Source organism: Sporosarcina sp. JAI121 (assembly GCF_013408665.1).
GTDB lineage: Bacteria > Bacillota > Bacilli > Bacillales_A > Planococcaceae > Sporosarcina.
Map to the genome: position 1 here is coordinate 115,343 of NZ_JACCCL010000002.1, position 57,671 is coordinate 173,013.

The 57,671-nt window shown below is 41.8% G+C and carries 57 protein-coding genes (2 of these 57 running past the window's edge); 38 read left to right on the top strand and 19 right to left on the bottom strand.

Translation table 11 applies throughout. The features are described 5' to 3' along the window. The 3 genes from HDC33_RS12080 to HDC33_RS12090 all read left to right on the top strand — a co-directional run. Nucleotides 1-824 carry the 3' portion of an ABC transporter ATP-binding protein gene (locus HDC33_RS12080; protein ID WP_179393139.1) on the top strand. It extends 94 nt beyond the left edge of the window, so only the last 824 of its 918 coding nucleotides appear in the window; its start codon lies off the left edge, out of view; it ends in the stop codon at nt 822-824. After that, nucleotides 793-1,743, top strand: a complete 951-nt coding sequence (locus tag HDC33_RS12085) for an ABC transporter permease (protein ID WP_370457471.1) — start codon at nt 793-795, stop codon at nt 1,741-1,743. The genes HDC33_RS12080 and HDC33_RS12085 overlap by 32 nt, the downstream gene beginning before the upstream one ends. 379 nt (nt 1,744-2,122) lie before the next feature. Then, on the top strand, nt 2,123-4,048 hold the full coding sequence (locus HDC33_RS12090) for a DUF2207 domain-containing protein (protein ID WP_179392838.1): 1,926 nt from the start codon (nt 2,123-2,125) through the stop codon (nt 4,046-4,048). 227 nt (nt 4,049-4,275) lie between these two features. Here HDC33_RS12090 and mscL read toward each other — a convergent pair whose 3' ends face one another. From mscL to HDC33_RS12105, 3 genes are all read right to left on the bottom strand, one after another. Further along, on the bottom strand, nt 4,276-4,662 hold the full coding sequence (gene mscL / locus HDC33_RS12095) for a large conductance mechanosensitive channel protein MscL (protein ID WP_179392839.1): 387 nt from the start codon (nt 4,660-4,662) through the stop codon (nt 4,276-4,278). Nucleotides 4,663-4,928: 266 nt separating this feature from the next. Further along, complete coding sequence (locus HDC33_RS12100) at nt 4,929-5,774, bottom strand: acetamidase/formamidase family protein (RefSeq protein WP_179392840.1); 846 nt, start codon at nt 5,772-5,774, stop codon at nt 4,929-4,931. A gap of 165 nt (nt 5,775-5,939) precedes the next feature. Further along, complete coding sequence (locus HDC33_RS12105; protein WP_179392841.1) at nt 5,940-6,269, bottom strand: MGMT family protein; 330 nt, start codon at nt 6,267-6,269, stop codon at nt 5,940-5,942. 114 nt (nt 6,270-6,383) lie between these two features. On the opposite strand from HDC33_RS12105, the gene HDC33_RS12110 reads away from it, so the two are divergent. Further along, the gene (locus HDC33_RS12110) at nt 6,384-6,881 is read left to right on the top strand and encodes a hypothetical protein (RefSeq protein ID WP_179392842.1); all 498 of its coding nucleotides are present in this window, start codon (nt 6,384-6,386) and stop codon (nt 6,879-6,881) included. 55 nt (nt 6,882-6,936) lie between these two features. On the opposite strand, the gene HDC33_RS12115 is transcribed toward HDC33_RS12110, so the two are convergent. Continuing rightward, complete coding sequence (locus HDC33_RS12115; RefSeq protein WP_179392843.1) at nt 6,937-7,608, bottom strand: phosphatase PAP2 family protein; 672 nt, start codon at nt 7,606-7,608, stop codon at nt 6,937-6,939. Between the two features lie 142 nt (nt 7,609-7,750). On the opposite strand from HDC33_RS12115, the gene HDC33_RS12120 reads away from it, so the two are divergent. From HDC33_RS12120 to fabG, 4 genes are all read left to right on the top strand, one after another. Further along, nucleotides 7,751-8,323: a glycerol-3-phosphate acyltransferase gene (locus tag HDC33_RS12120; RefSeq protein WP_179392844.1), complete on the top strand. Its 573-nt coding sequence runs from the start codon at nt 7,751-7,753 to the stop codon at nt 8,321-8,323. Between the two features lie 4 nt (nt 8,324-8,327). After that, nucleotides 8,328-9,986: an aminotransferase class V-fold PLP-dependent enzyme gene (locus HDC33_RS12125; protein ID WP_179392845.1), complete on the top strand. Its 1,659-nt coding sequence runs from the start codon at nt 8,328-8,330 to the stop codon at nt 9,984-9,986. Beyond that, the gene (gene ytxJ / locus HDC33_RS12130; RefSeq protein WP_179392846.1) at nt 9,961-10,293 is read left to right on the top strand and encodes a bacillithiol system redox-active protein YtxJ; all 333 of its coding nucleotides are present in this window, start codon (nt 9,961-9,963) and stop codon (nt 10,291-10,293) included. The genes HDC33_RS12125 and ytxJ overlap by 26 nt, the downstream gene beginning before the upstream one ends. A gap of 135 nt (nt 10,294-10,428) precedes the next feature. Beyond that, complete coding sequence (fabG, locus tag HDC33_RS12135) at nt 10,429-11,169, top strand: 3-oxoacyl-ACP reductase FabG (protein ID WP_179392847.1); 741 nt, start codon at nt 10,429-10,431, stop codon at nt 11,167-11,169. A gap of 65 nt (nt 11,170-11,234) precedes the next feature. Here the strand turns inward: fabG and rpoN are convergent, their stop codons facing one another. Then, nucleotides 11,235-12,548: an RNA polymerase factor sigma-54 gene (gene rpoN / locus HDC33_RS12140; protein WP_179392848.1), complete on the bottom strand. Its 1,314-nt coding sequence runs from the start codon at nt 12,546-12,548 to the stop codon at nt 11,235-11,237. Nucleotides 12,549-12,757: 209 nt separating this feature from the next. Further along, complete coding sequence (locus tag HDC33_RS12145; RefSeq protein ID WP_179392849.1) at nt 12,758-13,861, bottom strand: M24 family metallopeptidase; 1,104 nt, start codon at nt 13,859-13,861, stop codon at nt 12,758-12,760. 313 nt (nt 13,862-14,174) lie between these two features. On the opposite strand from HDC33_RS12145, the gene desA reads away from it, so the two are divergent. The 3 genes from desA (at nt 14,175) to HDC33_RS12160 (ending at nt 17,065) form a co-directional block, all read left to right on the top strand. Beyond that, nucleotides 14,175-15,227, top strand: coding sequence for a Delta(5) desaturase DesA (desA, locus tag HDC33_RS12150; protein WP_179392850.1), 1,053 nt, complete (start codon nt 14,175-14,177; stop codon nt 15,225-15,227). A 94-nt stretch (nt 15,228-15,321) separates the two neighbouring features. After that, nucleotides 15,322-16,452 (top strand): sensor histidine kinase, encoded by a 1,131-nt coding sequence (locus tag HDC33_RS12155; RefSeq protein ID WP_179392851.1) that lies wholly within the window; start codon nt 15,322-15,324, stop codon nt 16,450-16,452. A 1-nt stretch (nt 16,453) separates the two neighbouring features. After that, nucleotides 16,454-17,065, top strand: a complete 612-nt coding sequence (locus tag HDC33_RS12160) for a response regulator (protein WP_179392852.1) — start codon at nt 16,454-16,456, stop codon at nt 17,063-17,065. Nucleotides 17,066-17,135: 70 nt separating this feature from the next. Here the strand turns inward: HDC33_RS12160 and HDC33_RS12165 are convergent, their stop codons facing one another. Continuing rightward, nucleotides 17,136-17,282 (bottom strand): hypothetical protein, encoded by a 147-nt coding sequence (locus HDC33_RS12165; RefSeq protein WP_179392853.1) that lies wholly within the window; start codon nt 17,280-17,282, stop codon nt 17,136-17,138. 81 nt (nt 17,283-17,363) lie between these two features. Between HDC33_RS12165 and kynU the strand changes: the two genes are divergently transcribed. The 3 genes from kynU to kynA are packed head-to-tail and all read left to right on the top strand — an operon-like array spanning nt 17,364 to nt 20,088. Beyond that, nucleotides 17,364-18,629: a kynureninase gene (kynU, locus tag HDC33_RS12170; RefSeq protein ID WP_179392854.1), complete on the top strand. Its 1,266-nt coding sequence runs from the start codon at nt 17,364-17,366 to the stop codon at nt 18,627-18,629. Then, nucleotides 18,626-19,273 (top strand): arylformamidase, encoded by a 648-nt coding sequence (kynB, locus tag HDC33_RS12175; protein WP_179392855.1) that lies wholly within the window; start codon nt 18,626-18,628, stop codon nt 19,271-19,273. The genes kynU and kynB overlap by 4 nt, the downstream gene beginning before the upstream one ends. Further along, the gene (gene kynA, locus HDC33_RS12180; protein WP_179392856.1) at nt 19,270-20,088 is read left to right on the top strand and encodes a tryptophan 2,3-dioxygenase; all 819 of its coding nucleotides are present in this window, start codon (nt 19,270-19,272) and stop codon (nt 20,086-20,088) included. The genes kynB and kynA overlap by 4 nt, the downstream gene beginning before the upstream one ends. 445 nt (nt 20,089-20,533) lie before the next feature. Here the strand turns inward: kynA and HDC33_RS12185 are convergent, their stop codons facing one another. Continuing rightward, entirely contained in the window at nt 20,534-21,892 is a 1,359-nt protein-coding gene (locus HDC33_RS12185; RefSeq protein WP_179392857.1) for a sigma-54 interaction domain-containing protein, read from the bottom strand. A gap of 243 nt (nt 21,893-22,135) precedes the next feature. On the opposite strand from HDC33_RS12185, the gene HDC33_RS12190 reads away from it, so the two are divergent. From HDC33_RS12190 to HDC33_RS12230, 9 genes are all read left to right on the top strand, one after another. Next, on the top strand, nt 22,136-23,170 hold the full coding sequence (locus HDC33_RS12190) for an NAD(P)/FAD-dependent oxidoreductase (protein ID WP_179392858.1): 1,035 nt from the start codon (nt 22,136-22,138) through the stop codon (nt 23,168-23,170). 21 nt (nt 23,171-23,191) lie between these two features. Continuing rightward, a complete protein-coding gene (locus tag HDC33_RS12195) occupies nt 23,192-23,440 on the top strand; it encodes a ferredoxin (RefSeq protein WP_179392859.1) in 249 nt (82 codons plus the stop codon). A 71-nt stretch (nt 23,441-23,511) separates the two neighbouring features. Beyond that, nucleotides 23,512-24,603: an aromatic ring-hydroxylating oxygenase subunit alpha gene (locus HDC33_RS12200; RefSeq protein WP_179392860.1), complete on the top strand. Its 1,092-nt coding sequence runs from the start codon at nt 23,512-23,514 to the stop codon at nt 24,601-24,603. Beyond that, nucleotides 24,596-26,047 (top strand): aldehyde dehydrogenase family protein, encoded by a 1,452-nt coding sequence (locus tag HDC33_RS12205; RefSeq protein WP_255457404.1) that lies wholly within the window; start codon nt 24,596-24,598, stop codon nt 26,045-26,047. The genes HDC33_RS12200 and HDC33_RS12205 overlap by 8 nt, the downstream gene beginning before the upstream one ends. 11 nt (nt 26,048-26,058) lie before the next feature. Next, nucleotides 26,059-27,141: a tartrate dehydrogenase gene (locus HDC33_RS12210; RefSeq protein WP_218843266.1), complete on the top strand. Its 1,083-nt coding sequence runs from the start codon at nt 26,059-26,061 to the stop codon at nt 27,139-27,141. Nucleotides 27,142-27,270: 129 nt separating this feature from the next. Beyond that, a complete protein-coding gene (locus tag HDC33_RS12215; protein ID WP_179392863.1) occupies nt 27,271-28,899 on the top strand; it encodes a BCCT family transporter in 1,629 nt (542 codons plus the stop codon). A gap of 323 nt (nt 28,900-29,222) precedes the next feature. Further along, a complete protein-coding gene (locus HDC33_RS12220; protein ID WP_179392864.1) occupies nt 29,223-29,390 on the top strand; it encodes a hypothetical protein in 168 nt (55 codons plus the stop codon). A 120-nt stretch (nt 29,391-29,510) separates the two neighbouring features. Next, nucleotides 29,511-30,398: a D-alanyl-D-alanine carboxypeptidase family protein gene (locus HDC33_RS12225; RefSeq protein ID WP_179392865.1), complete on the top strand. Its 888-nt coding sequence runs from the start codon at nt 29,511-29,513 to the stop codon at nt 30,396-30,398. Nucleotides 30,399-30,462: 64 nt separating this feature from the next. Further along, a complete protein-coding gene (locus HDC33_RS12230) occupies nt 30,463-31,776 on the top strand; it encodes a D-serine ammonia-lyase (RefSeq protein ID WP_179392866.1) in 1,314 nt (437 codons plus the stop codon). A 115-nt stretch (nt 31,777-31,891) separates the two neighbouring features. On the opposite strand, the gene HDC33_RS12235 is transcribed toward HDC33_RS12230, so the two are convergent. Continuing rightward, nucleotides 31,892-32,626, bottom strand: a complete 735-nt coding sequence (locus HDC33_RS12235) for a YqcI/YcgG family protein (RefSeq protein ID WP_179392867.1) — start codon at nt 32,624-32,626, stop codon at nt 31,892-31,894. A 134-nt stretch (nt 32,627-32,760) separates the two neighbouring features. Here HDC33_RS12235 and HDC33_RS12240 point away from each other — a divergent pair, with 134 nt between their 5' ends. The 3 genes from HDC33_RS12240 to HDC33_RS12250 all read left to right on the top strand — a co-directional run bounded on the left by HDC33_RS12240 (nt 32,761) and on the right by HDC33_RS12250 (nt 34,591). Continuing rightward, nucleotides 32,761-33,612, top strand: coding sequence for a dimethylarginine dimethylaminohydrolase family protein (locus tag HDC33_RS12240; RefSeq protein WP_179392868.1), 852 nt, complete (start codon nt 32,761-32,763; stop codon nt 33,610-33,612). A gap of 156 nt (nt 33,613-33,768) precedes the next feature. Then, entirely contained in the window at nt 33,769-34,185 is a 417-nt protein-coding gene (locus tag HDC33_RS12245; RefSeq protein WP_179392869.1) for a DUF4183 domain-containing protein, read from the top strand. Nucleotides 34,186-34,270: 85 nt separating this feature from the next. Continuing rightward, nucleotides 34,271-34,591 (top strand): DUF4183 domain-containing protein, encoded by a 321-nt coding sequence (locus HDC33_RS12250; protein ID WP_255457405.1) that lies wholly within the window; start codon nt 34,271-34,273, stop codon nt 34,589-34,591. Nucleotides 34,592-35,124: 533 nt separating this feature from the next. Here HDC33_RS12250 and HDC33_RS12255 read toward each other — a convergent pair. After that, nucleotides 35,125-35,751: a flavodoxin family protein gene (locus HDC33_RS12255; protein ID WP_304625754.1), complete on the bottom strand. Its 627-nt coding sequence runs from the start codon at nt 35,749-35,751 to the stop codon at nt 35,125-35,127. Between the two features lie 196 nt (nt 35,752-35,947). Next, complete coding sequence (locus HDC33_RS12260; protein WP_179392871.1) at nt 35,948-37,249, bottom strand: GTPase; 1,302 nt, start codon at nt 37,247-37,249, stop codon at nt 35,948-35,950. A gap of 155 nt (nt 37,250-37,404) precedes the next feature. Between HDC33_RS12260 and HDC33_RS12265 the strand changes: the two genes are divergently transcribed. The 4 genes from HDC33_RS12265 to HDC33_RS12280 all read left to right on the top strand — a co-directional run bounded on the left by HDC33_RS12265 (nt 37,405) and on the right by HDC33_RS12280 (nt 38,803). Then, entirely contained in the window at nt 37,405-37,623 is a 219-nt protein-coding gene (locus HDC33_RS12265) for a hypothetical protein (protein ID WP_179392872.1), read from the top strand. A 62-nt stretch (nt 37,624-37,685) separates the two neighbouring features. Further along, nucleotides 37,686-37,880: a hypothetical protein gene (locus HDC33_RS12270; protein ID WP_179392873.1), complete on the top strand. Its 195-nt coding sequence runs from the start codon at nt 37,686-37,688 to the stop codon at nt 37,878-37,880. After that, nucleotides 37,877-38,257, top strand: coding sequence for a hypothetical protein (locus tag HDC33_RS12275; protein ID WP_179392874.1), 381 nt, complete (start codon nt 37,877-37,879; stop codon nt 38,255-38,257). The genes HDC33_RS12270 and HDC33_RS12275 overlap by 4 nt, the downstream gene beginning before the upstream one ends. Nucleotides 38,258-38,410: 153 nt before the next feature. Beyond that, nucleotides 38,411-38,803, top strand: a complete 393-nt coding sequence (locus tag HDC33_RS12280) for a (deoxy)nucleoside triphosphate pyrophosphohydrolase (RefSeq protein ID WP_179393141.1) — start codon at nt 38,411-38,413, stop codon at nt 38,801-38,803. On the opposite strand, the gene HDC33_RS12285 is transcribed toward HDC33_RS12280, so the two are convergent. Further along, a complete protein-coding gene (locus tag HDC33_RS12285) occupies nt 38,792-41,944 on the bottom strand; it encodes a DUF3427 domain-containing protein (protein WP_179392875.1) in 3,153 nt (1,050 codons plus the stop codon). The two genes, HDC33_RS12280 and HDC33_RS12285, sit on opposite strands and share 12 nt — an antisense overlap. A 295-nt stretch (nt 41,945-42,239) precedes the next feature. Between HDC33_RS12285 and HDC33_RS12290 the strand changes: the two genes are divergently transcribed. Then, nucleotides 42,240-43,040 carry a DNA replication protein DnaD gene (locus tag HDC33_RS12290; protein WP_179392876.1) on the top strand — a complete coding sequence of 267 codons (801 nt, stop codon included), beginning with the start codon at nt 42,240-42,242 and terminating at the stop codon, nt 43,038-43,040. A 188-nt stretch (nt 43,041-43,228) separates the two neighbouring features. Here the strand turns inward: HDC33_RS12290 and HDC33_RS12295 are convergent, their stop codons facing one another. After that, a complete protein-coding gene (locus HDC33_RS12295) occupies nt 43,229-44,476 on the bottom strand; it encodes a DUF4153 domain-containing protein (protein ID WP_179392877.1) in 1,248 nt (415 codons plus the stop codon). A 335-nt stretch (nt 44,477-44,811) separates the two neighbouring features. Next, nucleotides 44,812-45,708: an EamA family transporter gene (locus HDC33_RS12300; protein ID WP_179392878.1), complete on the bottom strand. Its 897-nt coding sequence runs from the start codon at nt 45,706-45,708 to the stop codon at nt 44,812-44,814. Nucleotides 45,709-46,120: 412 nt separating this feature from the next. Between HDC33_RS12300 and HDC33_RS12305 the strand changes: the two genes are divergently transcribed. The 4 genes from HDC33_RS12305 (at nt 46,121) to HDC33_RS12320 (ending at nt 50,283) form a co-directional block, all read left to right on the top strand. After that, complete coding sequence (locus tag HDC33_RS12305; protein ID WP_179392879.1) at nt 46,121-46,567, top strand: ATP-binding protein; 447 nt, start codon at nt 46,121-46,123, stop codon at nt 46,565-46,567. Between the two features lie 367 nt (nt 46,568-46,934). Continuing rightward, on the top strand, nt 46,935-47,387 hold the full coding sequence (locus HDC33_RS12310) for a helix-turn-helix domain-containing protein (RefSeq protein WP_179392880.1): 453 nt from the start codon (nt 46,935-46,937) through the stop codon (nt 47,385-47,387). Between the two features lie 353 nt (nt 47,388-47,740). After that, nucleotides 47,741-49,453: an alpha-keto acid decarboxylase family protein gene (locus HDC33_RS12315; RefSeq protein ID WP_179393142.1), complete on the top strand. Its 1,713-nt coding sequence runs from the start codon at nt 47,741-47,743 to the stop codon at nt 49,451-49,453. Between the two features lie 212 nt (nt 49,454-49,665). After that, complete coding sequence (locus HDC33_RS12320; protein WP_179392881.1) at nt 49,666-50,283, top strand: NUDIX hydrolase; 618 nt, start codon at nt 49,666-49,668, stop codon at nt 50,281-50,283. Nucleotides 50,284-50,354: 71 nt separating this feature from the next. On the opposite strand, the gene HDC33_RS12325 is transcribed toward HDC33_RS12320, so the two are convergent. The 4 genes from HDC33_RS12325 to HDC33_RS12340 form a co-directional block, all read right to left on the bottom strand. Then, entirely contained in the window at nt 50,355-51,080 is a 726-nt protein-coding gene (locus tag HDC33_RS12325; RefSeq protein WP_179392882.1) for an amino acid ABC transporter permease, read from the bottom strand. 26 nt (nt 51,081-51,106) lie between these two features. Beyond that, nucleotides 51,107-51,805 carry an amino acid ABC transporter permease gene (locus tag HDC33_RS12330; protein ID WP_179392883.1) on the bottom strand — a complete coding sequence of 233 codons (699 nt, stop codon included), beginning with the start codon at nt 51,803-51,805 and terminating at the stop codon, nt 51,107-51,109. 254 nt (nt 51,806-52,059) lie between these two features. Next, a complete protein-coding gene (locus HDC33_RS12335) occupies nt 52,060-52,905 on the bottom strand; it encodes a transporter substrate-binding domain-containing protein (RefSeq protein WP_179392884.1) in 846 nt (281 codons plus the stop codon). A 19-nt stretch (nt 52,906-52,924) separates the two neighbouring features. After that, the gene (locus HDC33_RS12340; RefSeq protein WP_179392885.1) at nt 52,925-53,677 is read right to left on the bottom strand and encodes an amino acid ABC transporter ATP-binding protein; all 753 of its coding nucleotides are present in this window, start codon (nt 53,675-53,677) and stop codon (nt 52,925-52,927) included. 150 nt (nt 53,678-53,827) lie between these two features. Here HDC33_RS12340 and HDC33_RS12345 point away from each other — a divergent pair, with 150 nt between their 5' ends. Continuing rightward, nucleotides 53,828-54,991: an acyl-CoA dehydrogenase family protein gene (locus tag HDC33_RS12345; protein WP_179392886.1), complete on the top strand. Its 1,164-nt coding sequence runs from the start codon at nt 53,828-53,830 to the stop codon at nt 54,989-54,991. Nucleotides 54,992-55,232: 241 nt separating this feature from the next. Here the strand turns inward: HDC33_RS12345 and HDC33_RS12350 are convergent, their stop codons facing one another. Further along, nucleotides 55,233-55,763: a thioredoxin domain-containing protein gene (locus tag HDC33_RS12350; protein ID WP_179392887.1), complete on the bottom strand. Its 531-nt coding sequence runs from the start codon at nt 55,761-55,763 to the stop codon at nt 55,233-55,235. A 245-nt stretch (nt 55,764-56,008) separates the two neighbouring features. Between HDC33_RS12350 and HDC33_RS12355 the strand changes: the two genes are divergently transcribed. After that, complete coding sequence (locus tag HDC33_RS12355; protein WP_179392888.1) at nt 56,009-56,287, top strand: hypothetical protein; 279 nt, start codon at nt 56,009-56,011, stop codon at nt 56,285-56,287. A gap of 904 nt (nt 56,288-57,191) precedes the next feature. Further along, nucleotides 57,192-57,671, top strand: the 5' portion of a protein-coding gene (locus HDC33_RS12360; RefSeq protein ID WP_179392889.1) for a DUF4317 domain-containing protein. It continues 708 nt past the right edge of the window; the window shows 480 of its 1,188 coding nt (coding positions 1-480); its start codon is at nt 57,192-57,194; its stop codon lies beyond the right edge, outside the window.

The window sequence follows — 57,671 nt, forward strand, 5'->3', positions numbered from 1 at the left end:
TTACAGGTTTCCTAGGTCCGAACGGGGCGGGGAAAACGACGACAATCCGTATGATGGTTGGGCTGATGGAGCCTTCGGGCGGAGATATCGTCATTGACGGGAAATTATTGGCCGATGATTTTGAAGAAGGGCTTTCCAAAGTTGGCGTTATTGTTGAAAACCCGGAAATGTATAAGTTCATGTCAGGTTATAAAAACTTATTGCATTTTGCGCGTATGCACGAAGGCGTAACTAAAGCACGGATTGAAGAAATCATCAACCAGGTCGGCATGCAAAATCGGATTCACGAAAAAGTATCGACGTATTCGCTTGGAATGCGGCAACGGCTAGGCCTTGCGCAGGCACTTTTACACCGTCCGAAGTTTTTAATCCTTGATGAGCCGACAAACGGACTCGATCCCGCGGGAATTCGTGAATTCCGGACGTATCTTAAGTTGATTGCAGAAAAAGAAGGCGTCTCTGTTTTCGTTTCGAGCCATATGCTGTCAGAAATTGAGCTAATGTGTGATCGGATTGCGGTCATTCAGAATGGCAAGCTGGTTGATATTCGGGATATGTCTGGTGAACAAGAATCCCATTATTATATCGAAGCATTCCCGGCAGAGGCGGCGGAAAGCATGCTGAAGGGTGAAGGATTCACTGTGGAAGCGCACGAAGCAGGGTTTATCATAAATGCAGAGAAGACGCAGATTCCGGGACTTGTCCAGCAGATGATGGCGAAGGAAATGCAGTTATTTGCAGTCCAACCGCACCGTAAAACGCTCGAAGATCAATTCCTGGAAATGACTGGAGGTGGCCAGATTGCTGAAGCTCATACAAAATGAATGGATGAAACTATGGAGTAAAAAAGCGACTTGGATAATGACCGGCCTACTCGTCTTCGCGATTTTAGGGATGTTCGGTTTGACGAAATGGATTGATACAGTAAATAATTACGAGAAACAAGATTGGAAAACAAGCGTACAAGGCGAACTGACCTATGTAAAAGAAGACTTGAGCAATTCTGGTCTCGACGCTGATCAGCGTGAACGCATGGAAGGCCAGGAAAAGGTTCTAGAGTACCGTCTTGCGAATTCAATCGAACCGCTTGACAGCAACAGCCGGGAAAGTATGATCATGAATTCAGGCGCTATCGGTTCCATTGCAGTTTTACTGACAGTCATTGTTGCTGCGGGGATTGTCGCCTCCGAATTTACGCAAGGAACGATTAAGATGTTGTTATCCCGCCCTGTGAAAAGGTGGAAGATTTTAACGTCGAAATATGTGACGGTCATTTCATTCGGCATATTCCTTATGCTCATCGGTTTCGTTGTATCAATGCTTGGTGCGTATCTTTTCTTCCAATCTGGCAATGGGCAAGAACTTGTCTGGAATGGGAAAGAAGTTGTAGAAGTATCTGCTTGGGGGAAAGGGCTTTATATGCTACTGCTGTCATTCGCAAATGTTTTTGTGACAGCGACGTTTGCATTCATGATCGGTAGCGTTTTCCGTTCCAGCTCGCTCGCAATCGGACTGTCGTTGTTCATCTATTTCATGGGCTCGACGTTAGTTATGATTTTGGCAAAATATGAAGTTGTGAAATACATCGTCTTTACGCATATGGATTTGACGATTTATGAAACGGACTTTCGGATTGTGGAAGGTATTACGATGTCGTTCTCCCTTGCAATCCTTGCAGTTTATATCGTAATCTTCCTGTTTATTAGCTATATGACGTTCATTAAGCGTGACATCACAGCTTAATAATAAAAAGCCCTCCAGAAATGGAGGGCTTTTGAATAGTATCATTTATGGTTGCTGAATGTACGGGCAAGACCTGCGAGATTACCTACGATTACAAATGCGAACAGTGCGAACATGATGTATATGAACCACATTGACTATCACTCCTTTTATGCAATAAATCCTGACTCCATTATACCACCATCGACATTGCCAGGCAATGTTATCTGAAACGTAGCGCTGCTGACTGTGACGGAATGATTGATTGGGAAAGGATGAAAGGTCTCGTTCTTCCATAAAATAACCTTCGCTATGTGTCTTTTCTCCCGTTCTTCCAGTAAAATGAAACCGCTTAGGTTCAGGCATCGTATACATATGAAGAGAAACGGGGGTGTCTTTCATGAAAAAAATTATCGCAATCTTTATCACCATCATTGTCCTCATGTTGCCTAGCATAGTAGTACATGCAAAATCGTATTCAATCGACGAAGTCCAAATCAAGGGATGGTTGCAACCGAGTGGCGATATGATTGTGAATGAACTATTCACCTACACATTTGACGGTGACTTTACTAAGGTGACCCGTTCATTCCCGGACAGGCATAACAGGCAAATAGACGACTTTGAAGCGCATATTATTAGTAGCAAGCGTCCAGTCGTCGGTGAAATAACCGGAAATATGTTGAATACGGTGAAAGTCACCACAAAAGGAACGACTCGGACAGCGGAGATAGATGCGAAAAACAAAACAATTTCTGTCCTTTATGTGTACACAATGCGAGGTGCGGTGAAATCATACGAGACCTACAGTGATCTCGATCTCACTTTTTTTGAAAAAGGTGTGAATCATGACGCAGATTATAAAAATGTCACTATATCATACGTGTTGCCGGGAGACGTTGGTGATAGTAATGTTCATGGATTCATGTACGACCAGAATGGTAAAACGAAAAAAGTTTATCGGAACGGGATCGTTTTTGGGACGCCGAACTCCCAAGCGCATTCTGTGACGGCAACACGTGTCTTTTTTCCTTCGTTCATCATGACGGAGCAGCAAAAAGAAGCTGCTGAAATTTCGTTCGAAGAAGCTGTTGAACAGGAGCAGAATCGGCTTGAGGCATTTCAATCCAAGGTATCATTGACTCCGAAAATCACTACTATTGTTTGGGGCGGATCTATATTATTTCTAATCGGGGCGGTTTTTCAGTTCTTTGTACGACAAAGGTGGTTCGCGCCGTTCGGTAATACAGCGCACGTACTTCAGACAGACACGGTGTATTTGTCTTTTGTCGAACATAATGGTGACTACCATCCAAAAAGCTTCCTTGCGGGGATATTTTCACTGGCGGAGAAAGGGCATGTCGACGTCGAGCTGGCACCTTCTGCAGAACGATTTAAAAGACAGCCCGATGCACCGGAGAAGACATTAGCCTTCCAATTCAAAAAAATGGCACAGCCGTTGCTACCGTATGAAAAAACGCTGGTCACCTGGCTATTTAAAGTTGGTTTGAAGACCGGAAAATTCCATTTGCACGATATCGCGGGAATGGCTGATGACGAAAAAGACCGTAAAAAATCCTATCTGAAAACGCAATATGCATTTGAGAAGAAACATTATGAATGGCATAGCGACGTGAAATCATTGATGGTGGAAGCGGGAACGATTTCAAATAAGCTATCCAATGTGCTGAAACAGAGCGTTTTTGTTGTCATCGCATTGCTCGTGGCCCCCGCTGTGTATGTAACCGGGGGCGGTGGATGGGGGATTGCATTCCCGTTCATTATTGTAGTTTTGATGATTGGGGTTTTTACATACAACCCATGGAATAAATGGCTGCCGGCTGTGTTTTTCATTATCCTATTTTTTGTGATGCAACAGATGATTATTGGAGATTTATTCATAGCAGTGGCATTACTTCTGGCAACGGGTGCATTGTTGTATTTCGTGATCCCATCAACATTACTCACCTCCTTGAATGCGCTCTATACAAAAATGAGCATCATCAAGTTCCGAAAACAAATGCGGAAAGGGTTTCCGCCGGATTTGACGGACGAACAACAGGAGCGTTGGTTAACGCGTGCTTATCTGTTGAATCCATCCAATAAAAAGCTTCCGAAGATAAATAGTAGGCTAACGCAAGCATTGCCGCTGACTGCGTTATTCGCTCTGGAGGCCGATCCGCTCGACTTCGTGCAATCGACTTGGGGTCCTACTCGAATCGTCAAGGCAAGTTCTGGTGATGGCGGTTATGGGCAAACGTATGATTCAGGGGGTGGAGGAGGAGGATCTGGCGACGGGGGTGGCGGCGGTGCGGGAGCGGATTGACTTCGATTGATGCCCGTATTGGCGACCGACCATATCCGCCAGCGGACCGACCGTATAAGTGTGCGAACCGACCGTATCCACCTGCAGACCGACTATATAAGTGTTGTGACCGACTGTATCGGGCAACGGACCGACTATAAAAGTGTAAAGACCGACCATATCCGCCGCACTACTTCAAAAAAAGAGGGCAAACCCACATCTGGGTTTGTCCTCTTTTCAAGTAAATCTTAAAGTGTTTTTCCTTCTTTCAGCAAGTCGCGGATTTCAGCTAGTAGAGCTTCTTTAGGGTCCACTTCAGGTGCTGCTTCTTCAACTACAGGCTCTTTTTTACGTTTGAATTTCGCCAGCAAACGGATTGCCATAAAAATCACAAACGCGACAATGAGGAAATCGATAACGGATTGGATGAACATTCCATACATGATTTCAACCTTTAGGAAAGTGAAACTTTCTTTGGAAATATCGATTCCACCTGAAATAAGTCCAATTAGCGGTGTAATAATATGTTCAACAAGTGAGGATACTATTTTTCCAAACGCAGCACCAATTACAACTGCAATGGCGAGGTCAAATACATTTCCTTTGAATGCAAATTCTTTAAAGTCATTCCACATTTACTTCATTCCCTATCTATTAATCTTTTCATGAGCAGCCTGCATATCGACAAAACTGCCCATTAAAAGATTATAAGCCGACAGTATCCAAATTTGATAGGGCAAAAGTACATGTTTTCGAAATGTGTTCCCTAAAAAACATACTAGATAAGTTGAAATATAGAACTCCATTGAATCCGCTTCGGCTACCCCTTATAAGGCGCCTTCGCCAAGTTTATATAGATATTCATTTGTTCAACATATATAGCAATTGCAAAAGAAAAGAATTACGCAAATGGTTTCACGTCATATGCATCCAGAATATACTGCGGCACGAGAAAACGTGCAGTCATAAGTGGATCGACGACTTGGCTTATTTGTGCATCACCTGCAGCACTCATGAGCATCGTAAGTTCTGCAATTGTCATGTCCGTATGCGGAAGCAGGAAATCAATAGCCTCTTCAACCGCCGTTTTCACCGCTACGTCCAGGGTTTCCGCTGATACGATGAATACGATTCCTTCTTCATTAACGAGTACGGGGTGCCGAAGTGGTGTGGATTTCACAACATCGAGCGTCACAGTCGCTTTTCCGGGAACTTCAATGCCGGACACGCCAATTTCGCCGTCGCCCATCGCCGCGTGGAAATCACCGAGAGCAAATAGCGCGCCTTCTGTAAATATAGGGAAATAAAGCGTCGCCCCTTCGGTGATCAACTTCGTATCCATATTGCCGCCGTGTGCACCTGGCGTTCCGCACGAAATAGGCTCACCTTCAGGAGCCACACCGATTACTCCGATCATCGGATTGAGCGGCACTTTTACACGATCGTTAAATAACGCATAGCCATCTTCAATCGGAATAATCTTAGACTCAAGTTCCTTTAAGCGATGTCCCATGACACCCAAGTCCGGTCCTGTCGCCATGACGCCTTGCGAACCAATCTCCAGTTTGTCGATCGTCACCTTTAGCACATCACCGGGTTCCGCGCCGTTCACATAGATGGGGCCAGTCGCAGGATTGATTTTATCCCAATCGATGCCCGCAATTTTTGTCTCCGCGGATTGCACTTGATTTTCAAAGCAGTCATACGTCTCAATTTCAATCGATGTCCCCGAATCCACATGCTTCATAGGTGCATTGTCTTTGCTGAATGCATAAATGACGTCAGTTCATGCCAATGTTTGTGTCATAATCAATTCCCCTTTACTCGTATTTTAATTGTCTACTAATTAGTAGACGGAAAGCCCATTCCCTCAAGCCATCTTCTAATAAACATCCCAAAATAGATTATTTTTTTAACTCTCCACAGTATCAATTGGAAACCAACGATACTCAGTCAAATCAATCTTTCCATCAACGCTAAACGTAATTCCTTCCATCTCAAGCAATTCTCGTTGGCGGAGGCCCTTACTTTCAATATCAGATGGAGCCGAAATTCCGCCCTGTGCATTGATGATCCGGTGCCAAGGCAAGTTGTATTTTGCGCTCATCGAATGCAGTACACGCACGACTTGCCTTGCACCGCGCGGACTTCCGGCAGCCGCAGCAACTTGCCCGTAAGTCATGACTCGTCCAGCAGGTATGCCCTGAATTATTTCGATGACCCGTTCTGTGAATACATTCATAAACGACAACCTCCTTGCGTTATCCCTATTATACCAAATATGTCTATGAAACTATTTCCATCTCACTTCGTATAGTTACTTGATGAGTTTAAAAATGGGGAGGATTTGAATCGGATGCAAGAATTGTTTATAAAGCGCACGCTTATCGGATTCGTATTGAAAGTCGTTGGGCTGGTTGTGATTAGTTGGGGGATTATTCAAGGTTTCGTTCTCATGATTCAACTTTATGATCCATATGCTAATGGAATGGGGCTTATCGGTTTTATAGGCATCGTTGCAACTCCGGGCATTTACGGAATCCTGCTAATCGGATTTGGCGAAGTGATTGATTTATTGCAAAAGATTCATGACCAGAACGATTCGAAAGCACAAGTATTACAAGCTGTGGAAAACAATTCGAGTGCTTCGGCTAATGTGTCCATTCCCTTATTTGCCGAACAGGAAATAAAAGAATTCTATTCGAATCAAAACATCTGGATTGATTCGATCTTACCCACGAAGGACCGTGCTATTTTCATCGTAAAAAGAAATGGCCGTACAGATTACATTGCGCTTGGTGAATCTACTCCCAAAATTCTAACTGAAGAAGAGATTGTTAATATATTTAATTAGTTTTTTGATTAAGCGCGGCAGGAATGGAGTAATTACATAAAAAAACCGCTTCCCGTCATTCATCGACGCGAAGCGGTCTCTCCTTTTTCTCACGTTTATTCTTGAAATACGCATATATTGAGATCGCAAACGTTAACCAAAGCGCACTCGCTACAAAACCTCCGATAACATCACTCGGATAATGGACGCCGAGGTAAATACGGCTCGTGCCAATCATGATAATCATGAAAGCGGTCAACAGTATTAGAAGAACACGGCTCATTGTTGTTTTCACATTACGCCAGGCGATATACGCAATGATTGCATAAAGAGCGAACGCCATCATCGAATGACCACTTGGGAAACTGAAGCCGTTTACATCCAATATACGATGGATGTCCGGCCGTTCCCGTTTGAAATAGTTTTTAAGTATGCTGTTCAGCAGAATGGATCCGGCGACCACCGCAATCAACAGGAAGGCCTGCTGACGGTAGCGCAAAGCAAAATATAACCCGATAAATCCAATCATAGCAATCGATGCAACGACATAACCGGAGCCGATCCACGTGAACGTTTTCATAATGGATGTCAGCCATGGTACTTCCAATCCTTGAACAAATCCGATGACCGTAGTGTCGAAGCCTGCTATGGTGTCGTTACCGATAGCAGTTGCAATATATCCGAATGCCGCCCCAAAGCCGATACAAAGGGCAAACACTATCAAAAGCCGCGGTGAGTGTTCGCGCATGACACGCACCCCTTTCGTTTTAATCGTAATTGTATACTATTTTTAAAGGAAAGCTACAAAAAATCGCACTAGTCAAATTGAACAATCTTCTGAAAAGATGCTACACTAGATGTAAATTATTATTTACCATAAAGGACCGATTATGACACTAATTATTTTAATAGTATGCTCATACATATTGGGCAATGTGCTGACTGGCTCGATTATCGGTAGTTTCTATTATAAGAAAGAAATACGGATTGAAGGAAGCGGGAATCCTGGCGCGCGTAATGCCGGGCGCGTGTTCGGGAAAAAAGCATTCGTTGCGACATTCATCGGAGATGCGATGAAAGGAGCGCTTGTTGTTTTGGGCGCCAAGTGGCTAGGGTTCGGGGCGACCATCGAACTGTTTGCGCTCTTCGCTGTAATGTTAGGTCATGTGTTTCCGTTGCTTCTGAAGTTTCGCGGAGGGATGGGTGTATCCACTTTCATTGGCGGTATGCTCCTATTTGATCCTATGCTGTTTACTTTTTTCGCGGGACTGTTCCTCATTTTTTATACAGTATTGAAAAGTTTCACACTTGCTGGGCTTAGTGCTGTCGTCATGATTCCGATTTTAGTACTCCTATTTTCATACGGAATTCCTGTTTTCATTGCAGCCAGTTTGTTGTCTGTCCTGCTTTTATTTACGCATCGGGATGATTTAAAACAGAAACTTATGCCGGAAAAGAGTTGAGAAAATGAGTTTGATCTATAAAATTGCGGAAACGCCTTTGGAATTCGAACAGATTCATGAATTGAATTACCGGACGTTTGTCGAAGAAATTCCGCAACATGGACGCAATGAATCGCATAAACTTGTTGATAAATTCCATGATGAAAATACATATATCATTTGCAAAAAAGCGGAACGGGTCGTTGGGATGGCCGCTGTTCGAAGCGAACGGCCATTTTCACTTGATAATAAGATTGGTCCAGTAGAACAACAACTTCCTTTTGAGGCGGAAAACCCAGTGGAAGTGAGACTTTTATCAATTGAACAGGATTACCGGAACGGCCGTGCCTTTCTTGGACTAATGCAGGCACTTGTCCAATACTGCTTAAAAGCGGGTTATGACACGGCGCTAATTTCGGGGACGGTTCGGGAGCAGAAGTTATATGGACAGCTGGGATTCACGCCATTTGCCCAATTGACGGGAACGGAAGAAGCCGCGTTCCAGCCGATGTATTTGACGAAGGAAACGTTCGATGCGGGTATTGCGGGAAGAATTTCAAAACCGCTTGTTAATTTTCTTCCGGGTCCTGCAACAATTGCTGAAGATGTGAGGAAAGCTATGATGGCAGAACCGATCTCCCATCGTTCGTTCGAGTTCGAAAGTGTTTTAAACCGCGTGAAAACCAAGCTTATTTCATTAACTGGCGCAAAATATGTCCAGCTCCTTCAAGGGACTGGCACGCTTGCGAACGATGTCGTGGCGGCACAATTAAGTATGCACAGCGGCAGAGGCCTTATACTCGTGAACGGTGAATTTGGTTCGCGACTTACAGATCACGCCAAACGCTTCGGTATGGAGTTCGATACTTTGGAAAGCGAATGGTGTCAACCGCTTAAAGAAAAAGATATCACTGTCTCCCTGAGTTCAGGCCGCTACAGCTGGTTATGGCTTGCGCATTGCGAAACATCCACGGGAATAATGAACGACTTGAGTTCATGCCAAAAGCTGTGTTCACAATATGGCGTTACACTTGCAGTTGACTGTGTGAGTGCAATCGGAACGACAGCGGTCGATTTAACAGGTGTTGCGTTCGCTTCAGGAGTCAGTGGTAAAGGGCTGTTAAGTTATACAGGTCTGTCTTTTGTCTTTCATAATGAAGTAATCGCCAAAAACGAGAAATTGCCGCGTTACCTGGATCTCGGTACCTACGCGGAAGCACAAGGAATTCCGTATTCTCAATCGTCCAACCTGGTCACTGCCCTCGACGTAGCACTTCGGAAGTTTGAGCATCCGGAAGCTGTATTTGCGGCAATTTCAAATCGTGCACAAAAAGTGAGGAAAGTTCTTGAAGATGCAGGATTTACAATCTTGGCACCAGAGGAATCCGCTGCCGATGCAATTGTGACGCTTGTTTTGCCGGAAGGTTTCTCCGCTATCGAGCTCGGTGATAACTTATTTCTGAATGGTTTCAATGTACATTACGAGAGCAATTATTTACGCGAGCGAAATTGGCTCCAGATTTCGTGCATGAATGAAGTGGCCGAAAAGGAACTGGATAGGCTGCTTCAACTGCTTCCTTTGTTGACGTCTATGCATGAGCAAGTGTTTACCACCGCCTCCAAAGGGAAAACAGATTATAAAGAAGGAGTGGTAGGTCATGAAAGAATTAAAAACAGCCGATGAGTGGAATGACGTATTGGAACAGTCGAAAAAGGAGCCACTGCTCGTTTTGAAACATAGTACGACTTGTCCAATAAGTGCTGCAGCCTTTAAAGAGTTTGATTCTCTTACAACGGATGTGCCGAAACATTATTTGAAAGTACGGGAAAGTCGATCCGTTTCCAATGAAATCGAAAGCGACTTGCAGATAGCGCACGAGTCACCGCAACTATTTTTATTGAAAGACGGAAAAGCGGTCTGGCAGGCGACGCATTATTCGATTAGCCAATCACAAATTGAAAAAGCAGTGGAAGAACACGGAAACAAATAAAGTGAAACAGGTACTCCATTTCGGGGTGCCTTTTTTAAATTCGGAAAAATGTTCTATGATAGTCCGTTAAATATGCTAAAATAAGGATAATTCTAATAAGTCTAGTAAACTATGAATGGAAGTAGGTGCTCTGACATGCGTTTAAAAGAAAAAACAGTAGTCATAACAGGCGGTGCAAAAGGGATTGGGGCAGTTGCTGCTTCACTTTTCGGCAAAAATGGGGCGCAGATTGCCATCGTTGATTTTGATAAAAAAGCGGGAGAGGAAAAAGCGCAGCAACTGCATGAGAAAGGAATTGAAGCCGCTTTCTTTCAAGCAGACGTTTCTAATAGTGAAAATGTAAGAGAAATGGCAGTAAAAGTGATTGAGCAATTCGGGAAAGTCGATATCCTCATTAATAATGCTGGTATAACACGAGATGCCATGCTGCTGAAACTTGATGTGGATGATTTTAAGAGGGTGATTGACGTGAATTTAACGGGTGTCTTCAATTGCACACAAGCTTTCCTGCCTGCGATGCTCGCTCAAGGAAAAGGGAAAATCATAAACACATCTTCAATTGCGGGAACAGGCGGAAACATTGGCCAGACGAATTATTCCGCAGCAAAAGCGGGCATTATCGGTATGACAAGGACGTGGGCGAAAGAGTTCGGTCGAAAAGGCATAAATGTAAATGCTGTTGCACCAGGATTCATTGAAACGGATATGATTGAAACGATTCCAGAGAAAATCCTGGAGCAGATTAAAACGATGACGCCTTATAACCGACTAGGCACACCAGAAGACGTAGCAAATGCCTATCTGTTTTTGGCATCTGATGAATCAGATTTTGTTAATGGGACTGTTTTGGAAGTGGATGGCGGTATGTTGAAGTGAAATTTTCAAGGAGGAATGGAGATGACCGCATCTCTCTATTCCTCCTATTTTTGTACGCTATATTTCTATACTTGAATATCCTTGCGTTTGCTTGATGGGGGTATTCGCAGTTCTTCTCTGTATTTGCTGATTGTCCGTCTTGAGATTGTAATTCCTTTTTCGGTATTAAAGTATTCCGCTATCTTTTGATCTGAATATGGTTTGAATTTGTTTTCTTGTGCTATGAAATTTTCCAGAAGTTTTTTCACCTTCGTTTGGGAAATGCTATTTCCATCTGACGTGTCCAGCTTGGAAGTGAATAACAACCGCAGGTCAAAGGTACCGAATGGCGTCTGGATCACTTTGTTCGTAGTTGCCCGGCTGACAGTCGATTCATGCATGTCAATTTCATCGGCAACCTCTTTGAGTGTAAGAGGTTTTAATGAACGAAATCCATTTTTAAAAAAGTCCGCCTGTTTTTCCAAAAGGACATGCACAATTTTAATGATAGTATTTCGACGCTGTTCAATACTGCTGAGAAGCCATTGATAATTTTTATATTGTGTATTGATGTATTTTGAGGCATCATTTTTTGCATTTAGATACTGTGAATAGTCTTTGTTCATCTGAATAGCCGGTAAATAACCGTCATTCAAATGGAACGTGAATTCATCATCCTTCCACTCAACGATGATATCGGGTGTCAAATATTCCGTTGAACAATCAGAAATGAGAGAGCATGGTCTTGGATTAAGCGTTTGGATGAAATCGAAAAGGTCTTTCACTTCGTTCATATTGATGTTCATTTTCGAGGCGATTTCCTTCCATTTACGGTCGGCAATCAGGTTCAAATGATGTTCCACCAAACAGGCAGCCAATTTTTTTTCTGGATAGTTATACGTAATTTGTAGGAGCAGACATTCTTTTAAATCCCTGGCACCTATCCCAATGGGACCAAGCTGTTGAAGGAGGTGGATTCCTTTTTCGATATCATCATCTGCAAACGCCAAATAACCATTCGAATGGTTATCACTGATTTGTAAATAGCCATTATCGTCGAGATTGTAGAGGAGATACTTTATCAGTTTTTGCGTATGGTCATCCGGGTACATGAATTTTGCCTGTTCGAGTAATTCATCCCTCATATTTATATCATTGCTTCGGACCACGTCCATGGGCATCTCGGAACTTCCAAAAGAGGAGGATTGCCGATGTAAACGTTCTTCATGGACCGGCTTCTCCTCTTTTTCCTTCAGTTTGATAAGCGGATTTTCCAGCTCTTGGTCCCTGATATATTGTTCGAGTTCATAAGTGGAATATTGTAGTAGTTCAATAGCTTGCCTTAATTCAAAAGTCATTAATAGATTCAGTTCCTGCCGCTGCTGGAGTCCCAGCTCCATAATAATACCTCCTTTAAAAGTTGGTAAAGAATGAATGCGCTTTCATAATCGTGGTCTTTATTATAGCATATGATTGTCTAAAATTCGACACGAAATATGAATCTTCAGACTAGATAAATAGAGGATAAAAAACCTTGTACATGTTTAGTAGCGACTTTTAGTGAAAGTCGCCCTGCGACACATACAAGGACATGTTTGAAAGGGTTCACTTATAGAACTTGGAGCTGTTTGGGGAACGAAGATAATACTTCAGCATTCCCGTCTTCATTGATATAGACAATGTCTTCGATACGGACACCGCCGACATTAGGGATATAAATGCCAGGCTCGATTGTAAAGACAAGGCCCGCCTCTGCAATCTGTTCATTGTTTTCATGAATGGAAGGTTCTTCGTGCACTTCGATCCCTAAGCCGTGCCCGACACGATTATTGAAATACTCGCCGTAGCCGCTATTTTTGATGACATTTCTTGCTTCGATATCAAATGTCTTCACTGGTACCCCCGCTTGGACGGCATTGATGCCAGCTTCATTGGACCGCAGAACGATGTCGTAAATTTCTTTTTGTTTGTCTGATGCCTCTCCGATAATAAAGGTTCTTGTAATATCAGAACAATAGCCGTCTTTGATGACGCCGAAATCAATCAGCAGATAATCGCCTTTTTGGATTTTACGTTCACCGGGCGAGCCATGCGGCAACGCTGCTTTTTCACCGGTTAGCACGATAGTCGAGAATGAAGGACCATCTGCGCCGAATTTCCTCATTAGAAACTCCAATTCCGCTGTGAATTCTGATTCGGACATCCCAATCTTCACTTTCTTAATGCCTTCCTCCAAAACCTTTTCAATGATTTCGATGGCAATCCTTAATTTTGTAATTTCTTCTTTAGATTTCTTCATTCTTTGTTTGTTAATGAATGGCTGTACATCGACGACTTGTACACTCGGGAAAAACTCCACCAAGCTGGTATAACGATAATAACTCAGCGCTTTAGCCTCGATCCCAACTGTGGCCGAAAGCCCAGCAACCGAATCACGGACAACCTCGAAAGGTACTTGCTCGTCTGAAATCGGAATGATTGTCGTAACATCTGAGTCCTGCATAGCGGCATCCTTGTCCAAAGCCGGCACGAACAAATAGGTTTCATCAGCTTGCGTGTCAATAAACAAGGACATGAATCTTTCATGGGGATCTGAGTTGAACCCGGTATAATAATAAACATTTGCCGGCGCAGTAATCATAGCTGCACCGATATTGTTCGAAGTGAGATGTTCTTTCAATAACGATCGTCTTGCTTCATATATAGTAGCCAAAATGGAACCCTCCTAAGGTGGTATTACTACTAATTATGCAAGAAAGGTGCCATGTTAGCAAGAAGGGAGGAAGCGGCGATTTTCAAAATTGGAACTACGGATAACATTAGCTTTGCCACATCAGAACGAACTATCTCAAACATTGAAGGTGACAAGGAAATCGAATCATTGTGAATGAATTCACAATAAGTGACACTTGTCATATCGAAAATCATGACACCTATGTCTTCTGTGAAGTCCGAAAGTTCTTTATCATTAGGGTCAAGATAGTGAATCAGAAAAAGAACATCAGATTGAAGGAGGATAACACAGCATGTCTAAAGAAAAAACTAAGCAGTTGCATAAAGATGTTGCCCCTTTTGCCAAGTCAGATAAAAAGAAAAGTATCATACAACTTGTCAATACAGTTCCGCCATTTTTAATCCTATGGTTCTTGGCGTATCAAAGTTTGTCGGTATCCATTTGGTTAACGCTTGGAATTTGTGTTATAGCAGCAGGTTTCGTCATCCGGACGTTCATCATCTTCCATGATTGTACGCATGGTTCGTTCTTCAAAGACAAAAAAACGAATGATATTGTCGGTACCATTACCGGCGTCCTTACACTGTTTGCATATGAAAAATGGAAACGTGAACACTCGATTCACCACGCAACAAGCTCGAATCTCGACAAGCGCGGCACAGGTGACATTTGGGTCATGACGGTCGAAGAGTACGTGGAAGCATCGAAATGGCAGCGTTTCGCTTACCGGTTATACCGTAATCCAATCGTTATGTTCGGTTTCGGACCGCTTTTCCTTGTGCTTATCTCAAGCCGTTTCAACCGCAAAGATGCACGGAAGAAAGAGCGTAACAATACGTATTTGACGAACGCAATACTTGTTGTCCTTTACACAGGCATGATCATGCTTATCGGCTGGCAGGCATTCCTTCTCATACAAGGAACAATCATGTTCGTTGCGGGAGCACTAGGTATTTGGTTGTTCTATATCCAGCATACATTTGAAGACTCGTATTTCGAAGAAGAGTCTGAGTGGGATTACGTGAAAGCGGCAATCGATGGCAGTTCATACTACAAGTTACCGCGTGTATTACAGTGGGCGACAGGCAATATCGGTTTCCACCACGTCCATCACTTGTCACCACGCGTTCCGAATTACAACTTGGAAATGGCGCATGAATCGACACCGACTCTTCATGTTGCGACAACAATTACGATCAAAGAAAGTTTGTCGTCAATCCGCTACCGTTTATATGATCCGGAGAAGAAAAGGTTTATCGCATTTAAAGACGTGAAGCATATGATTAAGTCTGCAAGTTCTTCAATTGACTTGAAACCGAAACGCACAACTTACGACGCGAAATAACACTTGAAACAGTCATCTCTTCAGGAGATGGCTGTTTTTTTTATCCCGCCATTTGGTACAATGGTAACTATAGACAGGACGGTGGTAAAACGGTATGCAAAGTTGGTATAGTATCTTCCCCAAAAACCCGTGGCTCAGCATATACGCGTGGGCTGTGTTTTGTCTTCTTCCATTCTTCTTCATTTTCAGATCATCGTCACCGCTCGAAATCGCTATCGGTATTTCATTGTTATTATTATTTTTTCTTTCATATCGGTTTTCATTCACATCGAAGAGTGGACTCGTTTATATGTGGATCAGTTTCGAAATTGTGATTAACGTCGCGCTGACGCTATTATTTGGTTATGTTTACTTATCCATATTCATTGCATTTTTCATTGGGAATATCCGAAATCCAGTCGGTTTTTTCATCATATACGGGCTGCATATTGCGATTACAATCGCGGCGATTGTCATAGGTTTTTTCGTTGAAATCGAATTGTTCATTTCACAGGTCCATTTCATCCTCATTTCCGTGATTGGTACAGTACTGTTGCCGTTTAATTTATACAATCGGAATAAGCGTGAAAACTTGGTTGATCAATTGGAAGATGCAAATGAACGAATTTCGGAGCTGATTATTTTGGAGGAAAGGAACCGAATTTCCCGGGATTTACACGATACACTTGGTCAGAAGCTATCGCTGATCGGCCTGAAAAGTGATTTGGCTGGAAAACTGGTATCCCGTGATCCAAGGGCGGCTGAAAGGGAGTTGCGCGATATCAGACAGACCGCCAGCACGGCGCTGAAAGAGGTTCGGGAGTTAGTTGCGGGCATGCGGGCAACGAAGCTGGAAGATGAAGTCATCCACATTCAGCAAATGTTGAAGGCTGCTGAAATGGAGTACACAATCGCGGGCAATCCTTCATTCACCAATATTTCTGCCATCGTTGAAAGTGTTATGAGCATGTGCTTGAAAGAAGCCGTGACAAATGTCGTGAACCATAGTTTTGGAACGACTTGCCGTATTTCATTCCAGCATTTGCCGAATGAATTTGTCATTAATGTGGAAGACGATGGAATCGGTATTACAAGAGGCGGAGAGACGTCACCCGGAAATGGTTTGACAGGGATGCGGGAGCGACTTGAGTTTGTCAACGGAAGTCTTCGTGTCGAGGGCGGCGAAGGAACGAAATTATCGATTCGTGTTCCTGCAGTCATACAACATATTATGGAGAGTGATTGACGTGATTCGTATTGTTATAGCGGAAGATCAAGGGATGATGCTCGGGGCACTTGGATCATTGTTAAATATGGAAGAGGATATGGAAGTGGTCGGCAAGGCGAAAAACGGTGAAGAAGCGGTCGCGCTGGTGAACGAACATCAGCCCGATGTCTGCATCATGGACATTGAAATGCCGGTAATGACGGGACTTGACGCAGCAGAAGAACTGCATGGCAAGGATTGTAAAATTATTATCTTGACGACATTTGCAAGAACCGGTTATTTTGAACGCGCTAGAAAAGCCGGCGTTCGTGGCTATTTATTGAAAGACAGTCCGATTGAGGAACTAGTCAGCTCAATTCGGACGATTATGGACGGCAGACGTATTTACGCACCAGAACTCGTAGACATTGCGTATGGGGACGGGGATGAAACGGAAAATCCGCTGACAGAACGTGAAAACCAAGTACTTAAGCTCATCGCCGATGGAAGGACAACGAAAGAAATCGCGGGGGAGTTGTTTTTGACGCCTGGCACAGTTCGGAATTATATTTCCGCGATTCTGGATAAACTCGACGTCGGCAACCGGATTGAAGCGATATCCCGGTTTAAGGAGAAGGGCTGGTTTAAGTGAATGGATTGCATTGCATAGTGAGACAGGAAGCCGACAGCGATGTCGGTTTTTTGTCGTCTACATATTGGAGTTAGGGGGATGAAGCGGGTGGACCGACCGTATATCGTGCAGGAGCGACCATATAATCCGTGAGACCGACTATATAGACGGGCCAACCGACCGTATCCCCTTGCTGACCGATCAAAAACCCCCGCCAACCGACCATATCCCGCATCAACAATAGCCCCCGTTACGAACACCCGCCGAGTATGTTACAATTTTTCCAATAACGGAAAGTTCAAACAAGGGGGAATCAGGTATGTTTGAAGTCGATTATGCAAAACGGCTGGACGATAAAGACGCTCTAGCTATGTACAAAGATGAATTTTACCTATTGGAAAACGCAATCTATATGGATGGTAATTCACTTGGTTTATTATCGAAACGGGCAGAGCGCACACTATACAATCTGCTGGATTCATGGAAAACGCTAGGCATCGACGGCTGGACGGAAGGGGGTAATCCTTGGTTTTACTTATCGGAATCGGTCGGGGAGAAAATGGCGCCGCTCGTTGGAGGAGAAAAAGGCGAGGTCATTGCGACAGGATCGACAACGACAAATCTGCATCAGCTAGCCGCGACATTTTACAAACCGTCAGGAACTAAAACAAAAATTCTTGCCGATGAACTCAATTTCCCATCAGACATCTATGCACTACAAAGCCAGCTGGTACTGAAAGGGTATAATCCGGATGAACATCTTGTCCAGGTGAAGAGCGGTGATGGCAGGTTTCTTAATGAAGAAGATATTATAGGAGCAATGACGGATGACATCGCGCTCATCGTTCTGCCAGCCGTTTTATACAGAAGCGGTCAAGTGCTTGATATGGAAAAGCTGACGAAGGTTGCGAATGAAAAAGGGATTCCGATCGGCTTCGATTTGTGCCATTCAATCGGTGCTGTCGAACATGCACTGCATGACTGGGGAACAGATTTCGCTTTCTGGTGCACATACAAGCATTTAAATGGGGGTCCCGGCTCTGTCGCGGGATTGTTCGTCCATGATAAACATTTCGGTGAAGCACCTGGATTAGCAGGATGGTTCGGTTCGAAAAAAGAATCGCAATTCGATATGGATCATAGGATGGATCCAGCAATGGATGCAGCAGCGTATCAAATCGGGACACCTCACGTACTCAGTTTAGCACCGGTCATCGGTGCTCTCGAATTGTTTGAAGAGGTAGGCATTAACAAAATTCGTGAAAAGTCACTTCAGCTGACGGATTATATGTTGGCGTTAATTCAAGAAGAACTGTCCACACATGGCTTTACAATCGGCAACCCTGTAGATGAATCGCGGGGTGGTCATATCTTGCTCGAGCACGTTGAGGCGGCACGCATTTGCAAAGCGTTGAAAGAAGACGGTGTCATTCCGGACTTCCGTGCACCAAATGGAGTCAGGCTGGCGCCGGTCGCCCTATATAATTCCTTCGGGGACGTCTGGCATACCGTGCAGATACTGAAAGTGATCATGGATGAAAAACGCTACGAAAAGTTTGAAAATAAACGGGGTGTTGTCGCATGACGGGGAAATGGGTTGATATTTCACAACCGCTTCACAACAATATCGCGGAATGGCCAGGTGACACGCCGTTTTCATATGAGGTCGCATTTACAAAAGCGGAAACAGGTTCAGTCAATATCGGGAAGTTGACGACAAGTACGCATATGGGCACACATATCGATGCACCTTTTCATTTCGATGATAACGGCATGAAAGTGCTCGATTTGCCAATTGATTTATACATCGGACGCGCACGGGTACTCGATGTTTCAGGTAAAGAAAGTGTGGGCCGCTCTGATATAGAGGACATCGATTTTGGCGGGGCAGAACGAATATTATTGAAAACGGGCAGCCGTCCTGACGCAACTATATTCCCGCCATCCTTCACGTATTTGCGGGCGGATATTGGTCCTTTAATGAAAAAAAGAGGGGTTCGGCTCATCGGCATTGATACCCCGTCTGTCGACCCGGAAATAAGCAAAACGGTAGAAGCGCACCATTCGCTTAATGAAAACGGCGTCATGATTTTGGAAAACATCGTCCTCAGTGAAGTGGAACCGGGTGATTATGAACTGATAGCATTGCCGCTTCCGCTTCAAGGTGGCGATGGCAGTCCTGTTCGTGCGGTATTGCGTGCAATGGAAGGGGGTCCGCACCGATCATGACTGAAAAAGGGATTCATACGGATTTCAAAGACAATATGACGTACGGCGAATATTTGAATCTCGATAAATTACTGTCGAGCCAGCAACGCTTGTCCGGTCATCATGATGAAATGCTGTTCATCGTCATTCACCAGGTGAGTGAACTGTGGATGAAACTGATTTTGCACGAGCTCAACACGGCTATTCAATTAATTGAAAAAGACGAACTGCCGGAAGCGTTTAAAATGCTTGCACGCGTATCAAAAATTCAGACGCAAATCATTCAAGCATGGGATGTGCTGTCGACGCTTACACCCGCTGAATATATGGAGTTTCGGGACAGTTTGGGCCGTGCTTCAGGCTTCCAATCTTATCAAAATAGACTTATTGAATTTGCGCTCGGTTACAAACAGCCGCATATACTGAAGATTTACGAGAAAGATCCCGTACTTGCAAGTCATTTAGATGCGGCATTCCGCGCACCGGGTATTTACGACGTTGCGATAAGGGCGCTTGCGAGGGCCGGCTTTGCGATCAATCCCAAACTGCTCGACCGCGATTTTTCCATAACGTATAAAGGGGATCCATCTGTAGAGGATGCATGGCTGGAAGTATACCGCAATGTAGATGATCACTGGAACTTGTATCAGCTAGCGGAGAAGCTTGTGGATATCGAAGACAGTCATCAGCAGTGGCGCTTCCGCCATATGAAAACCGTCGAGCGGATTATCGGTTTCAAGATGGGGACGGGCGGCTCGACGGGTGTGAATTATTTGAAGTCCGTCCTGGATCATCAATTCTTTCCGGAGCTGTGGGCTATACGGACAAAATTATAATAGGGAAAACCGCCAGCATGTTACTATGCTGGCGGTTTTTATATTAATAATCGCAACAATAACCTCCTCAAAACAACGTCCAATATGTTTTCCTTGTCCGCATCGCAGGCAGGTATGCTGGCAATAAACCCGTCGAAATGATTGCCCATCGACAGTAGGAACTCCTCCGCGAACCGCTGTGGTTCATTGTCCCAACATGGAGACACCCAGTAGGCGAACAAATTGATTGTAATTATAATTTCCTATCGATGATTGCAACTTGGTCACCAATAATCGATAGGTCTACTCAACGTTAGTTCCATAAGAAGCACCACCATCACTGAGTTGTTATAGCAGTATATTCGCTTGGGATGGGGTGTGTGTGTGCGTTTAGCGTAAACCCTTTAGGAACAATTAGTCGACGATTTGGAAGATACGTCGTATCGGTCGGTTGGCATGATTATTTTTAGCAAAACTCACGGATTAGTCTTGATGCTTTTGATTGGCTGATGTTGAGATCTTTCGCGACACCTCTGGAGGTGCTGTTGTTTTGAAACGACTTTCTAACCAACGTTCGCGTGACTTCGTTTATGGCGTCGTCCAATGAATGTTGATGAATCAGCTCAGCAGTATTTTCTGCGCTATCTTTAATGACTTGCGGTAGGTCATCCACCTCGATTATGGAATTACTAGTTATGACCAATCGTTCGATTAAGTTTTCAAGTTGCCGTACGTTCCCCGGCCAAGGATAATAGAAGAGCATATTTAGACATTCCTCGGAGATTACTTTATTCATATTGTATTTTTGATTGAAATTATATAAAAAATTGTATGTTAGTGGAACAATATCTTCCTTACGGTCAGACAAAGGCGGCATGTGGATATCAATTACGTTCAACCGATAATATAAATCTTCTCTAAAGGTTTTATCGTTAACCATCTTCAGTAAATCCTGATTAGTGGCGGTAATAATGCGGATATCGACTGTTTTGCTTTCGTTGCTTCCAATCGGGAAAAACTGCTTATCTTGGATTACCTGAAGTACTTTGGCTTGTAAAGGTAATGCCAATTCCCCGATTTCATCCAGAAAGATTGTCCCGTTATGGGCTGCTTCGAGCAATCCTGTTTTTCCGCCTTTAAGCGCTCCGGTAAAAGCGCCGTTAGTGTAGCCAAATAGTTCAGACTCCAATAGATCTGCGGGGATTGCGGCACAATTGACAGTTAAAAACGGACCATCTTTTCTTTTGCTTATGTTGTGTAAGTGGTGGGCGATGACCCCCTTTCCAGTTCCCGATTCGCCATGAATTAGAATTGTTGAGTCAGTAGGAGCCACCCTTTTGCAAAAATTTAATATGCCTTTGACTTTTTCGCTGTTTGTAATGATTGCATTCGCGGGACTCGTGTTAGAGGCTTCCTCCTCTTCCTCTTGGTGCTCTTTCTTCATAATCAGTCTATTAAAGCTTTGAAGTTCAGTTGCCGTGGTAACGATATACTCTATTTCCCCGGCCTCGTTCAGGATCGGGATGGCCCTCGTCAATAATTCGGCCCCGATATAGGTCTGCTGCCTAAGAGAAACAGGTTCTTTTCTTTTAAATACTTCAGGAACGATAGATGGATTCCAATAACCTTTTTCAAACAGTTCATCGTTTAATTTGCCTAGGACATCAGCTTTTTTAAGACCATAATGTTTTTCGCAAATTCTATTGACGTAAACAATTCGCGCATCACTGTCCAATACATAAATTTCATCTGACGAGTAATCTAAAATTTTCAACATGGATTCTAGTGTCAAATCAACACTCTTTAATACTAATTTGTCTAACATTATTCATCCCACCCTTCACTAGAATATTGAGTCAATTATGAACTATTAGATTAATTTTTTGAGTTAAATTGAACTCAATTATAGCAGGGTTTTAAAAAAGTGGCGATGGAAAAGTGTGTTTTTTGGGATTTTTCTAACTTGGCACGCAAGTTGCATATATAAATAGCAACGTGAATCTACAAGGTCTTCTTTGATTGACACGTCATCTTTTGAAGTATTGGAAATGGAGGGTGAAGTAAAAATATGAATAGAACATCTGAAGTATTTGATATTACGATTATTGGGGGCGGCCCCGTAGGGTTGTTTACAGCCTTCTATGCAGGTATGCGCCAGGCATCGGTAAAAGTCATTGAAAGTTTACCGCAATTAGGGGGGCAATTATCCGCACTTTATCCTGAAAAGCATATTTACGATATTGCTGGATTCCCGAAAATAGGGGCGCAGGAACTCGTAGATAATTTAATAGAACAAATGAATCAGTTTGAACCGGCAATCTGTTTAGGGGAATCAGTAGAGGTTGTCGAAAAAGAAGAAGATGGTGTATTCAAGCTAACAACGAATGAAGCTATCCATTATACAAAAACGATTATCATTACTGCTGGAAACGGTGCATTCCAACCGAAAAAAATGAATATACCCGGAGAAGAACAATTCCAAAATAAGAACTTACATTACTTTGTAAAAAATGTAAGCGAGTTCAAAGGAAGAAAAGTAGTATTGTTCGGCGGTGGCGATTCGGCTGTCGATTGGGCATTAATGCTGGAGCCTATTGCGGAGAAAGTGACCCTTGTTCACAGAAGAGATAAATTCCGGGCTCACGAACACAGTGTCGAGTTATTAAAACAATCAAATGTTGAAATTGTTACACCTTATGCGCCGACAGAACTTGTGGGAGCCGATCGTATCGATAAGGTGGTTATCCAGGAAACAAAGACCGGCGAATCCATCGAGCTTGAGGTAGATGATGTACTCGTCAATTACGGGTTTGTTTCCTCTCTTGGACCCATTAAAAACTGGGAGCTTGAAATCGAGAAAAACTCCATTGTCGTGAATTCCAGAATGGAAACAAATATTGAAGGTATTTATGCAGTCGGAGATATTTGCACGTATGACGGCAAAGTGAAATTGATTGCCACTGGTTTTGGAGAAGCGCCTATTGCAGTGAGTAATGCAAAAGTGTTTGTAGACCCGACAGCGAAACTGCAGCCGCTTCATAGTACAAGTGTAATGGGTGACAAAGAGGATGCACCCAAAAAAGAAACAGTCACGATAGGATAAAAAAGGATTGGAGGAGATGGTATGGCCAACTTTACGATGGTCGATCAAAGTACCTGTATTGCCTGCGGTGTCTGCGGCGAACTAGCACCTGATCTATTTAACTATACCGACGACGGTATTTCTTATGCAATTCTTGACAACAACACCGGAGTTACAGAAGTGTCCGAAGACTTGATTGAAGACTTAGAAGATGCCTTCGATAGCTGTCCAACTGATTCGATCAAGATGGCAAATACGCCTTTCAATTGTAAAAAGGACGAAGCGAGCTAAAGCGATAAGCAACTTTCATTTCATGATAGAAAATCGGGATAAAAAAATCATATAACAAGGGAGAATGAAAAATGGCTTATAACAAAGTAGAAAACGCGGCGAACAGAACATTCGAGAGAACGATGACATATGACAAATACACGGATCCGAAAGTGCTTGATCAGGAAATGGATCTTATTTTCTCCAAATCATGGCAATTGGTAGGTCATGTCAGTCAAGTGGAAAAAGCGGGTGCATTCTTTACAGCTGATGTGGCAGGTGAACCTTTAATCATAATCAGAGGGACTGATGAAGTACTCCGTGCTTTTTACAATGTGTGTCCACATCGTGCAACGAAGCTTGAAAAAAGTGAGAATGGTAAAAAGAAAATTTTACAATGTATGTATCACGGATGGACGTTTAAAACAGACGGGAAATTGAATAAAGCGCCTAACTTCCAAGGTGAAGATGCGGCTTGTGTACAGGACGCTTGTCTGCGGTCAGTCCGGATGGAAGTGTTGGAGTCGTTGATTTTCGTTAACTTGGATGACAATGCTACACCTTTAATCGATTCATACGGCGATTTCTTTGATAGATTAAGTAAGTTCCCTTTCATCAGTGAGTTAAAACGAACTCATAGAAAAACACGTGTCATTAAAGCGAACTGGAAGGCATACATCGACAATTATTTGGAATGTGACCACTGTCATATCGCACACCCAACCTTCGTTGATGCACTTGACATGAATGATTATCAAATCATTACATGTGAGAATTATTCTGTTCAAGGAACAATCGTCAAAGCTGACAAGCAATATGGCGAAGTAAACTTGAATGAGGCAGAAATGCAAGGCGGTTCTTTCTTCTGGCTATGGCCGAATCTGATGTTGACAATCTATCCGGGACCTGGGAATATGGCATCCATAGAAATGATCCCAATCGATCACGAAACATCGTTGGCGGTTTACACATATTATTTCCGCGAGGATAACTTGGAAGCGTTGAATCAAGACGAGAAGGATTTAATGGCGTTTGCGGAACAAGTACGTGCAGAAGATATAGATCTCGTGGAACTTGAGCAAATCGGTTTCCGTTCACGCGCATTCAACAAAGGTCATTATGCTTCATCTGAACAGGCAATTGTACAATTTCATGAAATGGTATTGGAGGCTCTCAATGAATAATCTAGCGATTAAAACTAATGAAATGAAAAAGTACTTACTTATCAATGGGGAAAAGGTGGAAACGGAAAACTATGCACCTCTTTACTCTCCATACTCACAGGAAAAGATTGCTGACATTGCGATGGCAGATAAAGAATTAACGATAAAAGCAATAGACGCCGCCCATGAGGCACGTCAACTAATCGGCGGCATGCCAGCCTACAAACGTGCGGAAATTCTGGAAAATGTTGTTCTATTATTAAAAGAGAGGGCAGATGAGGCGGCAGAAATCATTTCCCTTGAATCGGCCAAGCCGCTTATGTTCGCAAAAGCGGAAGTCGCAAGAACGGTAGAAACGTATAAATTTGCAGCGGAAGAAGCGAAAAGAATTCACGGTGAAATGATTCCTTTTGACGCAGCAGTTGGTGGTGTCGGTAGAATTGGCTATACACTGAGAGAACCAATCGGTGTCATTGGTGCTATCACGCCATTTAACTTTCCGCTGAACCTAGTGGCACATAAAGTTGGGCCCGCGATTGCGGCTGGAAATACGATTGTATTAAAACCGGCATCGCAAACGCCGCTCACTGCTCTTTTCATCGCAGAACTCTTTGCGGAAGCGGGTCTTCCAGCAGGTGTTTTGAATGTAGTGACTGGTCCCGGCAGTGTAGTTGGAGAGGCAATCGTAGAAGACGACCGAGTGAGTATGATTACATTTACGGGCAGCCCTGACGTGGGCATCGGTATTAATAACAAGGCAGGATTGAAAAAAACAACGTTAGAATTAGGTTCAAACTCAGCATTAATTATCGATAAAGATGTGGAAATTGACGGTATTATCGACCGTTGTACGATGGGTGCCTTTTCCAATCAGGGGCAAGTATGTATTTCAATGCAACGGGTATTTGTCCATGAAGAAAATTATGAAGAATTTATCACGAAATTTACAGAAGCGACAAAACAGCTGAAATTGGGTAACCCGCTTGATCCGGAAACGTATGTCTCTTCTCTAATTACGAAGGGGGAATTGGAGCGTGCCGTCAGCTGGATTGAAGAAACAAAACAAAGTAATGCAGAAATCCTAACGGGTGGTAAGGTGCGGGATAATGTTCTAGAACCGACAATTATCGCGAATGCGGATCAGTCATTGAAAGTTTCATGCCAGGAAGTTTTTGCACCAATTGTGATTGTGAATCAAGTGAAATCACTAGAAGAAGCTGTAGAACTAGTGAATGATTCTCGCTTCGGGCTACAAGCCGGTATCTATACTAATAACGTGAAAAATGCCTTTTACGCATCGAAAAATCTACATGTCGGCGGCGTTATCATTAATGATGTTCCGACATTCAGGGTTGACCAAATGCCGTATGGCGGCGTAAAAGATAGCGGTACGGGCCGTGAAGGTATCAAATATGCGGTAGAAGAGATGACGGAATTAAAACTGGTCGTTTGGAATCAAGGGTAAAGGAGATTGTGATGAAAACATATAAAATTGCAGTTATAGCCGGTGACGGAATTGGTCCAGAAGTAATCGATGAAGGAATCAAGGTATTAAATAAGGTTGCTGCTCTTGACGGAAACTTCCACTTTGATTTCACACATTTTCCATGGGGCTGTGAGTATTACACGAAGCATGGAAAAATGATGGCTGACGATGGTATAGAGCAGTTGAAAGAGTTTGACGCAATCTATTTGGGAGCTGTTGGTTTTCCAGGGGTTCCCGATCATATCTCCTTATGGGACCTGCTATTAATCATCCGTAAGGAATTCGATCAGTATGTCAATATTCGTCCGATCAAGCTTTTAAAGGGTGCCCATTGCCCGTTGGCTGATGTTAAGCGCGAAGACATCGACATGTTATTTATCCGTGAAAATACCGAAGGTGAATATTCAGGCGCAGGGGACTGGTTATTCAAAGGGAAAGAAAACGAAGTTGTGCTGCAAAACGGAGTATTTTCCCGAAAAGGAACGGAACGAATTATTCGCTACGCATTTGAAACGGCTAAAAAAGAAGGACGTAGCCTGACAAGTATCAGCAAAGCGAATGCATTAAATTATTCGATGGTTTTCTGGGATCAAGTATTCGAAGAAGTGAGTGCGGATTATCCGGAAGTGGAAACAGCGTCTTATCTTGTTGATGCGGCAGCAATGCTGATGATTACGGATCCTAAGCGATTTGAAGTTGTCGTTACATCCAATTTGTTTGGGGATATCCTGACAGATGTAGGGGCGGCTCTAGCCGGAGGAATCGGACTTGCTGCGGGAGCGAACGTGAACCCTAAAAGAGAGTTCCCATCAATGTTTGAACCTGTCCATGGTTCAGCGCCGGATATTGCCGGCCAGGGAATCGGGAATCCACTTGCGTCGATTTGGTCGGCGAGTCAAATGCTCGACTATTTCGGTTACGAGCAATATGGTAAACTTGTTGTAGACGCTATCGAACAACTCTTAGTAGAGGGTGCTACACTGACACCTGATATGAAAGGGACGGCTTCTACATCTGAAGTGGGAGATCGACTCGTTGGTATTATGACTAGCTCAATAACTGCGAACGTATGAGTAAAGTCTGTCGGTGTTATATACATAACACCGATAGACTTTTTAAAAAATTCCCGTCTATTTTTCGCCAACAATTATTGCAACATTCGGGAATTTGTTGGAAGAAAGAATTTATTTAGGGGGAAATACATGAGAACCAATACGATTGATAAACAAATATTGGCGATAGCATTATCATTAGTAGCACTGTTAGTTGTACCAATTTTGATTAATCCTAAACAGGGAACCGCTTTTTTAAAGACGATACTGGATTTCATCACCGGACGCTTCGGCCCTTTATACTTGTGGGCTTGTCTTGGTATATTCGGCTTTCTGATTTGGTTGGCCTTCAGCAAATACGGGAAAATTAAATTAGGTAAAGGTAATCCCGAGTTTTCCACTTTCAGCTGGTTAGCATTGATCTTTACAGCGGGAATCGGTTCTGGGATTATGTATTGGGGAATCATCGAGTGGGCGTTCTATTATACAGCACCGCCTTACGGGATGGATCCAAAAAGTGTTGAAGCAGCAAGCTTTGCACCAACGTATGGCATGTTCCACTGGGGATTTTCGGCTTGGGCCATTTATTGTGTCCCTTCGATTCCGATCGCATATGCAGTCTACATAAAAAAACAAAAGTCATTTAGGCTAAGTACGGCATGTCGTGGAATCATCGGCGACCGGGCGGATGGATTGCTTGGAAAAGTGATTGATGTTTGTTTTATGTTTGGGCTCATCGGTGGTATCGGAACTTCTTTGGCTCTTGGAACACCACTCCTTGCAGAGGGAATCCATCATATGTTCGATGTTGAGAAAACGCTTACATTGAATTTGAGCATTGTTGTTGCATTGATGATTTTCTTTTCGATCTGTCTCTATTTCGGTCTGAAAAAAGGGTTGAAGTTGCTAAGCGACTGGAATCTTTATTTATATGTTGCGATTGCAGTGTTCATTTTCATTTTTGGTCCAACTGCCTTTATTATCGCAAGCTTTACAGATAGTGTCGGAGTGCTCTTCTCAAACTTTTTCAGAATGAGTCTATATACGGACCCTGTCGGTAAGTCAGGATTCGGTGAAGTGTGGACGTTGTTCTATTGGGGTTGGTGGTTCTCTTACGCTCCTTTCACAGGCATGTTCGCCGCTCGTATTTCAAAGGGAAGAACCATCAAAATGCTCATTCTTGGTCAATTGATTGGCGGGACGTTAGGGTGTTGGCTTGCTTTCGCGATTTTCGGCAACACGAGTATGTTCTTTGAGATTAGCGGTCTTGTACCAGTGCTTGATATTTTACAGAATGAAGGTGCACCTGCAGCGATTTTGGCATCTTTAAATGCCTTGCCACTTGGCGGAATTGTTGTGGTCCTCTATTTACTTATCGCGGCAATTTTTCTTGCCACTACAGTCAATTCGGCAGCTTATACATTGGCGGATGTAGCGTCCGTAAACTTGAAGGAAGGTGAAGAACCAGTTCGTTGGTACCGAGTGTTCTGGGGAATTGTCTTAACCAGTATTTCAATCATATTAATGTATGGCGATGGATTGGAAGCTTTGCAAACGTTATCGATTATTACTGCTTTACCTCTCGTGTTCATCATTATGTTAATGATTGCCTCATTCATGAAATGGGTGAGAGTGGATTATGACTCAGTGATGTTAGAGCAACAAAATACCGTTTCTGAAATTGCTGTTGAAGAAGAGGTTCCTGTTTCTAAAGTCGAAAAGAAAAAGACAAAGGGTCTAGCGGGTTCAAAGCTATCACCCAAAGCGGATTTTAAGTAAAATGAAAAAGGCTATTCCTACTTTCCGTGGGGTAGCCTTTTTGGATTGTATTGGACGATAAATCCCTGGTTAATGAAGGTTCAGACTGGTACAATTCCAGTTTGCCTGAGGATGATATGTTAAATGAAATTGTTCACGAATGAAACGAATGGTAGGATTAGTGGAATGAATACTTCGATTAAAAAGTGCATTCTATATATATTAAAGTAAAGAATTCCATATAACCGCTGCGGCTATCCCTGTTAAGGCGCCTTCGCTCAGTTTATACACCGGATTCAATACCCCAATTTATATAGAGAACAGGAAGAAATGGAGGACTGAAAATGCGTTGGATAATAATCATTGTCTTAGCGATTGCGGCAGAGTTTTTTGCACGCTTTCTAACGAGAAATATGGAAGATAAAAAGAAGCGGGAAAAGCTGCTTGCACTCATTTGGTTGGCATTCGGGGCAGTTCTAATCGCAGTGTGGTTAGTTGGGCGTTTCTTATAGGAGATTTTCACGTCAGAATCAAAACTTAAGAAATTCTTCATGATTATGTGCAGTGAATCTTCAGAAGTAGCGTTCATTATTAAGAAGATGAACATTACTGACTGAAAAGGTGTGAAAAATATGAAGAAATTGCTCTTTATTCTATTGATGGTTGTGCTGAGCTTTGTAGTAGTAATAAATAACAAAGAAACAAAAATAGAGAAAGCGGACTTCAATAGTGTGGCAAAAGCGATCATTCTAGTGGATGCTGAAACCGGCAAAGTGATTTATGAAGAAAACAGTGCAGAAGCATTACCGATTGCGAGCTTGTCCAAGCTGATGACGCAGTATCTTGTGCTGAACGCAATCAAAAATGGTGCGTTATCTTGGGAAAGTACATATGAACCAAGCGACTACGTCCAGCAAACTGTAGGACGGTCCGCTACCGTGAAATTAGGAATGACGCCGGGTAATTCATATTCCGTGAAAGAATTGTTCACTGCCATGACAGTCATTTCAGCGAATGATGCAGCGATAGCGCTGGCTGAAATGGTTAGCGGAACAGAAGAGGCATTCGCCGATTTGATGAATAAACAAGCTGATAGTTTTGCCCTAAAAGAAACCACTTTCTTCAATGCCAGCGGATTGGACGGCGATTATATCGGTAAAGGGTATGAGCAAACGAATCGTGCTTCCGCCCGGGATGTTGCAGTTATTGCAAAACAGCTGATTGCCAACCATCCTGAAGTGCTCGACTTTACCAAGTTGGCAAGCTTCAAAACGGACAACGGAACTACACTTTGGAGTACCAATCTGATGTTAGCCGGCATGCCACAAGCCTTATTTGGAATCGATGGGCTGAAAACCGGATTTACAGATCAGGCGGGTTCCTGCTTTGCCGGTACAGGTGTATTTGACGGACGACGTATTATTTCGGTTGTCCTGGATGTCGAAGCGGATGGAAAAGATGCCATCAATCCGAAATTTAATTTGACTAGAGAATTGATTGAGCAATTTGTATTGGATTAATATTTTAAAGTGCCCCGCATGTTATACTGTTCATATAACATTCCGAAAAATGAGGCGATAGAATATGATGGAAAAAACACAGATAAACGAATGGAAAGAGAAATTACCGCTCATCGGAAAGATGATGGCACGTGAAGAAGTGCTATGGCTCAATCCCTTACTAGAATCGACAGTAACGGGTCTTCCGAAAACAGGCGTGACTGCAGCAGACGTGAAAGATGCATCAAATCGCCTAAAACGATTCGCACCCTATATCGAGCGTGTCTTCCCTGAAACAAAAGCGTCGAACGGTATTATCGAATCACCGATTACCGCCATTCCGAACATGAAAGAGGCCCTTTCCAACGCATACGGAATAACAATTCCGGGAGAACTACTTCTGAAAGAAGACAATGCTCTTCCAATCTCTGGTTCCATCAAAGCGCGTGGCGGTATCTATGAAATATTAAAACATGCCGAAACGCTCGCAATCGAACACGGCTTGATAACAACCGAAGACGACTACGCCAAGTTCGCGGAACCTGAATTTGGCAACTTGTTCGCGAAGCATAAAATTGCAGTCGGCTCAACCGGAAACCTTGGCCTGAGCATCGGCATCATGAGCGCAAAGCTCGGTTTCAATGTCACCGTTCATATGTCTGCTGATGCGAAGCAATGGAAAAAGGATATGTTGCGTGAAAAAGGTGTAACGGTTGTCGAATACGCCGATGACTACAGCAAAGCCGTCGAAGAAGGGCGTCGCCAAGCAGAGGCAGATCCATTATGTCATTTCGTTGATGATGAAAACTCTCTCGATTTATTTTTGGGTTACGCAGTGGCGGGGGAGCGCGTTGCGTCGCAGTTAGAAGCGCGTGGAACAACAGTTAATGAAGACAGCCCGTTGTTCGTTTACCTGCCGTGCGGTGTTGGTGGCGGTCCTGGAGGTGTAGCATTTGGATTGAAGCTTGCTTTTGGTGATGCGGTACGTTGCTTTTTCGCGGAACCAACGCATTCACCGTGCATGATGCTCGGGATGATGACCGGTCTCCATGACGAGGTTTCGGTGTCTGACTTCAGTCTCGACAATAAAACCGCCGCTGATGGACTTGCAGTCGGTACTGCATCCGGATTTGTCGGCAAGACGATGGAACCCCTCCTATCCGGTTGTTACACAATCGCCGATGATACGATGTTCAATCAATTGAAATTGCTTGCGGATACAGAAGGCATCAAACTTGAGCCATCTGCACTTGCTGGGATGACAGGTCCAGTACAGGTTATTCGTGGGAATGTGACAGAGGCGAAATCAGCCGCTGCCACCCACCTTGTCTGGGGAACAGGCGGCAGCATGGTTCCTGAAGCAGAGATGGATTTATATTACGGGATGGCTGGGAAATAATCCGCTTTATTTCCCGGGAAATCGACAACGGTTGGGAAATAATTCATCATATTGAAAAACCTCGCAGAAATGTGAGGTTTTTTGTCTATATTGGGTATTGTTTTTTGAATAGCGGTTACTGCATCTCCTTATGCGAAAATGGACATTTTCCTCGAATCGGTTCCACATCATCGCCGATGAAAAACTGTTTCCATTCGTTATGCTCTGGATCTCCGAAGTGACTGATGTCGGGATGTTTCGGCAACTGGTCCCAAACTTCAACACGTTCACGTACCTTTTCACGCGACATAAGGCCGCCTTTTTCCGTCCCTTTTAACCCTTCGAATATGCGACGAGGCTGGAAACCGAGCACCATTGCATTGCCAAGATCCCGCGTCTTCCGCTGCTTGTATGCCGGTGCATTACCAAACACAAAAATCGGCTCGCCGTGAAAACGGAAATCCCATAGATGATGGTCGGGGTCACGAGGACTATCTGGAGGCCATTCAATTTCATCCACACCATGTAAGTATTGCAATATTTCCCAAAACTGCTTCCGATACTCTTCCAAAGAACCTTCTGTTTCGAATGGCTCCACAAATACGAATAAACCATGCCGCTTATGCTCGGGGTTGTCGAAAAGCGCCAAAAACGACTTCAACATCTTCGGCAAGTTGGACCAGTCGTTTTGCGTTACATACCCATAACGCAATTCGCCCTTCAACTCTCCTCCCATACCGAAATAACAAGGAAATGTCTTATCCGTCACAGTCTCATGGAACGTACGGTATTCCTTCAACAACCAATCAGGCAAGTCGGTACGCTCCGCAAAGTCCTCTTTTGTCAATAAAGCCTTATCTGTAAGAATCATTGTTTCTCCTCCATTTAACGTAATCTGTATATATACCCATTCCCGTCAGGAGATGGATAAAACCATTAAAATGTTTATATAGTATTTGATGGGGAAGTGTAAAGAAGACGAAAAAAATAATTGGAGGAACCAGCATGAATTCCCCTATAGAAAAAACTGATACTACAAAATGCAATACAGAGTATGATACGCTGCGCCGTGTAATCCTATGTCAGCCTAAGTTTATGGCTATCGAAGAAGTGATTAACGACGTACAGAAAGAATACGAAGATGAAAATATAAATGTCGAATTGGCAATGAAGCAACATAAACAATTTGAAGAACTCCTTAAAAAACACGGAGTTGAGGTCATTAAATTACCGTCATCCGAAAAATTTCCGGAACAAGTCTTCACAAGAGATATCGGATTTACTGTAGGAGATGATATTTTTGTTTCAGAAATGGCAAGTGATATTCGTAAAGGGGAGGAAGAGGCGCTTGAAGAATGGCTTGAGGACGAAGAGATTTCATTCCAAACCACAACCGATCATGTAGAGGGCGGAGACGTCATCGTCGATCGCGGTACATTGTTTGTCGGCATCAGTAGTCGTACATCCATAGAAGCGGCCAAGAAGTTAAATGCTGATCTCCCGGACTACTCAGTTATTCCTGTTCCTTTCGATGAAAAATATTTGCATCTCGACTGTGTATTCAACATCCTATCACCCGAAGTAGGACTGATTTTCCCGAGAGCATTCGATCCAAGAATCGTCGATATGCTTTCCGCGACATACAAGCTCATTGAAGTGTCCGAAGAGGAGCAATTCACGATGGGGACGAACGTCCTGTCCATTGGTGACAAAAAAGTGTTCAGCCTGCCGCAAAACAAGCAAGTCAACACACAAATGCGTGCCCACGGATTCGAAGTCATCGAAGTCGAATTCGATGAAATCATCAAATCCGGCGGTTCTTTCAGATGTTGCTCGATGCCGGTCAATAGAGAATAGACGTGATTGAAGACCCCTCTGCGAAGTGGGGTTTTTTGATTTTATGGGACCTTAAGGATAACAATATCCTATAATATTTGCCTGTCAAACAGGGGTAAACGGCTATTCGGATAACCAACTATTATCATATAGTATGGTTAGGGGGACGATAATAGTATGGGACAACGTAAAAAGTGCAAAAAAGTTGTAAGAATGCTTGAGTGCAAAAACTATAGTGAAAAGATTATATGCAAGACGCTTGTAGAAGTTAACCCAACAACTATTTCTGATAGTAGTATCATACCTACAATAAACAGATATTTTTATATACCGGTATCCAATACTGTTTTGACGAATGGGGTAACTATACCTTCAAATCTATTTTATAACGATGTTGGAAGCCAAACGACTGAATTTGTGATCTTCAATCCAAATGGGTACGTTAATCTATACGTCAACGGAGTAATGCAAGAAGGGGGATTGTATATGGTGAATGAGAACGCTTTAATAATTAATCCCACTCCTGGAACAATTCGCGCGGGCACTTCCATTATCGTTGAATCGTTAGGGTTTTCATCCCAATTGATCTTATAAATAGATTCAGGTTTTTATCTGGACAGCCCTGTCATCCCATAGAAATTTGCATGTACTATAATGTAGATGAATGGAGGTGAATCAAATGGCGCTTTCCCTTATTAATATCAACGTGAACGTATCAGGTACTTCGGCAAGGTTTTTTAACGTATTGGCAGCACCTTTAGCGGTCGTCGATGGTACAACCGTCCCTGCGACTGCTTTTCTGGATGACAGTGGGGTTGCTGCAACTGCTTTTCCGATAGTAACGAATGGTTACTACAATTTTTATTTAAACGGTGTACTGCAAGAGGGCGGTTCGTATACAATTTCTGCAACTGAATTGACTTTTAATGAAGTTACTGGAAGTATATCAGCCGGAACTCCACTAGTAGTAGAAGTTGTAGAGCTAGTTACCGTAATTTAACGTAATGACTCTTCATTCGAATGAAAATTTGGCTGTTTGGGACAAGTTTCTGCATTCCATGATAGTGCAAAACCCTGAAAACCAATTATTTTATCGGATGAATGAATAAAGGAGCTCTCCGTGATAAGCATTGGGAATCTTCTACCGACTTTTGCCCGGTTCTAACATGCTGAAAAATCTCACACGGCAAGGAAATACAGTTAGCCTCGCTCACCCGCTAGATTTTCCCCCATGCATGTCTCTGCCAAATTTTTTCGTTAGTTATCGTGGCAGTTACTTCTTTTATTCCAACTGAACACCTGAAATGGAGAATTTCGAATGAATCCATTCCAGGCATCACCATTTAAAGATACCCAACGCGGGTATCTTTTTTTCTGTTTTTTATACCGCTTTAGAAAAAAGTGTTATTTCATTGGATTGATATAAAAAATTGCAAAGAAAAATCATGAATGGTGTACTTGTATGAGAAAGAATTACGATAGTTTAGACTATCATGATAACTATGCTACACAAGTACTCTTTTAATGAATGCTTCAGCTTTCAAGCAAATTCCCCTGTGCCGGAATCGGATGTTCGTTCAGCATTCTGGCTAGATGGATCGTATTGTAAGCAAGCATTTCAACATGCTTTTTTGTGAAATCATTCGTTTGCCCAGCTGCGATATAAGATGGACCGGGTCCTGCTTCTCCAACCCAATATGTATCGACATTCGGAGGAATGACAAACCCGATATGCGATAACCCATATAGAATGGAAGCGGCGGCATGCTTTGCTCCGTCTTCGTTGCCTGTTACAACAACCCCACCCACTTTATTATAATACACGGCTTGTCCTTCATCATTCGTCTCCCCGCTACTTCCATACAGTCTTTCAATGGCAAGCGTTGCAATACTACTTTTTTCACCAAGCCAAAGCGGCGTCCCGATAATAAGAATATCCGCCTCTTTCACCTTTTCAAATAGTTGCGGCCACTCATCGCCGTCTCCCATGTCAGGATCCATTCCGTAGGAAATCGCGTAATCCGCCAATCTAACTACTTCTGATTCAACATTTTCATTGTCATAAATTTGGCAGACCTTCTTCGCAAGTGCCTCTGTATTCGATTCCTCCTCCGAACTTTTCAACGTCGCATTCAAAAATAGTGCTTTCAACGCTCCCATCAAAATCCTCCTCTAGCATTTTGCCTTCTACTCTATCAGTACCCTGTGAGTCCGAACAAAAACGTGTGAAGAAGAACAATCCATTCAGGATCAAATAAGGAGTCTGAAACCAAAAATAAGAACCAAATAAGGTAAAGTGGAGTACCTAATTTAGTCCTAATTCTGTTTAATCAATTCTACTTTCCTGTACGCACACCTACTCCATGCCCTTATCAAACTCGTCTCGCGCACGCTTCACCACTTGATTCAACTCTTCCTCAGGAACGCCCCTTAAATAATAAGCAACCGCGGCCTTGCCGATTGCATACGTCCCACCGCTTGCAATACTTGCACTAATCGCGGATCCCGCTCCCGGTAGAACTAGATTCGCAAACTTACTGCCTTGCTGTGCAATCATCCGTAGCGTGAAACCGGTCGCCCCAATTCCGCCAAGCGAAACAAGAAGTTCCCTGGCTGTCTTGAATTCCAAGTCACGTCCCGACAAGTAAGCGACAATCATTAACAGAACCGTCTGCAGCGATAGCAGGACAGCGATATCCATCGCGATAATCGGACTAAGCGCAACAGTGGCAGCAAGCGCTGAAAACACTTTGATGAACCGCAGCGCAATCTTCTCGGCAATCTTATTGACCCGTATCGTCATGCCGAGGTGGATGGCCGCCCGTATGTCGATACTTTGTTCCAAAAAATCCAGCAGCTCCTCAATCCCGTATCGACCATCAAATTCAATCGTCAACTCACGGCGTTCTTCTTCAGACAAATTATCTGCCTCTCGGTTCCACTCGATATAAGAAGAAACGGGGATAATCGCTTCCACTTGCGCTTCCTGCTCCTTGAAAATACGCATAAGCTGCGCTTTCTTCTCCTCAATCAATTCCACTTTGCCCTTCGGATAATCCGCAGGATTTTTAATACGGGAAGGATTCAACTCATCCACATGTGTAATAATGCCGACCATCGGCAAGTCATATCCCGCATTCAGCATCATCTTTTTCGCACTATCCACGTCAATATCGATATGCGCCCGCTCCGTCGCTTTCTGCAAAAATAGAATCGCATCCGGACGAAACCCCTTAATGACGTTCGCAAGTTCCGCCTCAGCTGTCTGATCAAACGATTCGGATTCACCAATTCCGCGCGTATCAATTACTTCAAAATACACTTGGCCATCCGATTCATATGTAAACCGCCGCGCTTCCTTCGTCCCGATTTCAACGTCGCTCACTTCCGCAAGATATCTCCCGCTCATCGCATTGATCAAACTACTTTTACCGACACCCGTCCTGCCAACGAGCACAAAGCGGGGAGGACGGGGATCCTTCAAACCTTCCAGCAATTTATTCAAATCCTTATCATCCAGCAAAACATTCATCAACTTCTCCTGCTGCTTACCTGACAACATATTACCCGGAATTTTAGCGAGTAAATCCTCCAAGTAGTTGTTCAAGTTCCCGATATGATTCATACGTTTCTGCATCTCTTCGAATTGGGGATTCATGAAGATCAATCCTCCTTTTTGGCATAGTTACTAGTTCTATACCCGTTTTGGATGGATATCAGTCGGAATGAATTCCTAAAACAGTGTGGTTTGAAAAACGAGGATAGGGGGATCGGAAAGGCATGTAAATAAATGAATTCAGAGGAGGATCTATTTTGAAACCAACTATCAAGTACGATATCGAAGAAACGCTAATCCAATTGATCCATGATGATGGAGAAGTTGTTGTTAAAAGAGCGGTTTGGGTAGAAGGTGAAGACCTTTGTGCGATTTTTGATTTAGATGAAGAGTGGTTCCCTTATGTCTGTACAATAAGCGGCGATTTAGGTCATGTGCTTGCTACTGAATGTGTGAATATAGTAGAGATTGAGTAGGGCGAAAAGTTTTATACTAAAAAATAATTCATTCGAAAATCAGTGCGAAGGCGGTTAAACGGATGGAAGAGAATATAAAAGTCACTATTTCCAATAAACATACAGAGGAGTATGAAGCCGTTTTATACGTCTGCAACAAATGTCTCGAAATGCATGCTGATGAAACCTACATGTGCGAAGTCTGCACCTGCGAAAGTTTGCGGATTGTCCCTGAATCAGAATTGATTAATAAATTTGAAGGAAGGGAGGGAAATTGAACTTTAAAAGTATAGATATCCAAGTACTAGACAGCAGTGGAGCGATGGTTGTTCAAAACGGCATATTGGTAGAAAGCGAGAGGGTGTGCGCGATTTACGATATGGACGAAGAGGATTTTAAATTTGTCTGTACAACACGTTACGAATTGAACACTATTCTCGCCGCTCAAGATTTCCGCATGAAATATTTGGAGAAAATTGAACGTTTCTGCTCTGAATGTGGAACGGCGATGGAGGAAGGCTTTTGTTTTGAATCTGATGCAACATTATATTGCAGTGAAGAATGTCTGACGAAAGTAATTACATGGGATGAATATTTAGCAATGTATGACAATGGCGATGGTGATGCTTACTGGACAGACTGGTATGACTGTTGAGGATTTATAGCGCGCGAAGGATCACGAAGAATTGAAAGGCCTATATAATTTAACCATGTAAATGGCAACTATATGATATGATTTATTTATATTAACAGGTAAGTCTTTCGGAGATTTTAAGTATGAAAATAAGATTAAGAATAGGTGAATACAATCAAAAAAACAGTTCATGTTGTAGGAGCAATTATTGAAAACGAAACCGGAAATATCCTTTGTGCACTACGAGGACCAGAAATGACCTTACCGAATTACTGGGAGTTTCCAGGTGGAAAGATTGAAAAAGGCGAAACAAAAGAAGAGGCCTTGAAAAGGGAAATTCAAGAAGAGCTTGGATGTATGATTGAAGTATTTGATCAAGTTGATGATACGACATATGAATACGAAAAAGTTATTGTAAGATTAGAGACGTTTATAACTAAAATTTTATCTGGTACACCTATTGCAACAGAGCACGCACAAATAAAATGGGTACCCAGAAAAGAGCTATTGACTCTTACTTGGGCACCCGCAGATATTCCCGCTATTGAGAAGCTATTATCTAATTAGATCGTGATATAAATCTTCAGGGATAGACCGATGTAGTTTCCAGAGAATCGTCATCGGTTTGTCTCCATGACTACTTATATAATCAAGTTCCCCCAAATACATGAATGGTAATGTCATGCCATGCATCTTTGAAAATTTACGAACAAATAAATGAACATGGGTATTACGCTCTTTATGATTTACGTACTCTTGTCCTTGAGCAGAAGTATGTGACGTTTTATTTTGGCTTTGCCAATGAAATGTAGTAGGGTCTTTAAAGAAATCCTTGTAGTGTAAATGATCTTCTACGTCTTCGGCTTTGTTAAGATTTATAAATAATAAATAGTGATTATCTACCTTACTAATTCCCTCACGCCAAGAACCTTCAGGCACTTTAGCTTCAAAAATAAACATTAATTCATTTCTGGAGTAATTTCGATAAAGTGCTAGTTTTTTCTCTTGCTCTAAAACGAGTTCGGTACGAAATGTTCTTCTGAAATCGATTAAACCGTATTCCAATCGTTCTTTGATGTAAGCAAAGTAAATATCGTCATTAAACAGTTCAGTGATTTCGGGGTTTACAAAGAACGTTTCTTCTATTAATTTTCCGAAACTCCATGTTTGTTTTTTAGTGCCTTTTGATAATCGATCCATGGCTCGCAAAATTAGAGTATCATGTTGCTTGCGCTTAATTTCAAAATCAAATCTCTTTGTCAGCCAGCTCACAACGGTATCCACAGATACTTCGTTAGTAAATTTAGCAAGATACAAAATCGCGTACTCATAAGGCCACTTTATAGGGAGCGCACTTTCGATTCGTTCAACGATCGCATATCTAAAATCATCGGCTAAAATCCACTCATCAAAAGCGCTAAGATCTTTCATATACTTCTTTGTCCTAACCCATGACTTATGGTTGTACAAAAAGAATGTTAGGCTAGGCGCTTCCTCGATATACAAAAAGTCCTCCAATTCAGGTGATCTACCAATTTCACGTTTAAATTGAAAATACATTTCTTTTAGTACTTCTTTCGGATTAAGCCGAATATTTTCAAGTCGCTCTAAAATTTCTCTTTGTGCAATAGGGTCAAGTTGCACAACAGATCCACCGGGTGCATCTGCAAACTCATGGGAAACAGCCACGCGTAATGAATCAGCATCAAATGCCTTTGCATTATATTGTCCGGAAAGTGCTAAGGGGATGATAAATGACTTTTTATAGTTTCCTATGAAGTCGAGGACCGTAACATACTCTTTATTGTCTATCTTACGTAGTCCGCGTCCCAATTGCTGGATAAAAACAGTAGATGATTCCGTAGGCCTTAAAAACAACATGAGATTAACTTTTGGAATATCTATCCCCTCGTTGAAAATATTAACCGTAAAAATAATTGAAAGCATGTCCTTTGGATCTTCTAGTTTCTTTATTATTTCAGCACGAAATTCAACTGAATCTTCCCCGGTTAAACATTCTGTAACATATCCGCGCTTGTTGAATTCCTCCCGCATAAATTTTGCGTGGTCAATATTTACGCAGAAACCTAGTCCATGTAACGAGTTGCCGTCGTATCCATAGGTTTCTATTTTATCGATAATGAATTCAACCCTTGTAAATGTAGAAAGAGCCCTAACAAGGGATTGTTCTTCATAATGTCCATTCACGATATCGACTTGCCCGTAATCAATGGTCTGGTCAGATAACCCGAAATAGTGAAATGGAGCTAACAAAGCCGCTTCAAGAGCATCACGTAATCGAATTTCATATACGATATTGTTATCACATAGTTCAAGTACATTTCTTCCGTCCATTCTTTCAGGGGTAGCGGTTAATCCCAAAAGAAATTTAGGTTTGAAGTACTCAATTACTTTTTTATATGTAGGAGCCTCTGCATGATGAAATTCATCAATGATAATGTAATCAAATTCATCTTTCTTGAAATTCATCAATGTACCATCTTTTGAAAGGGATTGGATGGTACTAAAAACAAATCGCTTATCGTATTCCTTCGTTGTCCCGGTAATTTTTCCACAAAGGAACTCATCTTGAAAAAGTGAACTAAACGTTTTTATTGCGTTGTCTAATAATTCTTCACGATGTGCAATAAACAGCAGCCTATTCGGTTGGAGTTGCTGAACGTCAAATGCAGATAAATAGGTTTTTCCGGTCCCGGTAGCAGCAATTATGACACCTTTAGTGTGTCCGTTTTTTCTAGTAAACTGTAGATTTTTCAGTGCTTCTTTTTGCATTTCATTGGGTCTAACACCTGTGTTATCTAAATATGTTGCGCTAGCTTCATAAGTAAAGGAGGGTAATAATGCAGCTTCTGTTTTTTGATGTTGTTCATATTTCGCAAGAAAATCTTCGGTAGGAAAAACAGCTTTTTCATGCATCCACATTTTATTGAAAAAATCCATCGTTTGTTCGTACGCAGGCATGTGCTGTGTATGTGGAATCTTCACATTAAGTTCGTGCCCATTAATGAGGGCAGAATGAGAAATGTTCGATGATCCAATAATCACCGTATTTTGATTTGAATTCCTCTTAAATAAATAAGCTTTTGTATGGAAGGACTCGTTTTTTAAGGGAAGTATTTTCACTTCCACATTCTTGAATTTTAGTAAATGCCGAATAGCCTTTGCTTCTGTTATGTTTAAGTAGGTGGTCGTTAAAATTTTAATGGGAACATTTCTTTTTTCTAATTCCAATAGTTCTCTCGTTAACAATTGGGCACCCGACATTCGTATAAAACTTACGAGAAAGAAAATTTCATCGGAAGTCTGCATTTCATATGCAAGAGTTTTAAAGAAGTTTTTAATCTTATGAGAATCATTATATAGAACATCTACTCTTGTTAAAAATAAATCTTCCTTAACAGGAATCGTGTCTTGTACTTCGCTATAAGTGATCATTGATAGGGGTTGACTAAATTCCCTCTCGTCTTTACCTGTTAGCTCATGAACTTGATCAATCAACTTGAAGATTTCATCAAATTTATCTTCATCAGCCAAACCTTTTAGTTTATCTCCGATGATATTTGCTGCGTGCATGGTTAAAGTCTCTACATACTCATCTACAGATAATTTTTGAATTAAGTTCGATGAAGGGTATTCTTTTTCCGTGAGATAAATCTCTTCTACTATTCCTTGTGGTTTAGTGTCCAAAGTAGCAACCCCTTTACTTTACGATTAGCAAATATTGAGTTGAATATTTTTTGAAAGTGCTTTGTAATCATTGTACCAAACGTTGGAATAGTTAGATTGGATTTTAGCAATAAGATTCGGCTTGCTAGGATCTAAAACAATTTAGAGTTGTTTTAGAACCTGATACCTTATATTTTGCAGGTAAATGATTCTTGTGAAAATAAAAACCCGCTGAATGTCTCCTTTTTCGTTTTAATCGTCTATATAAAGAACGAATAGTACATTCATAAAAAATAACATGAAGCGGGGTATCACAATGGAAAAAGGCTGGATAAAGATTCATCGATCAATCTTAGAAAAACCAATTTGGACAGAGGCGACGTCTGAACAGAAGGTCATTCTGATTACCTTATTGCTGATGGCTAATCACAAAGAAAAACAGTGGGAGTGGAAAGGGAAAAAATTTACGGCTCGTCCGGGTCAATTCCTAACGTCTTTGCCCTCTCTTGTCCAAAAGTGCGGAAAAAATAGCAGTGTACAGAAAGTACGAACAGCTCTAAAAAGATTTGAGAAATACGAATTTCTAACAGACGAATCAACACCGCACAATCGACTGATAACCCTTGTGAATTGGGGCTTATATCAAGGGTTAGACGAGAGGGCAACAGTCTTATCAACAGACGAGCAACAGACGACTAACAGACAGCTAACAGTTAACAAGAATGTAAAGAATGAAAAGAAAAGTAATCGTATCAGAGAGGCTGATGACGAATCACCTGTTTTTTATCAACTTGCTAGTCAACTTGTTGAAGTTATTAAAATGAACCATCCAGGAACAAAAGAACCAAATCTCTCCAAATGGTCAAACGATTTTAGATTGATGGTTGAACAGGATAAGCGGGCGGTCGAACAAATCATCCCGTTAATTAACTGGTCTGGACAGCATACGTTTTGGCACACTGTTATCCTCTCACCTTCGTCCATAAGGAGAAATTGGGATTGTATGGTTTCTCAGCAAAAGCAAGAACGTACGCCTGTGAAGGGCCAAGTTCTACATATACCGAAAAAGCCGGTCAATGAAATTTCTTTAGATTACGCGGCAGGAGAAGAGGCATGATAGCGGAAAAAAGTATTGGTTTAAGAATGAAAAGGTGAATTCCACTTGTGATGAGGGGAATCTTATCATAAGTAAATGAAGTTTTTTCAGAAAAATAAAAAGCCGAAAATGAAAAAGTCATGAGTATAACTTTTTCATTTTCGGTGTAGATAAGGAAGGTCAACATCCGTTACATTCATATAGCCTTTCTATTTAAAAAAGAATGGAAAAGTAAATGTAACGAAAGCCGCCCAAAGTCCGTAAACCGGCAAATACTTAGTGACCGCATCTTGGATAGGGGAAGGTCCGGTCTTGTTTTGTAGAAAACGCATATATGAGAACATAATCCAAATAAGATTTCCCCAGATAAGTATGTTTACACCTAAAACAGCAATTCTGTTTGGTGTAATCCCATACGAAGATAGTCTGAATACGATGGCTGACAAAGCCACGCTGTCAATGATAAGCGCAAGAACAATTAAGGAGAAAATTATATAATCTGAAATGCTCTTTTTGTCGTCTGAGTCGCTTTCGGTAATGGAAAATATGGTAACGGCCAATACACCAAGTAGAATTCCGTTGAAGACTATCAGGAAATTGCGGTCAAAGAATGGATTTTTTCCGACCCATATAACCGTTATCAGATAGACCAACAATGTAACCAGGACAAGAGGACTAAAAATTTTAGCTATATATGGTGTAATATTCTTAGCGAGTTTAAGATTCATTGATACCAGGTGTGCAGCCACAATAGCGAGAGCGGCAGCACCAAATAAAACGATATTACTAAAATAGAATTCTTCTATATCCAATCCCACAAAGCTGAATAACTGCATGGTTAATGCCGCTAGCACCATTCCGCTAACTGCCATGCTGGCGTAGAGAATACAATATTCCAAGTTAAATTTAATATAGGCCAATCTTGTACTGCCTTTTGAATATTCATTTCCTGTAAATGCAAGCCCCAACAGTACCCATAAGAATACGGGAAGGTGTAAATAAGCAAGGATAATACTGTCTTTATAATTTAAGGGGAGCATATTAAGATAAAACCCGGAAATTAGGAACAACGCTGCAAGGGAATAAATAACACTCTTTTTCGGAGTGTTTTTGTAAACAAAATAGGCGGCAATAAAGGGAATTATACCAAAAGCCAGGTTGATTGGAGCAATTGCTTCCTGTTCGACAAAGTGGAATATGATTCTGGTGGTTATCCCGGCCAAAAGGGCTAAAATGCCCATGAATAAGAAATCTTTTTGAAGCAAGGAAGCTCTTTCTGAATGTGCCGTCTCCTTGAAATGCAATCTTTCATACCAAATGCCAAGAACCTGAGAATCAGGATTTTGTTCCCACGCGTCTGAGAATGACTTTTTAAAGGCTTTGGGGTCATTTCTGAACATTCTCTCCAGCTCATGGGGATTGGCAATATTTTTAATGATTAAATTGTTACTGTCCATGTTATACCTCCCTAAGTGTTGTTTAGTAGATTGTAACACGTTATTTATTGATAAACAATAAATACTTATCCAATTTCGTGTCATTTTTGTTGTTTATAAGTTATTTAGGTGAAAATAAAAACATTCCTCTTTACAATGAAATGCTCTTAAGGTTGTATCTCATGAGCCTCAATCACCTTACGACTTTCTTATTTCTAGTTTAAACAAAAAAGACTGTAAACAAGCTCGAATTCAATCGAGTTTGATTACAGTTTAATGCTAGCAAAATGGTATCCCGAAAATTTTGAAATGCCATTGATTTCACCCTTGAATTATGCAAACGTAAGTTTTACGCGTTAATAATGCTTTCTAATTCGGAACAGGTTAGTACCGAATTCATTTAATCCAATAGACATTAGAATAATAGCAGTGCCTAACCACTGAAGCGGCGTTACTACTTCTGACAAAATAATGCTAGCTGAGATGATTGCGATAGGTAATTCAATGGATGTTAATAGATTTGCGATTCCTCCTGAAACCAAAGGCGCGCCTACTGCGAAAAATAGTGGTGGAAGGACTGCTCCAAATAACGAAACGCCGAGGCTAGTAGTTAACAGGTTTTCCTCCAATGGCAGTACAGATGGGACATCACGCATAAATAGGACAAGCACTAAGATAGTTGATCCTGTTACCATCAAAGAGGTCCGAGTCAATGGATCCACATTAACAGCGACCTTTCCACTGAGGAAAATAAATCCTGCATAAGTGAATGCGGATAGAATACCGAAAATGAAACCTTTAATGGGAAGGCCTTGTATGTTTCCGTGTGAAATATTCGAAGCAAAAAAGACTCCGATTAAAATTAAAATGATGGACAATATTGTTACAGGCGCAGGTTTTATTTTGCTGGAAATCCATTCTAAAATAATCCCTATCCAAACGAATTGGAACATTAATATGATGGCCAATGATGCGGGCAGATATTGCATCGAACCATAATAAAAAATACTTGTTAAACCGATAAAACAACCGGTAATCATAATTTGAAGAACATTCTTCTTATTAAGTCCTTTGAAACTGGAGCGTTTAAGTAGGGTGAAAGACCATAATAAACAAAAGGAGATTACCATTTGAACGATATTGACTTGCCCAAGTGAGTAGCCGTAGCTAAACGCAAGTTTGGCAAATATCGGTGTAAATCCAAAAAATGAAGCGCCTAATAATATAAACAAAATACCTTTCTTTAATTTCATGGTGTGACCTCCTTGGTGTAGAAAAATAACCATATTATTATATCATAAATAAGCATGAAATTGGCCTCGCCTATTCCATTGAATTAAATAACCTCATTTTGATTAGTCACGTAGAACCGTATCATAAGTAAATGATGATTATTTTTTTATAATAAATTAAGGTACCAGGTTCAGACACAATTCTGAACTGTGTTGGAACCTGGTACCCCTTACTATTGATTGCCGTTGTGTCTTGTACAGCCACCGGTGACTAAGGCTTTATAAACAGCCATGATGAAACAAACATATAAATAGAATAATAGGTAGTTCCCACAAGTATATTTGTGATAAGGGACTGCCTTTTTTGTATAAGCATAGGTTAACGTACTTGCAAGGTATATAGATCAATTTTGCAGGAAAGGAGGGTATTCTTATGAAGAATAAAAGCGAAATCATGAGGATTATTCAGCAATTGGATCATCATATTGCAGATGATTTTGAGGCACAGGACCTGGACTTTAAACAATGGAATTATAGTGCTGTTGAGGAAAATGTCAATAAAATGATTAAATACGCTGTTTGTATGGCAAATGGCGGTGGGGGCAGTGTTGTTTTCGGCGTGGCTGACAAAGTGCGGGGAATAGACAATGTTTTAATTGGGGTTCCATTTGATGTAGACATAAAAGAATTACAAAAAAGGGTATTTGAGAATACAGATCCACACATTATTCCTTCATTTGATGAACTATTTTATAAAGATCATTCGATTCGGCTCTTGGTCATGAACGTTTTGCCGGAAACACCGCCTTATACAATAACGGGGGGTACAGCAACCATTAGGCAAGGAAAAGAGTGTCTGCCGTATAGGAACAATTCGTAGGGATAGTCTGATTTCGTGATTGGGTAAAGAGGCAATCTCTATATACTCACTGAGATGGACTTTTGCCGTTATATATTGCCAGGCACCAATTACTAAATTCAAAGAAACACTAGGGCTACTTGCATTAGTGTTTCTTTGTTATGAACGGATGTAATCAGTGGGAAATTAGGAATAGGTAAAGGCTAATGGGGTAATTTAGATAAGTAGAGTAGCTACCAAATCTATTCATTGTTTACGGTTTTTTCTTACACAGGCACCGGTGACTTAGGAGGCAACCAGGGGTTGCGCCTTGATGCACCTAGAATTAGCTTTACTACATCAACTAACTTCATTGATACTGAAATTGTAAGGAAAGGCGATGAGAAATATGATTTTTAGTGAACGTTTAAAAAGAGAGAGAGAAAAAAGGGGCTGGTCACAGACAGAGCTCGCTGAAAAAATTCATGTTAGTCGCCAGTCCGTTTCCAAATGGGAGACAGGCAAAAACTATCCAAGTATTGAGGTGATCATCGACTTGAGTGATTTATTTGGTGTTACTATAGACGAACTATTAAGGAGTGATGAAGAGTTGAAAGAGAAAGTAATTCAAGATAGTAAGCAATTGGCATATCCAAAGTGGAAAGTTTTTTTCGATAGTGTGTTTTTATTAGGTGTCTTTTTATTGGTGTCAAAAATAATCATTATCGCCTTAAATCATTTTGTCGGTACAAATATTCTTATACTGGAAGGTTTACCGAAAGCAGTCGCCAGTTTTTTACCACTAATTTTAATGGTAATAGGTGGAGTGGGCAGCGATCAATTGAAAAATAAATATATTTAATTTCAGATCCATTGTGAAATATTATCCAGTTAATAAGTAACAATTACATAATTGTGTAATCAAGACCATAAATACATTTAAGCATCTATCTTAGTTTTATTTTTACCCAGTGCAGTGAATTGTTTGTTGTTCATTGCGACGCTTCAAAAGGATGAAAAAGCATAAGACCAATTTAACCCAAAGAAACACTAGAGCGGTTTGCTCTAGTGTTTCTTTGTTGCTAACGGATATAGCCGGTAAATAATTAGGAGTAGTTAGGGGCCAATGGGGTAATTATGATAAGTAGAGTAGCTAACGAATCTCTCCATTGTTTTGGAAACCAGCTATCCTGTGGAAAACTTAGAGGAGGAATGATGATATTGACATTTTCAGGGAATGAAATGCGGCATCCCATACCAGTACCTTCGCCCACACTCGGGCAGTATCTTTTCGATTGTCTGAAAGCGGAAGGCATTACGGAAGTTTTCGGCGTTCCCGGCGATTATAATTTCAGCCTTCTGGATACATTGGAGCAATATGAAGGGATTCGTTTCATAAATGGTCGAAACGAGCTGGGAGCGGGATATGCTTCCGACGGTTACGCGCGACTTCGTGGCTTGTCAGCGCTCATTACAACTTTCGGCGTTGGGGAGATGAGCGCCTGCAATACGATTGCGGGGGCGAACAGCGAATATGTGCCTCTTGTACATATCGTCGGGGCTCCGAAATCGATGGATCAGCAGGCGCATAAGCTTATGCACCATTCCCTGTTGGACGGCGATTTCGACGTATTCCGGCAGATGTATACGCATCTGTGCGCCTATACGGCAATCGTGACGCCGGAAAATGCCGAACAGGAAATTCCAACAGCGATCCGCATAGCCAAGCAAAAACGTAAGCCGGTTTATTTGATGGTAGCTATGGATCTGGTCACAAAGCCCATTGTCCGGCGTTCAATTCCGGTCGAGAAAAAAATCGCGACAAATAAGCCAGCGCTAGAGGCGGCGATTCAGCATATCCGTGGACTGTTGAACGGGACAAACAATGTGGTTCTTTTATCGGACATGCTGACACTCCGCTATGGACTCGGAGATTCCGTTCAACAGCTTGCGTCGCGTTTAAATGTACCTGCCGCTTCGCTCCTGCTTGGCAAAGGCAGCTTTGATGAACGGCACCCGAATTATATCGGCGTATACAGTGGAGCTATAGGGAGTGAACAGGTAAGGGCTACCGTTGAAAGTGCGGATTGTGTGATCGCAGTTGGCATGATCTGGACCGACACGAATTCAGCGAAGGATACGGCAAGGCTAGATCGTCTGCGCCTCGTCGACATTCAGCCGGAGTTTGTACGGGTCGGGGAATCCGTGTACGAGCAAGTGATGGCGGCGGATCTCCTCTCTTCCTTGAGCGCGTGCGGTTGGGTCCGAAGTGGAGCTTTATCTCAAGTCTCCTTCCCTTATGATGAAATATCCGGCGAGTCGGATCAGCCAATCCGAGCGGAATCGTATTATCCACGCTTGCAGCGGATGATGAAGGAAAAAGATATCGTTGTGGCTGAGACTGGAACTTTTTCGTACGGTATGTCACAGGTGCGACTTCCGGCGGGGGCTGATTATATTTGCCAGCAGGGCTGGCAGAGCATCGGTTATGCGACGCCCGCTGCGTTTGGGGTGTGCATCGCGGCACCGGACAGGCGTGTGCTGCTGTTTACGGGGGAAGGTTCCCTGCAGGTGACGGTTCAAGAAATCAGCACTATGCTGGACAATGGTTGCCGGCCGATACTGTTTATCCTTAACAACAGTGGCTACACAATCGAAAAGTATTTGAACGTCAAGACGTCCAATCAGCGGTACAATCAGATTCCCGCTTGGCACTATACGCAGCTGGCTGAAGCCTTTGGTGGAAAGGCGTTCACGGCTCGAGTGCGTACCAACCGTGAACTGGATGAGGCAATTGCAGCGGCAGAGCAAGCGCAAATGAGCCAACTGTGCATAATTGAGATGATTGTCGATGACCCGCTGGATGCACCGGATTATTTGATACGGCTCCGCAAACATATGGAGGAGCAGGAACGACTGAAAGAGTAGCTCTATGCATTTACCCCGCAACAGCCTGATTAATTACTCAATCAGGCTGTTATTTTTATGACGATTATATTGAAATAGTAAAAGTATAAACCTAACCCACTTACTGTTGTTAATCAAATAAATTCTAAAACTTATCATTTCGATATTCTTTATCCATTAATTTATTAGTGATACGATAATGCTATTGTTAACATGGAAGTGAGGGGGGTTCTGTGTTCCTGGATAAGTTGAAGACCCAGTTAAATGAAAGTCAATCACTATTTATAGGAGAAGAAACAGCTTTTCGTTCAGCCGTTTTAATTCCATTAGTTCAAGTGGATGGAGAATGGCATATCCTTTTCGAAGTACGTTCACTTACGATGAGAAAACAACCTGGTGATATTAGTTTTCCTGGTGGCCGAATCGACCCCGCAGACCCGTCTCCAATGGCAGCGGCTATACGAGAAACGAACGAAGAATTAGGTGTCGACCCCAATACGGTTACGATTGTAGGGACATTAAGCCCTTATATTGCCTCTCCTTCATTTGTTATTTATCCATTTGTAGCAACCATTGATTACAGTCAAATTATTCATTCGTATAACAAAGAAGAAGTTGAAGGGGTATTTACAATACCGGTCAAATGGTTATTGAATTATGAACCTTATATGCATTTGGTATCCGTTGAACCGACGCCTCTGCCGGGCTTTCCTTTTGAAAAAATAGCGAATGGTGCTCAGTATCAATGGGGAATCCATTCGATTGAAGAATGGTTTTTTGATTATGGAAAGTACACAATTTGGGGTTTAACAGCTAGGATTTTAAAACATTTTTTAGGGATAATAAAATAAAATCTAAATCCACCCAGAAAAGCCCCATTTCTCATAGTTAAGAGAAATGGGGCTTTTCATACACTTCTTACTTAAACGGATGCATTCAGACCCATTCTGGTTTCAGAACGACTCATCCTCTTCTCGAGTTTAAACAAGATAAATTCGCAGACGAGGCAGAGAACCCAATAGATGATGGATGCGACTAAATACATTTCGATGAAACGGTATCCATCGTTTGCGATGATTTTGGAAATGGCTAATACTTCTACAACTTTTACAGCGAATGCTAATGAGGTTGCTTTAATAAGCCCGATAAAAACGTTTCCTAAATTAGGCAATGCGATTAATAACGCTTGTGGCAGAACGATTCGTGTTAAACCTTGTCTTGTGGTCATCCCGACCGAATAGGCGGCTTCCATCTGTCCTGCATTTGTGGCATTAATGGATGAACGGAAGATTTCTGCCTGATAAGCGGCCGTGTTTATTGTATAAGCAACAAGTGCGTACATGAGTGGCGGAATTTCATCAGCATCTATATGTAAACCAAGACGAGGGTTCAGGTAATCTACAAGTACGGGAACACCGTAGAAAAAGACGTATAGCTGAACAATTAAGGGTGTTCCTCGAATGAAAGAGATATACAAAATGGATAACTGATTTAAAACAGGTACTTTATATATTCTGCAAAGAGCAATTAGTAACCCCAAAATGAGCCCGAAAAGCATCGCGACAATGGCTATCGTTATTGTCCAAGGTACTCCTTTTAATACTGCGGGTACTTGCTCTAAAGCAAATTTAAAATCCACAATAGCCATAATTTATCACTATCCTCAACAAGTTATTACTTCGATAGACCAACATGCCCTTTCCTGAAGACTTTTTCAGCATAGCCGACAAGACTTTCAATAATAATGCAAGTTGCCCAGTAAACAAGCGAAATCACAACGTAAATCTGAAACATGCCGATGCCATGATTATTACCTAAAATGATTCGAACTTGCCCCATAATATCAATGATGCCGATCGTAAAGGCGAGTGATGTGTCTTTCAATAATTCGATAATATTGTTACCTAAGTTAGGTAATGAGATGAGAAAAGCTTGCGGTAATATAATTCTTCTTAACGCTTGTGAATAGCTCATTCCGACACTATAGGCTGCTTCGAATTGGTCCTTTCCTACGGCTAAATAGGCTGAACGAATAACCTCAGACAAAAATGCACCTGTATGAAATGAGAAGGCCATAATGGCAAAGACCAGCCGATCCCAATGATTAATATCTACATTAATGATAAGTAGTAATTGGGGAAGTCCAAAATAGACTAGAAACAGTTGTACTAACAAAGGTGTACTTCTTGTGAATGATAAATATAATGTTGCAATTCCATAGAGATACCGGTACTTCTGAATTCGTATAATCGCAATACCTAAACCTATGAGTAAAGCGAAGAATAAGGATAGGACCATCATCAGTAGTGTTAGCGGGAGTTTATCCAGTACTCTAACGAATATGTCAATCCAGTTTTGCAAACTCGGGCTCATCTTTCACACCACCTAATCAATTACGCCTCGGCGTAATTGCGTCCAGATTTTGAATCGAGCTTGCTCGATTGACTCCTTTCAAAATCTGTGACATCCGCCGGAGGCTTTATCAGGGAGGAATTGAACTTCATTCCTCCTTGTTCAGCGGGCGTTTGGACACCCGCTGAACAGGAAACAAAACCGCATTCATCTCGCCACCTATAAAGGTGGGAGTCTTCTGCTGAATAAAGATAAATATGTGCCAATGTACATTATTAATTGTAGCTGAACCCTTTTTCATTGATGTAGTCGAGGTCTTGGAAGAAGTCTATCGAAAACCACTTATCGGATAGATTCGAAAGTGTTCCGTCTTCCGTCAATTCGAGCGTTATTTCGTCGATTTGATCGGCTAGTTCAGTGTTTTCTTTATTATATACAATAAAGATAGGTTCTTTTGAAACGATTCCAGCTACTTTTAAATCCAAGTTAAGTGTTTCCTGAACAGCGTCAAATGTCGATTTGTTGAGGAAAATTGCATCCGCTTTTCCTTCGTCAACGCGCTTTAGGTTATCTGCATTTGAAGGGTGTTCCATGCTTTCAATTGTTAAAGGATTATCGGGATTACTTGTGTTGTAACCATTTAAAATAGAACGAAGCCCGCCGCTAGCTGACATGGGCGTGAACTTCTTCCCAACCATGTCATCTAATGTTTTTATATCATCTCTGTCTGTTTTCGTAATTAGTGACGTCAGTGAATAGCCATATTCATATTTTGGATAATGAAACTTCTCTTCTCTTTCGGGATTTTTGAAGAACCAGTTAATGGCCATGTCAACTTTACCTGTATCAAGTCCAACTAAATTAGATTCTTCCTCTCCGAAGATGTATTCGAATTTGTAGTCCGGTAATCTTTTTTCAACTTCTGCTAAATAGTCCATGTCGTAGCCAATCGGGTTGTTTTCATTATCTGTGTATAGAAAGGGAGGATTGACATCATCGCTTAATGCGATTTTAATAATCTTTTTTCCGTCATCCGTTGTTGAGCTTCCTCCATTTGAACAACCCGCGAGAATGGCAAGGAACACCGTTGCTCCTAAAAGTATTAGCCAGTTACGTTTCATGCTTATGTCTTCCTCCTTCTTAAATTTCGTATTCTGGTTCTGGTGTAAGTCTTTTTAAAAATAGTTTCGTGCGTTCGTGTTTTGGGTGGACCAATACATCTTTCGGCGCACCTTGTTCGACAATAACTCCATCTGCCATGAAAATAACTTTGGTAGCCACATCTCGGGCAAAGTCAATTTCATGTGTTACAATAATCATCGTAATTCCTTCGTTCGCAATATTCTTAATAATGGAGAGAACCTCTCCAACCATTTCGGGATCGAGTGCAGATGTTGGTTCGTCGAATAATAATACAGAGGGCTTCAATGCCAGTGCGCGGGCGATTCCGACGCGCTGTTGCTGTCCGCCTGAAAGTTGCGTTGGGTAGTCATTTGCTTTTTCTTCAAGACCCACTTTTCGAAGAAGATCCATGCTAATCAGACGCGCTTCAGCTACGTTAATTTTCTTTGCGACGAGAAGGCCTTCCATAATATTTTCAAGAACGGTTTTATTTTTAAATAAATTATAATGCTGAAAAACCATAGCTGTTTTTCGTCTTAAGGTTAATATGTTTTTTTTCGATGCACTTTTTTCATCTATCGTAAAATTATCGATTGAGATGCTGCCTTCATCGGGTTTTTCTAAATAATTTATGCAACGAAGGAGGGTTGTTTTCCCTGATCCACTTGGGCCGACAATTACCAGTACATCTCCTTTATTCACTGTTACATCAATGCCATGAAGCACCGGATTCTTATTAAAACTCTTTTTAATATTTTTTAACGTTATCAATTTCCCGCCCCTCTTTCAATATTCTGAATGCATGATAATACCTCATACAATATCATAAGTATTCCTAGTTGTAAAGTAGACATTAGAGGGATATACTAGTTAAATACTTTGAAAGTGTAGACTAATCAATCCAATAAGGAAGTGTCGAGCATGTCAAAAAAGGTATTTATTGAAAATGCATTTCAAAAGGAATGGCTTGAAAAACTCAAGAACCATGAGGAAGCTTTTAAAAGTCATTCGAAAGAAATCGATGAACAGGTCCGATTTCCAAAAGAAAATATAAAAAAACTTGTTGACCTGGGTTATACGAAACTGACGTTACCGAAAGTATATGGCGGCGGCGGTATAAGCGTGCGTGACATGGTTCTTTTCCAAGAAACGATTGCTAGTTTTGATGGAGCTACGGGGTTAGCAATTGGGTGGCACCAAGGTGTTGTCGGAGAACTATATGGGAAAAAGCTGTGGAGTGAAGATATGCTAGCTTCATTTTCACAAGAGGTTTTGAACGGGGCGTTAGTGAATCGGGCAGTCAGTGAAGCACAAACGGGTAGCCCGACTCGTGGTGGACGTCCTGGGACGAATGCTGTAAAACGAGATGACAAATGGGTTATTACGGGCCAAAAAAACTTTATGACGATGTCACCCGTATTAACGCATTTTCTAGTATCTGCATGGATTGAAGAGAAAGAGGGCATCGGCTTCTTCTTAGTTGACCGAGATTCAAAAGGTTTATCTATCAAAGAAACATGGGATGTTATAGCGATGAGGGGAACAGAGAGTCATGATTTAGTGTTAGATAATGTTGAAGTTTCGGAAGAGAAATTTGTCGAATTTAATCTTGGTCCAAGGGGCAATAGTGTGAATGGATGGATTCTGCATATTCCCGCTTGTTACTTAGGCATTGCACAAGCGGCTCGTGATTATGCGGTAAAATTTGCAGTCGAATACTCCCCGAATAGTGTAAGTGGGTCAATTAGCCAATTGCCAAATGTCCAGAGTTTAATTGGCCAAATGGACTTAGAACTGATGAAAGCAAGACACTTCCTTTACAGTGTGGCAGACGCTGTAGATGATGACTCGCGTCGAGAAAAACTGACGAATGAACTGGCTGCCGCCAAGCATATCGTCACAAATTCAGCTATTACGATCGTTGATAAAGCGATGCGATTGGTCGGAGCCAAAAGTCTTCAAATGTCAAATCCGTTGCAAAGGTATTATCGTGATGTAAGAGCTGGTCTACATAATCCACCGATGGACGATATGACGATTTCTAAATTAGCTCAAACGGCAATAAAGGAAGCCGAGTCAAAGTAGGATTTGGATACTTATAAAAAGACAGCAGCTTTAACTACAGGCTGCTGTCCAAAATAATAGAATTTTAGGTTTTGAGACAATGTAATTTCAAGTGCCTATGCAAAAAGCTATTCTAGAACATACGTTGCAATTGCATAATCCTAAGTCATATATTCACGGAAATATCTAGAAAACCTGTGTATTTACCTAGTGTAGTGAATTGTTTTCTGTTTTTTCTTACACAGGCACCGATTACTAAAACTTATGAAATTTTTGCTAATGTCGTTTCCACTGCTTGTTTTAAATCAGACGGTTCTAGTTCATATTTGAAACCTAATAATTTTTCACCATTGAAGAATAGAGTTGGCACGATTTTCACTTCACGTTCAATTGCTTCAGCCGTAATCGCCAAACTTACATCAACATTTTCAAGGCGTTCCTCTTCTTGCAAGTTGTATTTATCGACAAGTAATCGTTTTAATTCCTTATCTGATAGTTCATGCCATTCTGGTTGTGTTTCAAGTAGTTTTCCAATCACATCTAATGTTTCTGTTGGATTCGCATTATCAAATGTCCAGTGAATCAATGCACCGCGGAGAAGTTCTTCGCGGGGTTTATCGTATAATTTCACAATAACCTCGATTTGACCATTGGCGATATATGGAGGCAAAACTTCTTTTGCTAAATGATAAATTCTTGCACTGCCTGGGCACGCCAAATTAATAAAAGCCTCTAGTTTCAAAGGTGCATCCGCACTGCCGAATTTCAAATGGTCATTTTTAATCGTTGACATATTCAATCTCCCCTTCAAACATTCTATTTCTAATATATACTATATTTATAGGGATTGTAAACATTAGAGTGAAGAATACTTTGTTTAGTTGAAAAATACAACAATTTCATATGCCTGTGCGAGATACTAAATTAAAAATTACGTGCAATAGTTTTTGTTAGCCCCATCCGTGCATACTTTCAGGATATTTTACAATACTAAGCTTTCCGTAACTTATCTAATTTGCTGGAAGGGAAGAGATATAAATGGCTAAAAATTCAGATACAAGTTGGAAAAAAGATAACCAAAACACTTTTTTAAGCAACTCTGTTCAAAAGGCGGATCGTGCGGTGAAGCAAGCGATGTCACATCCAGAAGAGATAGCAGTTGAGCATGCTTTCAATTCGATATCACGCGCAGAAAAGGCATTCTCAAATGCAGAACAAAATATTGAGCAAGCGGATTCAGTCCAGCAAAACAAAGAACAGTTGGACTTGATGAAGCAGCAGTTGAACGATGTCCATAGGATTGTGGAAGAGCAGTAAAATGTGACGGTAACCCCCGGAGGCTTCGTAAAGCTTATGGGGGTTGTTTTATTTCTGTATAGGCCGAATTAAAGATTTCACACTACACGCTCCGGCGCTTTATAGAAATAAACTAGTAAATACTAGAGTAGAATCCCAAAGTGGGTTGGTAAGGGTATCTTTCAAGTCAGCTTCGGCGACCACATGAAAGACGCCTTCGTTGTTTTCCCCTGGGTATATTGATGGCATCTAATTCGTAGATACAGAGTTTAGGGGAGCTGTAACAAAGTGTGATAACTATATTTTTCGTCAAGCTCAAATGATTTGGGACTCTTCTAAAAGGAATCAGAGAAAAATAATAAACAAAAAAGGCGTCATTTCGTTCAGAATCAAACGAAATGTCGCCTATTAAGATTCGGATTTACTTAGCGGAGTTTAAAACTTAAGTTTTTCAGTAACTTCGATTGTGACATATAAATATAGCGCAGGCGCCTCAGCTAGATCCGCTTCTTTTCTTTCACCGACATTATCTCAGCGTCGGCTCCGTATTCTCCCCTGATTACTTTCCTTGCACCGATGGGGGTTCTCGCGGTGACTTGTTTGATTTGCTTTGTTCCGTTTAGTTTCATTTCCACAAGGAAGCATTTTGATCCGCACATCATATGAATCCCTCATTTCTAACGTTTTTCGGTTCATTTCCTTCATTGTAGGATAACTCCGCTCTAATGGGAAATCTATCTTCATATCGCCGTGGGAGAAGCCGCATACCATTCGAAATTGGTTGGGGTCCTACCATCATCAAAAACATTGCTATAATAAGGGAGTGTCAGATGCTGAACCAAAGCTTTGACGCTCCTTTTACATTTATTACGTGTGTTTAAGATTCAAACCAACAGATTTAACTAGTCGGGGAGTTGAAATAGAGATGAACAAGAAAGACATTGCAGAAATTCGCAAGCAATTTAAATTGGATACGGATTTACTGAAAATCACTGACATTTACAAAGTGTATATTAAGCAGGAAAGCAGTGAATTCTATCATGAGGAAGGCCAGCCATTTTCCTTACTGGACAGGGAGCAGCAGGAGTTGTTTCTGACCAACTTTAAAAAAGTGTTAGGTGGAAAATTGGGTTTAAAATTATTTGAAGTGAAGTTTCAACATCAAGCTGAGGAGCAAACGGACCATACACAAGAGCTTTTATATAAAGGTCTCCATACGAATGAGGTAGCTGATTGGAAAGCGAATATGCAAAGCATCGCCCGAAAGATGGTGAAAGACGTTCAATATGAAAAGGACATCGTTGTGACTTTTATTCGCGGTAATTATTTTAGACCGACGAAAAGACATCATGATGAAGCAGAAGTCGCCGATCGGGATGAAGTGTACAAGAACCCGTTCATTCTC

What these genes read in the sequence shown, in the direction of transcription:
- HDC33_RS12090 (WP_179392838.1), top strand. Translation starts at nt 2,123, where the DNA reads ATGAAAAAAATTATCGCAATCTTTATCACCATCATTGTCCTCATGTTG.
- mscL (WP_179392839.1), bottom strand. Translation starts at nt 4,662, where the DNA reads ATGTGGAATGACTTTAAAGAATTTGCATTCAAAGGAAATGTATTTGAC.
- HDC33_RS12100 (WP_179392840.1), bottom strand. Translation starts at nt 5,774, where the DNA reads ATGAAGCATGTGGATTCGGGGACATCGATTGAAATTGAGACGTATGAC.
- HDC33_RS12105 (WP_179392841.1), bottom strand. Translation starts at nt 6,269, where the DNA reads ATGAATGTATTCACAGAACGGGTCATCGAAATAATTCAGGGCATACCT.
- HDC33_RS12110 (WP_179392842.1), top strand. Translation starts at nt 6,384, where the DNA reads ATGCAAGAATTGTTTATAAAGCGCACGCTTATCGGATTCGTATTGAAA.
- HDC33_RS12115 (WP_179392843.1), bottom strand. Translation starts at nt 7,608, where the DNA reads ATGCGCGAACACTCACCGCGGCTTTTGATAGTGTTTGCCCTTTGTATC.
- HDC33_RS12120 (WP_179392844.1), top strand. Translation starts at nt 7,751, where the DNA reads ATGACACTAATTATTTTAATAGTATGCTCATACATATTGGGCAATGTG.
- HDC33_RS12125 (WP_179392845.1), top strand. Translation starts at nt 8,328, where the DNA reads ATGAGTTTGATCTATAAAATTGCGGAAACGCCTTTGGAATTCGAACAG.
- ytxJ (WP_179392846.1), top strand. Translation starts at nt 9,961, where the DNA reads ATGAAAGAATTAAAAACAGCCGATGAGTGGAATGACGTATTGGAACAG.
- fabG (WP_179392847.1), top strand. Translation starts at nt 10,429, where the DNA reads ATGCGTTTAAAAGAAAAAACAGTAGTCATAACAGGCGGTGCAAAAGGG.
- rpoN (WP_179392848.1), bottom strand. Translation starts at nt 12,548, where the DNA reads ATGGAGCTGGGACTCCAGCAGCGGCAGGAACTGAATCTATTAATGACT.
- desA (WP_179392850.1), top strand. Translation starts at nt 14,175, where the DNA reads ATGTCTAAAGAAAAAACTAAGCAGTTGCATAAAGATGTTGCCCCTTTT.
- HDC33_RS12155 (WP_179392851.1), top strand. Translation starts at nt 15,322, where the DNA reads ATGCAAAGTTGGTATAGTATCTTCCCCAAAAACCCGTGGCTCAGCATA.
- kynU (WP_179392854.1), top strand. Translation starts at nt 17,364, where the DNA reads ATGTTTGAAGTCGATTATGCAAAACGGCTGGACGATAAAGACGCTCTA.
- kynB (WP_179392855.1), top strand. Translation starts at nt 18,626, where the DNA reads ATGACGGGGAAATGGGTTGATATTTCACAACCGCTTCACAACAATATC.
- kynA (WP_179392856.1), top strand. Translation starts at nt 19,270, where the DNA reads ATGACTGAAAAAGGGATTCATACGGATTTCAAAGACAATATGACGTAC.
- HDC33_RS12185 (WP_179392857.1), bottom strand. Translation starts at nt 21,892, where the DNA reads ATGTTAGACAAATTAGTATTAAAGAGTGTTGATTTGACACTAGAATCC.
- HDC33_RS12190 (WP_179392858.1), top strand. Translation starts at nt 22,136, where the DNA reads ATGAATAGAACATCTGAAGTATTTGATATTACGATTATTGGGGGCGGC.
- HDC33_RS12195 (WP_179392859.1), top strand. Translation starts at nt 23,192, where the DNA reads ATGGCCAACTTTACGATGGTCGATCAAAGTACCTGTATTGCCTGCGGT.
- HDC33_RS12200 (WP_179392860.1), top strand. Translation starts at nt 23,512, where the DNA reads ATGGCTTATAACAAAGTAGAAAACGCGGCGAACAGAACATTCGAGAGA.
- HDC33_RS12205 (WP_255457404.1), top strand. Translation starts at nt 24,596, where the DNA reads ATGAATAATCTAGCGATTAAAACTAATGAAATGAAAAAGTACTTACTT.
- HDC33_RS12210 (WP_218843266.1), top strand. Translation starts at nt 26,059, where the DNA reads ATGAAAACATATAAAATTGCAGTTATAGCCGGTGACGGAATTGGTCCA.
- HDC33_RS12215 (WP_179392863.1), top strand. Translation starts at nt 27,271, where the DNA reads ATGAGAACCAATACGATTGATAAACAAATATTGGCGATAGCATTATCA.
- HDC33_RS12220 (WP_179392864.1), top strand. Translation starts at nt 29,223, where the DNA reads ATGCGTTGGATAATAATCATTGTCTTAGCGATTGCGGCAGAGTTTTTT.
- HDC33_RS12225 (WP_179392865.1), top strand. Translation starts at nt 29,511, where the DNA reads ATGAAGAAATTGCTCTTTATTCTATTGATGGTTGTGCTGAGCTTTGTA.
- HDC33_RS12230 (WP_179392866.1), top strand. Translation starts at nt 30,463, where the DNA reads ATGATGGAAAAAACACAGATAAACGAATGGAAAGAGAAATTACCGCTC.
- HDC33_RS12235 (WP_179392867.1), bottom strand. Translation starts at nt 32,626, where the DNA reads ATGATTCTTACAGATAAGGCTTTATTGACAAAAGAGGACTTTGCGGAG.
- HDC33_RS12240 (WP_179392868.1), top strand. Translation starts at nt 32,761, where the DNA reads ATGAATTCCCCTATAGAAAAAACTGATACTACAAAATGCAATACAGAG.
- HDC33_RS12245 (WP_179392869.1), top strand. Translation starts at nt 33,769, where the DNA reads ATGGGACAACGTAAAAAGTGCAAAAAAGTTGTAAGAATGCTTGAGTGC.
- HDC33_RS12250 (WP_255457405.1), top strand. Translation starts at nt 34,271, where the DNA reads ATGGCGCTTTCCCTTATTAATATCAACGTGAACGTATCAGGTACTTCG.
- HDC33_RS12255 (WP_304625754.1), bottom strand. Translation starts at nt 35,751, where the DNA reads ATGGGAGCGTTGAAAGCACTATTTTTGAATGCGACGTTGAAAAGTTCG.
- HDC33_RS12260 (WP_179392871.1), bottom strand. Translation starts at nt 37,249, where the DNA reads ATGAATCCCCAATTCGAAGAGATGCAGAAACGTATGAATCATATCGGG.
- HDC33_RS12270 (WP_179392873.1), top strand. Translation starts at nt 37,686, where the DNA reads ATGGAAGAGAATATAAAAGTCACTATTTCCAATAAACATACAGAGGAG.
- HDC33_RS12290 (WP_179392876.1), top strand. Translation starts at nt 42,240, where the DNA reads ATGGAAAAAGGCTGGATAAAGATTCATCGATCAATCTTAGAAAAACCA.
- HDC33_RS12295 (WP_179392877.1), bottom strand. Translation starts at nt 44,476, where the DNA reads ATGGACAGTAACAATTTAATCATTAAAAATATTGCCAATCCCCATGAG.
- HDC33_RS12300 (WP_179392878.1), bottom strand. Translation starts at nt 45,708, where the DNA reads ATGAAATTAAAGAAAGGTATTTTGTTTATATTATTAGGCGCTTCATTT.
- HDC33_RS12305 (WP_179392879.1), top strand. Translation starts at nt 46,121, where the DNA reads ATGAAGAATAAAAGCGAAATCATGAGGATTATTCAGCAATTGGATCAT.
- HDC33_RS12310 (WP_179392880.1), top strand. Translation starts at nt 46,935, where the DNA reads ATGATTTTTAGTGAACGTTTAAAAAGAGAGAGAGAAAAAAGGGGCTGG.
- HDC33_RS12315 (WP_179393142.1), top strand. Translation starts at nt 47,741, where the DNA reads ATGATATTGACATTTTCAGGGAATGAAATGCGGCATCCCATACCAGTA.
- HDC33_RS12325 (WP_179392882.1), bottom strand. Translation starts at nt 51,080, where the DNA reads ATGGCTATTGTGGATTTTAAATTTGCTTTAGAGCAAGTACCCGCAGTA.
- HDC33_RS12330 (WP_179392883.1), bottom strand. Translation starts at nt 51,805, where the DNA reads ATGAGCCCGAGTTTGCAAAACTGGATTGACATATTCGTTAGAGTACTG.
- HDC33_RS12335 (WP_179392884.1), bottom strand. Translation starts at nt 52,905, where the DNA reads ATGAAACGTAACTGGCTAATACTTTTAGGAGCAACGGTGTTCCTTGCC.
- HDC33_RS12345 (WP_179392886.1), top strand. Translation starts at nt 53,828, where the DNA reads ATGTCAAAAAAGGTATTTATTGAAAATGCATTTCAAAAGGAATGGCTT.
- HDC33_RS12350 (WP_179392887.1), bottom strand. Translation starts at nt 55,763, where the DNA reads ATGTCAACGATTAAAAATGACCATTTGAAATTCGGCAGTGCGGATGCA.
- HDC33_RS12355 (WP_179392888.1), top strand. Translation starts at nt 56,009, where the DNA reads ATGGCTAAAAATTCAGATACAAGTTGGAAAAAAGATAACCAAAACACT.